This is a genomic window from Crenothrix sp. (assembly GCF_043729335.1).
Classification (GTDB): Bacteria; Pseudomonadota; Gammaproteobacteria; order Methylococcales; family Methylomonadaceae; genus Crenothrix.
Window position 1 is genome coordinate 1 of sequence record NZ_JAYTLQ010000002.1, and the last position, 57671, is coordinate 57671.

Genomic DNA, 57671 nt, shown 5'->3' on the forward strand with positions numbered 1-57671 from the left:
ATAATTTCAGGGTCATGGGGTTTCAGTGCAGTTTTTATCACTGCACTATGTCAAAAATCCCTACAAATTAACACCTGCATTGATTTGTAGGGACTACCCTATTTTGGTTGTTGAAGACTGCGATGAAGACTTTGAAACGGTTATGGAAGCGGCGGATCTTAATGGCATCCATAATAAAATTCAACGCGCCAGCTCCGGTGATGAATGCCTGGTGATGTTGCGCGAAACCATTAACCAGCACAGCAAACGTCCGGCTTTTGTACTGATGGATTTGAACATGCCCAAAAGTGATGGCCGGGATGCGTTAAAAGAAATTCAACAAGATGCCGCGCTGTGTGGTCTGCCGCTTATCGTATTCAGCACATCCAGCAACCCTAGTGATCTGAATTTTTGCTACGCCCACGGTGCCAACGCCTACCATGTTAAACCGGTAAAGTATCTTGAGCATTTGCAGGTGTTAAAACAGATTTTTAACTATTGGTTAACCAGCGTTGCGGTGCTGCCCGAATAAAGGTAAAAAAAAATGAATACTAAACCCCTAAGCATTCTGTTAATCGACGATAATCCGAATGATCGGGCCGATATTCGCCAAAATCTGTTATGTGGCTCGGAGCAGCGCTATTATTTTACCGAGGCAGAAATGGGTGAGGAAGGCTTGCGAAAAATTCTTGAAAAACAGGATGAACCCTACGATTGCGTGCTGCTTGATTATCATCTGCCGGATATGAATGCCGATGAAATCTTGGCGAAATTGTGCAAAGACTCTGAAATCCCGTGCTGTCCGGTGCTGGTTATTACCGGATCAAATAATAAGGACGGCTCCAGGCTCATTCAGGCAGGCGCGCAAGATTACATAGGTAAAAACTGGGGTAGTCCGCAAAGCCTGACACGAGCCGTAAGCAATGCTATAGAACGTTACGCCATGCTGGTGGATAACATACAGGCAAAAGAGCTGTTACGCATTGAAAGGGAACGCTTATCTATTGCTTTAAGGTGTGGACAAATGGGGGTTTATGACTGGAATTTGTCCAAAGGTAATTACTGGTGGTCTGATGAGGCTTATCCATTATATGGCTTGAATCCCGATAATCTTGTTCTCAGCCACAATAGCTTCACCGCGCTTATTCATCCGGATGACCATGATGGTTTTTGGCACCATTTTAATAAATCCATTACTCAGCGGACACTTTTTTTACACGAATTTCGTATCTTGTATCCAGACGGGACTTTAAGATGGCTGGCGCACCGTGGCCAAGCTGAATACGATGTCAACGATCATGCGTGGCGGCATTTTGGCATTGTGGCAGACATTACCGAGTGCCGGATTAACGAAGAAAGGCGGCATTTTACCGAGCAACTGCACTCCTTATCCTTTGAGTTGGCACCGGCGGGTATCGTGTATGTCAATCCTGACGGTGCGGTAATTAACGCCAATGAAAAAATGTCCCAGATTACCGGCTATTCAAACGAAGAGCTAGTGGGCATGAAAGTTACTAATTTAACCTACCCTGAAGACTTGATACACGATATCGAACTGCTAAAGCCGTTCCTAAAAGGTGCTGCGCCACTGTATAAAAACGAAAAGCGCTATGTGCGTAAAGATGGCAGTATCTGCTGGGTAACCGCAAAGGCGTGTATGGTAACAGATAAGGCGGGTAAAGCGGTTCACAGCATTGGCGTAATTCAGGATATTACCGAGCACAAGCGGGCAGAATTGGAATTAATGGAAGCCAAGTCTGTCGCTGAAAAAGCCAATCTGGCCAAATCGGAATTTCTATCCCGAATGAGCCACGAACTGCGCACCCCGCTTAATGCTATTTTGGGCTTTGCCCAATTAATGGAAGCCAGTGATCCACCGCCCACGGCTTCGCAAAAAATAAGATTAGAGCAGGTCCTTAAAGCCGGTTGGTATTTACTGGAACTGATTAACGAAGTGCTGGACTTGGCGCTGGTGGAATCGGGTAAGTTGTCGTTGTCGCAAGAACCGGTGTCGCTAAACGACGTGTTAGTTGAATGCCATAATATGATCGCACCCTTAGCGCAAGAGCATAGTATTCAACTCAATTTTACGTGCTTCGATAATCTTGGAGTTGTCTATGCGGATCGAACCCGTTTAAAGCAAATTTTAATCAATTTGCTTTCTAATGCCATAAAATACAACCGCCCACAAGGCAAAGTTGACGTAAAATGTACCTTAAGCAATGCAGGGCGTATACGCATTAGTATTAAAGACACCGGACAGGGATTATCCCCCAAAAACTTGGCGCATTTGTTTGAACCGTTCAATCGGCTGGGGCAAGAAAACAGCACTAAAGAAGGCACGGGTATTGGCTTGGTCGTCACCAAAACACTGGTAGAACTGATGGAAGGCGCTATTGGGGTAGAAAGCACGGTGGGCATGGGCAGCGAATTTTGGGTTGAACTGAATCAGGACGTTGTGCCCTGTTTTACGGATGACGATATAATGGCTGCACAGCTTGCGCCCCCAGCTGAAGAGTTACCACAACGTACGCTGCTGTATGTAGAAGATAATGCCGCCAACCTGTTATTGGTTGAACACATTATTGCCGATTATCCACGCATAAAGATGTTAAGCGCACGCAACAGTACGGTAGGCATAGAGATTGCCCGCAGCCAGCTTCCGGATGTGATTTTAATGGACATTAATATGCCCGGCATGAATGGCATTAAGACCCTTAACATATTGCGCCAGGATCCGGTAACGGCACATATTCCGGTTATCGCGCTCAGTGCCCATGCCATGGCGCATGATATTGAAAAAGGACTGGAAAGCGGCTTCTTTCGCTATCTCACTAAACCCCTTAATATTAATGATTTTATAACGACCTTAAACCATGCCCTGGAGTTTTCCGAAATGGGACTTATCGAACACAATGAAAGCGGATACTTACAATGATCAACAAACAAGACATTTTTAACGCCAGTATTCTGATTGTTGACGATCAGCACTCTAATGTACTCTTACTTGAGGAAATGCTCCGGGATGCAGGTTATAGCTGTATTGCCAGCACCACAGACCCTACTGAAGTTTACCAGCTGCATCAAAAAAATCATTACGCTTTAATTTTGCTGGATTTGAAAATGCCCGGCATGGATGGTTTTCAGGTGATGGAAGGCCTAAAGGAGCTTGAAACAAAGCGCTATCTTCCGGTACTGGTCATTACCGCAGAACCCAATCATAAACTGCAAGCACTGGGTGCCGGTGCTAAAGATTTTGTCACCAAGCCGTTTGATATGGTTGAAGTAAAAACCCGTATTTATAATATGCTGGAAGTGCGGTTGTTGTACAGAAAGCTGGAACAGCACAACAAAATGCTGGAACAAGCGGTGCAGGAGCGCACCACAGACCTAAGAATAAGCGAAGCACGTTTTCGCCGGCTGGCCGAATTGTCATCTGATTGGTATTGGGAGCAAGACAAAGACGGCTACTTTACCCATGTTTATGGCCCGGTGCTTGACATGCTAGGGGTGCAAATAGATGCGGCATCAGGCAAAGCAAAACCGGCTGAAGGGGTATTTTGGAATAAGGCCGAGCGGGAAATACTCGATGCCAAGCTGGCCGCCAGACAACCGTTTTTGGATTTCGTTTACAGCCGTGCAACGCCTAACGGCACACGGCAATACATCATGGTAAGCGGCGAACCCATGTTCGATTTATCCGGCCGCTTTTCTGGCTACTGTGGAATTGGCAAAGACATTACTACCTCTATTCTCAGTAACGAGGAAATGCCTTCAGATAAAAGCAAGATTAAAGCCTAGTACTCAGTCAGCTTTATAATGTCGAGTACTATAAAATACTCCGTTCGTCCTGAGCCTGTCGAAGGACTTGTGGTTCATGGTTCGACAAGGCTCTCATGGGTCTGCCGAATGGCTCACCATTTATGCCCTTTGGGTACGAACGGTTTTTTAAAATATCTGACTGACAAAATAAGATTGACTGAGTACTAGTGTGCTTCGACGATTTGATAACGGTTCAAAAATGCTGTCGAATGCAATTGCTTCATTTGTCGGTAGCGGCTGCTTTTATGTTCTTTTTTAATAAAAATATATTCGTCAGGGGAAAAGCCATTGTTTAATAGCAGCACACTTTCTGCTTGTTGGCTGGCCTCTTCTTTGGGCAGATAAATCGCATCGATTTCTGTGTCAGGATGCCCAGGATTAGAAATTTTTATGGCTTGGGCATTGATGCCAACCAGCTCAACCCCCAGTATGATGTCGGTTTCTTCGGATTGAGACAGCCAGCGAATAAAGCCGATTTCCAGGATTTTTTGTTGTAAACCAATGATATTGCCGACTTTAGGCTTAACACGCTTGCTAGACCATACCAAGCCAAAGCCATTCTTACTTTTGTCAATTAAATTGACCCGTGTATCGGCTGCATTTTGCGCCGCAGAGCTCCAAATGGTTGATGTTTCGTCGGGATTGATTGACTTTCTACCAAAACTGGAACCCAGGCTTGCGCTTATTTTGTGCAGCGCCCCTGTGCCTTTAAAATCCAAATAGCCCTTTGGATTATGGCTATAGTCGTCATCCAATTCTTGTTTTTGCAAATACTCTATTAAATGATCAAAATTAGTGACCGCAAGGCACGGGTCGTTAACTTTTGTGCGCGTGTGCTTACGTTCGCAGTTTGAAGTGAGGGTTTTGGCCAGCCGCAACAACATGAGTTGATCGGTATACGGGTGTTGTAACTCCTTATCGTAAGCGGCATCCAGCACTTGGCTTGCCACTTCAGCGGTCGCCACATGCAGAACATAGGGATCATCTTTATCGATAACATCAACAAGAGTGCTGGGCGGTGCGTCGCTTCTCAAGTGAATATAAGGGATGCCTTTAAACTTTTTTTCGGGCACATTTTTCAGTAGTTTGGCATAGGCGCTGTATTGGCCGAGCAGGGTGTAAACAACGCGCATTTCTTGTGGCGAAAACTGATTAGGCCGACTCAAATAAAACACCAGGATGTGTTTGAAAGCCGTAGCAATGGTATCGCTACTGTGGCCCATGGTTCCATTGTGGTGAGCGAGTCTATAAAAATGAAAACAATCTGACCAAAAAGTAGCAAAAGGCTGGCTGTAAAGCTGGCTCATATACAGTAAGGCGCGACCTAGTGCTTGTAGACCATGGCTAATAAGCAGCAATTTTTGTTGCTGTGAGTAATAGGTGTTCTTTTTAAAAGAATCTTCCAAGCTGATTAATTTATAGCCGTTTGCCAATTCGGCACATGCCCAGATAGAATATTCGAAGACCGTATTTTCATCTTCAAAGGGTTGGAGGTTTGGGTTAATGCTAGGTTGTGAGGTAATGCGTGCTGTTAATTGAAAAAGCACAGGTGTCAATTTGTTCAATATCAGTAGTTTGGTTTTTCCTACTACCGGGGTTTTGTTCAAGGTGAGCAGGATATGTAAAAGCTGTTCGCAGCCCTTTGCATTATCGTCTAGCGTTAACGATTTAAGCCACCTTAAAAAGTCCATGTCATTCATAGCAAACGGAAGTGGGCGCGATATAGCAACAGGGCAACATCTAAACATCTTTTAGGTACCAAAATATAAACAATACTGAGAGAGGGACAAGACTAGCGGTAAAAGAATGATCTTGTCAATCGATGTGACTTTTTTACCACATAAAAGTTGCTGTAAATCCACGTATGGAGGGTATTCAGGATGAGATTAACGTGTATCTCAATCCCACCATGCCAACTAATAACCGCATTATATAAATTCAGCCAAGTACGCTCCTTCAAAGCGGAAGGAGCATGTAGTTGTTGAATTATCCAGGGAGTATTAGCCGCACTTACTGTCGCCGCAGTTAAGGCAAGTCATGCATCCATCCATTAATACCAGCGCTTTAGTCTGGCATTTGCCGCACAATAACGCTTTGGCGGGAAAAGCCCCGTTTTCATCAAGCGATGAGGTGTCGTTATGCAGTGATTCAAATTCGCGGCGTTTGGCGGCCAGAAACTGTTTTTGATGATCGTCCAGTTCGGTGTCCTTTAGCATACCGATTTGCTTCATGTGCGATTCAATCGCACAACCGATTTCAGCGACTAAAGACGGCATGAACACACCACCTTTTTTGAAATAACCGCCTCTGGGATCAAATACCGCCTTTAATTCTTCCACTAAAAAAGTGGCATCGCCGCCTTTACGAAATACTGCCGAAATAACTCGTGTTAATGCTAAAACCCATTGGAAATGCTCCATATTTTTAGAATTGATAAACACCTCATACGGACGGCGTTCTTCGTGTTCTGTACCCATATTCAGGATCATGTCGTTAATGGTGATATACAGCGCATGTTCCGATTGCGGGGTTTTTATCTTGTAAGTTGAGCCAAACAGAATTTCCGGGCGCGTGACATTTTCATGCATGCTTTCCAGGTTGTTGATTTTGGCATCATTAGCCGATTGCACGGCTGCGGCTTTGTCTTCGGTAGACAATACTTTGTAGCTGGTGATTTTTTTTTCTATTTTAAATGTCATGATTGTAAATCCATAGCGGGTAAATAATTAAAAATAAGGTTATCTCGTGTCAGTGCTTATTAAGTCTTGTCGGCAAAATTTAAATAGGGTTCTTTTAAGACTAAGCGTACAATTTTGAGCAATTATTTAATTTTAAAGAGATAAAAATGATGAAAAAAATAATTTTGGCCTCCATTGTATTGGCTATGTCTGTTTTTACAAGTATTGGTTACGCTGATATTGAACTGACTTCTAAAGAACAGCTTGAAGGTAATTGGAAGTTGCAGTACACCAAAAGCAGTGCTACCAGCAAACAAATGATCAAACGCGAAGATACCTGGGTCATGAAAGATGGCAAAATTGTTATCTTGAATATTCCGATGGGTGGCAAGCATTATGATCAACCGGCGGTAACGTATGTTATAGAAAATGGCAAATTGTTAGTTCCTTATGTAGGCCGTGCAGGCGGTGATCATTTTTCTTTAGTGTCTGTTGATGATAAAAACCTAGTATTAAAAGGTACTTACGGCGAACATTATTATTTTGATAGCGTACCCGCTAAGTAATATTGAATGGCAATCTGCGTTATTGCGCAGCCATTAAAAATTAGTATTTTTTTCGAATAACCCTTGCCTATCGGTCGGGGTTTTTGTTTTTTGATGACTCTGAAAATGATGTCATCTTATTATGTGCCAAGAGCTATACTTTTCTGGAACGCTACGTTAAGTCTCATTTTTATCACGACCTGAGGTGAAAGATCATGAAAATAACCGCTTTATTAACCAGTCTTGCCCTCATTACTTTACCTACGGTTAGCCTTGCAGCTACCTGTACCGGCGCTGATTTTGCCGGCACTTGGCGCATATACACAGTGCTTAATTCTATTTCCCGTTGTACACTTATTATGTCCAGCAAGGGAGTTATAGCTAGCTCATCTTTTTGTTATTTGCCTGATTTTGCTGATTCAGTTCGTCTTACAGGTACATTGAAATTGCAATCAGATTGCCATATAACCGGTAGCATTAATGCCAATAGCCAGCAGCGGCAAATTGATGCCTGGGTCAGCAAAGGTAAGGACAGTATTTCTGGTATCGGTTGGAAACCAGGGAATGTATTTACCGGCAATGTGTTTTCTGGCGTGAAGCAATAGTGTTTTGGTTTTGTTGGGGTCAACGTGGGCTTCTTAAATTGGCGCTTTATTAGGTTTGAGGTTCAAATAATTATTTTGAAGTACCGTTTGGCATTAACGATTTAATTAACTCGGTAATCTTTTCTAAGCCACCTTTATTATGAAGTGCTTTATCAACTAATTCATGCAATGGTGATGATGGCTCTGAAATAGCCAGCATTCTTGTCGGTGGTGAACCAAAGTTTTTAATCGCTGTTTCTCTGAGTAATTTAATCATGTCTTCATCACCTTCCATTTCTCTTCTATAACCAATGAAAGCAAGGGCAGATGCTTCTTTAAATGCGTAATCTTCAATTAATCTCATTGTGTTTCCATATTGTCTAGCTACGAACCAAGTAAACCAGACTGCCGGCCCTGTTATTAATACTCTTGCTAAAATGCCCCAAGCATCTACAAGCCCATTTTCATTAATTAGTGGTTGCAGTTTTAGATAATCTGTCGTTGTTAAAAGAGCTCCTAAAATTAAAAGGGTTATTCCAATAAAAAAAGCTCTAACCCAATAAGTTTGACTTCTTTCAAGCGCAGTTCTACGAGAACCAAATGATGCCGCCAATCCAGCTTTTAAATTTCCTTCCCGCACTAATTGTGCATCTTCAGATAACAAATTAATTTTAGCGAGTAATTCTTGCTGTTGATTTTTTCCAATCTCAAGATCAGAAAGTAAATTCTGAATTGCTTCTTTATTTAATAATGCTTGAGATGAGCTAGTTTCGGCATTTGTTTTTGCGTTTGCCGCTTCTCGTTCATATCCTTCAATTTTTGTTAGCAGGTTTCGGACTGTTTCATCTGATTGATTAGCTATGTTATTTGAGTTATTAATAATAGCTACAGAGTCTGTTAACCGTTTTAGTAATGCTTCTGTAGACTCCATTTTTCCTATTGCTGCGGTTTGTGTTGTCCATTTATAAGATTGTTGCTTTAAGTTTGGTGGGATAAGCCATACGATTGACGAGTGAACTGACCAGATAAAACTAATTAATTGCTCTAAATAAACTTGAGGATTGGACATCAAGTTGTTTATTGCTTGCTGAATTTGCGGGAAAATATTGATAATACTTTGTTGGTGAACAACAAATAGCATTGGATCGATATCGTCGCAGCTTGCAACACTCTGAACAATGCCAATCATTTCTCTCAAAGATTTATCTAAATCGTTGGTAGTTAGTGGTGTGCCCTGATATGTGAAGGTAGAAGGCATATCTGGCTGATTTTGTTCCCATATTGCTAGAGCATTATTAAGAATCTCGATTTGAGAGTCCCACTGTGGTTTCATCTAAAATTCCTTGTGGAGATACATTATAAAAGGGCTGCAAATTCAATTATTAAGCAGATTGCTGGGGATTTTTATTTAACCAACAACTTATAAAACACATTAAAAACTGGTCGTACTACGCCACATGCAACCGCATATCCAAAGCGGCAAGCACCTTAAAAACCGTTTCAAATTGCGGGTGTTTATCGGTACAAAGAGATTTAAACAAGTTTATGTCCTCTAAATCCGATGATTCAACAGTTTGCGCCATCCCTTTGCTACGTGCCGCATCAGCCAGAGCTTGCAGAAAATAATTCACATCACCTTCTTCCAATGCCGCTTGTAAATACTCACGCACAGCCTCCGGTGTAGTGAGGTAATCTGCGGGGTCATAATTTACGGTACTAATTTTAACCATGCTTTCACCTGCTCAATGCCTTCGGCTTGACTTTTTGCATAAATAACAGATAATACACACAAGGATTGGGGATTCTCGGTCGACAAAAAGCCTCGGTGGAATCATCGGGGCTTTTTGTTTTCTACGGGAAACACTTTAATCCGTAGCCGTTTCTATTGCCCTTACCGTTTCGGTAAAATTTATCATCAATAATTGTAAAAGCTCTGTTGGCCTGTTCTGGTTTGAGCACATGCAAGCCAATGGGCCTAGCTACTAAATCTGCGAGTTGCAAGCCCGTTGAATTACTTTTCTTATCCGCAAACACCAGTTCGAAAGGCAATGGCTGCTGTGGATAGTTAAATCCGTCACACACTCGACGAAATTCGAGTTCCAATTCATCATCTTCTACTCGCCCGCGTTTTTCAACCACAACATGCGTGCTGCCTAATGTTGCATGTAGTTCTGACAGATAATAAAAAACACGTTCTAAACCATATCGCAAAGCAATATGATAAGGATTTTCTGGTGTATTGTATCGCTGACGATAAAGCTCTTTTTTAATAACCGTGCTGATTAAAACAAACGGCGTTTTTTGAACAATGGTAGTTAACTCATCCAAAAAAGCTGTTTTTTCTATTTTGCTTTTCAAGAAAGCAAAATCGCCGCGATCTTTGCGAATATCTGTTTCATGCAAGATAACTTGATCGTGCCCAAAATGTTTGAGTTTAAATCTTTGTAATTCTGGTACGGCTGTATTGATGTAGTCATCTTTTTTGAAAATGCAAAACACCAATACAAATACAGGATAATTTGGGTCTATTGTTTTTAAACCGTGATCGCCACTTTCGTCAACATAAACGATATAGTCCGAAAAAATGTTATTCATGTTGCCTGTTAGCACGCATTAAATTTCTTGTGTTGTTTTGGCATAGTAAAAATCAAAACTTCCTGTTAATACCCTTTCTTAACGCACCAAAAAAATCCACCGTCCTAAAAACATCCCTGTATAACGCAGTATATGATCAATGAATAACCTTACCCACAGTCTCATCCACACAAATCCTGTCCAAACCAAAGTTACTAATCTCCTCTGTCCATTTTTCTTCTGCTTCCGAAAACAACGAAATACGCTCTTTTGTTTCAATCTCCAGCAACTCAGTCATCTTGGCTTTTTTAAGCACATCCCTTTCAGATAACCTAGAAACCAACTCTTCCCAAAAAGTATGGCTTTCAAATTCCTCAACAAATTCTTCAACAGCTGATTCTAACTCGATAGTTGGATGATATTCTTTATCCTCTTCATCAAATTCCACTAACTCTTCACAGCCCATTTCATCTGCAAGTGCTAACACTTTTTGGAACAATTGATCAAAGTTTTTGGTATCGGTTCTAGGCTCCATATCATGCGCATGCAAAACCCAATCAGCAATTTGCATAGCCTCAAGCATGGAACGGTATTCTTTTATGGTAAAGTTAATTTTCATAATATGTGTGCAAGTTTAGTGAGCCATTAAAAGATCAGAACTTACCATAATATCCTTCCTTCAACGCATCAAATAAATTCGCCGCACTGTGAATCTCACCGTCATACTCCACATCATCATTACCTTTAAACTCAACCATTGAGCCATCTTCCAAAGTAAATTGATACACGGTATTTTCCAAATCTGATTCCTTTACCAACACGCCCTGAAACACTTCAGGATTAAACCGGAACGTCGTGCAGCCTTTTAAGCCTTGTTCATAAGCGTATTGGTAAATGTTCTTGAAATCTTCATACGGGAAATCAGTCGGCACATTAGCGGTTTTAGAGATAGACGAATCAATCCATTTTTGCGCCGCCGCCTGAATATCCACATGCTGCTTGGGCGTAACATCATCAGCAGCGATAAAATAATCCGGCAATTTTTGGCCAGCTTCCTCGCTATACGGCATGGCATTGGCGTTAACCAGCGTGCGGTACGCCAACAGCTCAAACGAATACACATCGACCTTTTCCTTGGACTTTTTACCGGAACGGATCACATTACGCGAATAATGGTGCGCAAAACTCGGTTCGATGCCATTACTGGCATTATTGGCCAACGACAGCGAAATAGTGCCGGTAGGCGCAATCGAACTGTGATGGGTAAAACGTGCGCCAGTTTCAATCAATTCAGCGACCAGTTCAGGTTCTTCTTTAGCCACTTGCTGCATGTAACGGCTGTATTTGGCCATTAATACTTTGCCGGTGATCGAATCGCCGATCTTATAGCCATCCGCCAACATTTCCGGGCGCTTGTGTAGCATTTCACCCGTTACCGTGAAGACTTGTTCCATAATCGGTGCTGGGCCTTTTTCTTTGGCCAGGGTCAGCGCCGTTTTCCAGCCTTCTATTGCCATTACTTTGGTGACTTCTTCGGTAAACTGCAACGAGTTATCGTCGCCGTATTTCATACCGAGCATGGTAACGGTAGAGCCCAAACCCAAATATCCCATGCCATGACGGCGCTTGCTGGTTATTTCTTCACGTTGTTTTTCTAACGGTAGGCCGTTAATTTCCACCACGTTATCCAGCATACGCGTAAAGATACGGATGGTTTTACGGTAGGTTTCCCAATCAAAGGAGGCTTCTTTGGTAAAGGGTTTTTTAACAAAGCGGGTGAGGTTGATTGAGCCTAGTAAGCAACTGCCATAGGGTGGCAACGGCTGTTCTCCGCAAGGATTCGTAGCTCTAATATTCTCGCAAAACCAGTTGTTATTCATTTCGTTAACTTTGTCGATCAGAATAAATCCAGGTTCAGCATAATCATAAGTGGAGCTCATGATGATGTCCCACAAGCGCCGTGCTGGAATCGTCTTACTGATGCGGCAGGCCACCAAACCGGCGGTATTGACCACATAGCCATCTTTATTGGCCAGATCGCGCCAGATAATGCTTGATGTATCATTTAAATCTAGCTGATCTTGCTGCACTTCCCGTTCATTAACCGGAAACGACAACGGCCACGGTGCATCGTTTTTAACCGCATCCATAAACTCGGTGGTAATTAACAACGACAGGTTGAATTGACGCAAACGGCCATTCTCGCGTTTGGCGCGGATAAATTCCACCACATCGGGATGGCCAACATCAAAGGTAGCCATTTGTGCGCCACGGCGGCCACCGGCGGACGACACCGTAAAACACATCTTGTCGTAAATATCCATAAATGACAACGGCCCTGATGTATATGCACCCGCACCGGACACATAGGCATCCTTAGGTCTGAGCGTGGAAAATTCATACCCGATTCCGCAATTATGAATTACCGCCAGCCCGTTATTGCCTGCTAAATAATTGTTATGGGTATCCACGGTAAAATCATAAAAGGTTTCGCCCATATCCAGATTGCGCCGGACACTGGTTAACGGGCGCAGTTGGCGCACAAAATTAAGCTGCACTGCCAACTGTGGAAATTGTGCCGCCCATTTATCAAGGTATACACGGCTAACCGTGGCTTGCTGATGCTTGCCGTGATAAAAGCCCAAGCGTTGTTTTTCGGTATGGTTGAGTCCGGTCGAACAATTTTCCAGCGCTGTGCGCAGTGTGGATGTCATCACGTAATGGTCGTACTGGCCGGATTGCGACTGATGGTCTTTAATGCGCTTAATTTTGCCGCTATCGGCCATAAAAGCAGACAATTTCAGCAAAAAACTGGAATCCGATATTTTAAGGCAATAGCCGCCACAGTCTTTGATGACATGGCCGTTATAGATATGTGAGCGTTCTTGTCTTTTTGTGATAGCGCCATGAACACCAAACAACGCCAACAGGCTTTGGATCTCATCGGCAAAAACCGCACTTTGGCAGCTTAAAATAGCACTGCCACGTTCGGTAGAGACCGTACCGTCAGTATCTATAAGCCCTGCCAGAAAAGGTAAAAAATGTTTATCAGGATTTTGTTTAATCCATTGCGGTACTTTTAGTGTGTGGCTTTTTTTGCCAGTTTGGTGATCAAACAGTTCGCTGGCGGCACTGGCCTTAAAGCTGGCCACGGTAAAATCCCAGACCGGTGTGTTGTTGGGTGTGGTGGTGGCAACAACCTGCGCTTGGCACGCATAAAATTGCTGAAAAAACTGCGCGTAACGCTCTACCACTTCACGCTCTGCGGCACGTATCTTAAAAATTAGGCGTTTGCCGTAGGCAGTGGCTTTAGTTTGCCATTGTGTCCGTGTTGGCGCGTAAGTGATGTGTTTTTCGTAGGCGGAGCCATCGCCCAAATGCGCACCGGCAAACCAGGCCGGTAATGCGGATGAATGGTCTGCTTGCCAAGGCAATTGGTAATGCACCAGCGCATCGGTGTTGTTAATGTCATCGGCACGCACGTATTGCAATTTGTCATCCCTGTAAACAAGTACCGGATGCTTGATGGATGTCGTCAGCGTACCTAAGTGCGAGCCTATCTCAATGTTTTCATCAGTCGGAACGACGATGGTCATGTGCTTTAAGATCGGCCGCATTTCAAAGCGTTGAGTATCGCGGTCGTAACTTAAAATTTGTTGATGCTGCTCGGTGACCGCTTGCTGTGCGCTTACATAACCTTGTTCAGTGCAAACCAGTGTATTGGGTGCAACACATCCCGCCTTTAACGTAAGCCCCGCCTCATGCACCTTGGCGAGAATATCGTCCATAGAATCAGCAATAATGCCCGACACCGTACAGTTAATCGTAGATGTGGATGGCTTATGCTCCAGCGCACCGGCATTGGAAATAATGCGTCCGGCTGGAATCACACCTTGACGCAACGCCCACAAGAACTCTTTGTAATATTTCTCCTGGTTGGCTTTGCCTTTTTCCACTTGGGATAGCGCTTTGGCGACACGTTGGTAGGTTTCATCAATATCGGCATCTAGCGCTGTACCGTCTTTAGATTTTAAGCGGTATTTGGTGTCCCAAATATCCATAGAGGCATCTTGGAAAGCAATTTCGGTAACAGCATTGGGAATGAGGTGGAGTTGTGCGGTCATGATTAATCCTCCAGGCAGGATGTGGTGAGATGAAATAAGGGAGAAGTGGATTAGGCAAGTCTAGGCGGATAATGATTTTTTGTCAATATGTAGTAGTTTAAATATTTATTTTCCACAATATATAGTGTTATTGTGGTTTTTCAAATTTCATCGTGCGATCAATAAGTTAAAGTTTCGCTCGATTTTGCTGCGAATTTAACCTCCCTGATAACACGGGTTATCGCTGCGATAACTCAATTAAGCGTACATTCAGGAAATATCATTTATGATGCACTTTAAATTTTCTTTGGCTAAAAGGTCAGGTTTTATGATGAATTATTCTCGCTCACGTTTTTTTACCGCTGTTCTTATAGGAGTTAGCTTTATGTCTGCTGCACATTCTGAAGGTAATGAGCATCACCGCCCCAACTCTATCCATGTGAGTGGTCAAGGACGAATTTCTGTGCGACCTGACAAGGCAGATATTAATTTGGCCGTAGAAGTACATACTAAAACCGCAAAAGCGGCCAGGGAGCAAGCTGCAAAAACAATGTCGGCAGTGATTGATGCGGTAAAAAATATGGGCGTTGCCGAAAAAGATATACAGACCAGTTATGTGTCGCTGTCGCCGGAGTACGCAGACGGCAATAAGATTGTCGGGTATCAATTGAGTCATCAGCTGGTGGTATGCGTGCGGGATGTCGATAAAGCCGGCGCGGTTATCGATACGGCAGTGCAGGCGGGCGGTAATGCAACGCGTGTGCAGGGCATGACTTTTGCGGTGGAAAATTCTACCGAGGCGTTAGTACAGGCGCGTGAGAAAGCTTACCAGGATGCAAAAGCCAAAGCTCAGCAGTACGCCAAGTTGGCGGGTGTCAATTTGGGGCGTGCGATGCAGATTAACGAAGGTTCTGGTACATCGCCTGCGCCTGTACCTTACGCTGATGGCGCTTTTATGATGAAAAGCAGTGCCCCATCGACGCCGGTGCAAGTGGGCGAACAAGAGGTTTCGGTGAATGTGGATATTGTTTTTGGAATTGAGTAGGTAAAATTTATTGCGCGTTAAACTTTTGCTGGAGTTATTGAAAGCGGTCCAGCAAGGGAAATTGTTGCTGGACGCTCACTATGGACAATTAACCTCCGCTCCCAGAGACGCTAAGGCGCGGCAAGCATTAATTAATGTCGGAGACTTGCTGCTTGCAGACTGATGAGCGCCTGGAGTTATTCTTGAGTGCATCAATGCGGACTTAACTGCAACCGGTTCAAGTTGAGGGTGATACTGTAACAACAGGGCAGCGACACCACTAACATGCGCCGCTGCCAGTGAGCTGCCGGACAGGAAGTCATAGCTATTACTCGGTGTAGTCGTCAACACTTCAATGCCCGGTGCAGCGATAACTTCCAGATTGCTTAGCCAGGAAGGGTGTGAGGTATTACCTTGTGGATCAACTGAAATAACCGGAATAACAAAATCCAGTGACGCCGGAAAACCAGGTTCAGGTTTATTTTCCAGGGCGGCAGCAACGACTATGATATGGCTTTGATTGGCCGTTATCAGCAGCTTTTTTAGCAGAGCATCTTCCGCCCCGCCAAGGCTGAGGTTAATAATTCGGCTACCCTTCAGGATTGCTGCGTCGATGGCTTTGGCCAGCGTCCAGCTGCTGCATAAAGCTTTGTCTTTACTGCTGTCCGCATACCAACAGGCTTTGTAGACATCAATTTTGGCATCGGGGGCAATACCGTCGATACCAATACCATTACTTTCGCGAGCTCCAATGACGCCGGCAATCGCGGTTCCGTGTTTATCTTTCGCGAAAGAGGCGTTTCCACCTTCAACAAAGTTTTCGCCCGCGATTACATGGCCTTTCAGGTCAGGGTGTTCCGGGTCGGCACCAGTATCAATAACGGCGATGGTTATACCTTTACCGGTTACCTTGCTGTGAATTAAGTCGGCATGGATCATCTTCGGGCCATAAGATAACTCCCCGTAAGCTTTTGTGTTGCCATCCAGTAAGCCATCAAAAACTTGGTTGGATTGCACGATATCTATGCGAGGATCTGCGCTGAGGCGGCGTTTGACTTCATCTATGTCCACCATGTCAGAAACCCGGTAAACCAGGCAATTGACCTGTATGGATTTCAAGGGAAATTTGCCAGTCGCTTGTACATCGTAACGATCGAGAATGTCCTCATGAATGGCTTGCCATTGGCTGCGTACGTTTTCAGAAAGGGTAACAATAATCTGGCGCGATTCAAACTGCTTGGGTGTACCTGCTATGCTGGCGAGTTGTGGGGACAAATTGCTGCAACCAGTGCTTGCCAACAGGACGGCCAACAAACCTGAAAATCTATAAGCTTTCATTTTTTGGTAATGCCTTCAACCAGTTTAACTTTAGCATGAGTGCGCAGATTGGTAATGGCTTGTTGCTGTTCCTGGGTTCCACCAGTAGCCAGTTGCAAGGTATATACGCCCAGCATGGAAGGCCCTTCCACTAACTGGAGTTGCTGTGCTTGTAACAGCATGCGGATTTCGTGTTCGGTGATATTTTCGTTAAAAACAATATGCAGGCGTGGCAGCATTGCGCTAACGGGTTGGTGTTCATTAGATAGCGTTTCGAACAGCTGTCCTCCCGACAGTTGCGCTGGCAACCGAGCCACTACCAACATAACTAAAGCCGCTATTGCCAGCGTTTCCATAGACATAATCCAAAATACCGGGCGGGGTATGGTTTTCAGCCAAGTCGAAAATTTTGCAAACAGTCCAGGTGTTTTGGTGGCCTTTGTGGTTTTTGTTGGCGCTGCTGCGGCTGTATTTGCTTCCAGTGCATCTATGTTTTGCATAATAGTGGAGAACTGGGCGGCAGATGGCTTCCAAGCTGGTTTGCTGCTATTTAAGGTTGCACTGGCAAGTTGTCGATACAGTACGAGTTCTTGTTGGCAATCTGTGCACGTTGAAAGATGCTGGGATACACGTTCTTGCTCTGCTGGATTTAGCAACCCTTTTGCATACCAGGACAGTAATTCGATTACCGCATCGTGTTCTTTATTATTTGAGGGTTTCATGGTTGTCCATCCTGCAAGGCATAAGGCGAATAACCTCGTTTTGTCAGCAATTCAGCCAGTTTTTTTCGGGCATGGAACATACGTGTTTTAACGGTATTAACCGGGCAATCAGTAATCAGAGCAATATCCTGGTAAGCATAATTTTCTGTAAACGCCAGTTCAAGTACTATTCGGTGTTCGGGTGATAGACGATCCATTGCCCACAGCAGAATTTCCCCCAACTCCCAACCCAGCACCGTGCGTTCGGGATTATCGGGATTATCGGTTGCCGATTCCATACTTATTTCCTCCGATTCATTTTCACCCAGTTCTTCATACTCTGTTTCGGCAGCTTGTTCCCGCCAGTGCCGCCGCTGTCGTTCCAGCACTTTAAGTGCCTTGTTATGGGCAATCCCAAACAGCCAGGTTGATAGCTTACCCAAAGTTGGGTCGAAGCGTTCGGCATTTTGCCAAACTGTCATCATGACTTCATTAATCGCTTCATCGACCAATTCAGGGCTTTTTAGCATTTTCATCATAAAACTTCCAATACGCGGCGTGTAGTCGTAGTACAGGCTTTCAAAGGCTTCACGATCCTTGTTGGCAATACGTTGCATCAATAACGCTTCATAGGCTTCGCCGCTTACGGGTAACTCATTATTGTCTTTTTTTTGTCCGGTAATACGAACCATCGCCGCTCCCTGTACGGAAAAATTGAGTTCGCGTATTCTATACCTAAAACAAAAAACCTTTTTATCGATTAATTTTATTTATTAAAAACAAGTGCTAACAACAATACTGAGTTAACTCTTTACGAGTTAACTCAGCTTTTTAGGAGGGTTAGCTAAGTTAGGTATCAGCGATACCCATCCATATCAACTAGTAGACTCGCAATTACTGGTGTCGTCGCGTAAACCATCATCGATATCAGCTTGGTCACTGCCTGCCCCACAATCCACCGTGTCGTTAAAACCATCATCAGCCTTCAGTTTGTCGTCACCAAAATCACCGAACATCTTGTCTTTACCATCCCCGCCGATAAGGAAATCGTTGCCGAATTCGCCGCGCAATATGTCAACACCATTTTCACCTCTAAGAGTATCATTATCGGGGCCGCCTTTTAGAGTATCATCACCCTCACCACCCCTGATGTTATCACTACCGAAGCCACCATCGAGACTGTCATTGCCTAAGTCGCCGCGCATCGTGTCGTTGCCAAAATCACCGTTGATAATATCATTGCCACCGCCGCCATTGAGCGTATCATTGCCACCACCGCCATTGAGCCTATCATTGCCACGGCCACCACTGAGCGTATCCTTGCCCTCGCCGCCATTTATTTCGAGCTTAACCAAGGAGTTTTCTGACCGAGGTTCGGCTCTATCATTACCACCTGCCAAATCCATTTTTACTTTAGCAACACCATTCGCCCCACAATCTGCCGTGTGTGCATTGATAACGATACATCCCACGCCAACTTTAACAACGTCGCCACCATCTTTCACAATGAAATGGTGATTGCTATCAAACCCCACGGTCACATCGTTAGCGCTGTTAGCATTATTATCGACAAACAGCCCGTCATTGTATTCAACGACGTTTCCATTAACGCGTTTTGCTTCCCCTGCATTAACACTTAATGGCAAGCACAAGGCAACGGCGCTTATAAGAATGATGGATTGTGGTAATTTCATGGCTGTTCTCCTGTTGCATTCATTAAATTGGCGGTCTAAATTAGTATCGCTGTGTTGTACGGTAGCGATTTTTTTTAGTAAATTTTTCATGGTAATGGCCCTCATAGAGTTAACTTAAAGTATCCGGCTATGTTGCCGGAATCTTGTAGGGCAGTGTTTTTATTGCCCTCGTAACGTTATTTCTATTGAGCACAAGGAAGGTTCAAATTATTTTTAAATTATTTTTGGGGAGTAAAATAGATTCCATAAATTCAATGTTGTTGGTCGAGATTCTGAAAGCAGATTCATTAAGATTGTCATTTTCTAAAAATATGTTTTAACCCTGAACACAGCCCTTCGCTCTTGTTTTTGAACAGGCTTTGTGGGGAATTTCTTCTCAGAAAAAATCGTAGTTGAAGCTATAAAATTAGGCGGGATAGCTGGGTTGACTTAAAGCTTATGCTGGGCAGAGGTGAACTTTATGTATCAATCCAATCACCATAGGCTAAAATAGCCGTTCGTTATTTTTTTATTAAGAAGCTCACATGAACCAAATTATCGTCGAAAAAAATCCAGCTCAAGCCCACTTAGATACATTGGGCGTCACTAAATGGGAAACGTGGGAAAAAGAAATTTCTGTATTCCCGTGGGACTTTCCAGAACAGGAAATCGCTTATATTTTAGCCGGTGAATGTGTGATTACACCGACAGGCGGAACACCGGTAAGCTTTGGTAAAGGTGATTTAGTGACTTTTCCTGCGGGTCTATCAGGTAGCTGGGAAGTTAAACAGCCGTTGCATAAGCATTATAAGTTGGAGGGTAATGCGCTGACTCAAGCCTATGTTCGCGTTAAGCTGGCCATTAAAAAAGCATTGAAGTTGTAAGTCATTGAGATAGGGCTGGATTTGCCTATGGCATTATCCAGCCTGTTGTCTTTGTGGTGTACGTGCCAAGTTAAAAGCTAATATTAGCCGATAACCAAATCTTTTGCGTATCTGCACTTGGTGCAGGCAAACCGGTAACCGGGTTGTTGTAAGCGGGGTTAGCGCCACCATTGTAATAAGCATATTTAGCCAGCAACGAATAATGCTTGCCAAATTTTTGCGTCAGCTGGAAATCCCATTCATCGCCGTAATCCAGTTGTCCGGTATCATCCGAGAAACTATGATACGTACCGGTAGCCACCAAATCGCCGCGTAGAAAAGGTACCATGACCGTACCAAACACATCGCGGATACCGTTGTTAGGCGTGACCAAAAATAAATCCGCCCAGCCTTGGAAGGCATGGTTAGTGCCTAGCGGCGTATCAAAATGCCGGTTTGCACCAGAGCCATTCAATTGCTCCACAGCGCCTTGGAACATTACGTTGTACGCACTAATCCCCCCCATAAAATTGTAGCGGTGCGCTTCATACGGGGTTTGGCCGTGTCCGTAATCACTTTGGTAACCCCATTCTGCGGTATAAGCCAGCCCGAAGTTTTCACTGATTTTGATGGAATCTAGCGGTTTAACGCAACAAGTGGCTCGTAAACCGTAAGTCTGGCTGGATTTTTCATAGTTCTCAGTTTCAGTATAATCCAGCCAGTAGCCATAACCAATGACATTACCATAGTCACCCATTTTATAATTGACGTTCAAAAACGGCGCTTCGATATTTTCTGTCGTGCCGGTAAAGGTTTGTATATTACCGATATAACCGGCATTGACTACCAGACCAAACAATTGTTGATTATTGTGAGTCAATAATACCGAGTCAAAAGTCGTTTCCATTTGCCGCCAGCCGACGTTACCAATAAAGCGGTCATCATCCAGTTTTATGCGTTGTCTACCGCCTTTGATGATGGTGTCAGGGATGCCGTTATAGCTGATCCATAACTGGTTAAGCTCACTTTGCTGGGGATCGGCGATAGTGGAATACTTGCCAAGCCCGTTACGTGTGCTATTAAAATCTTCCACCATAGCCAGATTGCCTTCGTATTCGGCATAACCCTGAAAGCCATAAAATGTGGGTGACAACAAACCTGCCCGTAAGCGGGAAGTAAACGCGTTGGCCGTTTGCACTGGCAAGCCGGTTATTGGATTTCTGGGACCTGCGCCTTGATTGACATTTTCCCAACGGGTATTCAAATCAAATTTTACCGCGCCGTTTTTGCCGTAGTGGTAAAAATTGAGGGCATCTTCTACTTCTTGTGTAGCATTTTTTGCTTGCAGTGGGCTGCTGGCTAAAGACAGCGACAATGCGGCTATCGAGACTGGCAGATTCAATAATAGCTTGGACATAGTGATTTCCTTGTAAATAAACGGGCTTAGTGGGTATGGTCACATTCGGTTAGAAAGCTTAGTATACTTTCCCTGTAGTTATAATAGTCGGGGTGCGACAACAGGTCTTTGCGCGAGCGCGGTCTAGGTAAATCAATCTCCTGTATTTTGCCGATTTTGGCGTGCGGGCCGTTGGTCATCATCACCACGCGGTCGGCCAGCAATATGGCTTCATCGACATCATGGGTGACCACAATGGCGGTTACATGGGTACGCTCCCAGACTTCCATCAGTACTTCCTGTAATTCCCAGCGCGTCAAGGAATCGAGCATACCAAACGGTTCATCCAGTAACAGCAGCTTGGGAGATAGCGCAAAGGCACGGGCAATACCTACCCGTTGCTTCATACCATTAGACATGTCGGCGGCTTTTTTATGTAAGGCATCGCCAAGGCCAACGCGGGTCAAATAGTATTCAACGATCTTCTTCCGTTCATCCTTGGTGGCATGGGGATAGACTTTATCAACACCCAGCATGACGTTATCAAAAGCCGTCAACCACGGAAACAGGCTGGGCGCTTGAAACACCACGCCGCGATCAGGGCCTGCGGTAGTGACTTCTTTGTTATCCAGAATAATCACACCTTCCGAGATGTCGTTTAAACCAGCGGTCATGGATAACACGGTAGATTTACCGCAACCCGAATGGCCGATGATGGCAATAAACTCGCCTTTTCTCATCTTCAAATCAAAACCATCGACCACTTTGACACTGCTGTTGCCATCAGGTGTGGGGTAAATTTTGGAGAGCTTGGAAAACTCCAAATAGCGTGGATACGGCATATCCATTTGCGAATTTACCGGTGATTTTTTCACTTCCCACTTAGTATGGGTATTGGGTTTGACGCTGGGTAAAAAGAGATTTTTTTGAGGGTCATCGTGCGTGTTTGCCATCCCGACAGCGATCAAATATTGGGTGATTTCAGCACGGATCCGTTTGAAGGTTTCGTTTTGGTTTAAGGCTGTGCGGTTACGGGGGCGGTCGATATTGATTATAAATTCCGGGCCAAAACTGGCATTGGGGCCTGGCTTAAGCGGAATAACGCGGTCGGCCATATAAATGGCTTCATCGACATCGTTGGTAATCAGGATGACGGTTTTCTTTTCTTGCTCCCAGATTTGCAGGATTTCATCTTGCAGATTGCCGCGTGTCAAAGCATCCAGCGCACTGAGCGGCTCATCGAGCAGTAATATATCAGGGTTGGCGGCCAAAGCTCTTGCTACGTTAACGCGTTGGCGCATACCACCGGACAGTTCTGCGGGTTTTTTATCCATCGCCGCACCCAAGTTAACCATGCGCACATAGTGTTGCGTATGGGCTTTGCGCAGTTCCGGTGTCCAATGTTTAAAGATTTCATCAACAGCCAACGCTACATTTTGATACACCGTTAACCAGGGCATCAATGAGTAATTTTGGAACACCACGCCACGATCAGGGCCGGGCGCGGTAATCGGCTGGTTTTGTTTTAACAGTTCGCCGCTGTCGGCTTGAATCAAACCGGCAATCAAGGAAATAAGTGTGGTTTTACCACTGCCGGAAAAACCAACAATAGCAATAAACTCACCTTGCTGAATGCTCAGGTTAATGTCTTTTAAAATACTGGTTTTGTTGCTACCTTCGCCGTAAGATTTGCAAATGTTTTTCAGCTCAAGTAACGGCAGGTAAGCATCATTTGAAGGTGCGGTTGGCATGGTTTTGCCTTTTATATCGATTACTTTACGGGGTACGGCGTTCATGGCTAGCTCCTGATTAAATGGCTTTGCCGAAAGAAAATACTTTTTGTAGCGACAGCATGATGCGATCAAGAATAAAACCGATGAAGCCGATGGTAAAAACCGCGACCATGATGCGGCCTAGCGAATTGGAGCTGCCGTTTTGAAACTCGTCCCACACGAACTTGCCAAGGCCCGGATTTTGCGCCAGCATTTCGGCAGCAATCAATACCATCCAGCCCACGCCCAACGACAATCTCATGCCGGTAAAAATATACGGCATGGCGGAGGGAATGATGATTTTTCTGACTTGTGTAATCCAGTTAAGGCGCAGTACTTTGCCAACGTTGGTTAAATCTTTATCAATCGATGACACACCGACGGCGGTGTTAATCAGGGTAGGCCATAACGAACATAAAGTAACGGTGACGGCCGAGGTGATGAACGATTTTTCAAACCAGGAGTCGTCGGTAGTGACATACATAGCACTCACCACCAAAGTGACTATCGGCAACCAAGCCAGCGGTGATACCGGCTTGAAAATTTGAATCAAAGGATTGATAGCGGTATTAATGATGGGGCTCATACCACACACCAAGCCCAGAGGTACGGCCACTAAAGTTGCAATAATAAAACCGGCGAATACGGTGTACAAGCTAGTAAAAATTTTATCCAGGTAAGTCGCTTGGCCGTTGTAAGGGCGATCTTTAATTTCAGCAGCCGGATCTTCTGCCAGTGTTTTTTGATCGCGTTCTTGCTGGCGTTGGTAGTATTGAGTCTCTTTGCTTCTCTCGGCAAAATGCTCATCCAGCAAGCCGCCTGCTTCATGCCAGACAGCGGCGGGGCCAGGAATTGCACCCAGGCTGGTATTGACCTGCGAGGCTGATACACTCCAAAGTCCAAGAAATAGGGCAAAAGCGATAATGGGCACGCCCATGATTAAAAATAACTCACGCACTTGTGGAGTGGGGTTTTCACCGGCGATAATTTTTACCAGCGGAATAAACCAGGTGAGCCCAGTAATGTTAAAAAATCGTATGAGTTTGTTGTTCATGGTGTTACCTGCTTGTTTGTGTAAGGCAGTTTATTTTTTAATAGCTAAGTTCTTTTTAAAAAGAGGTGCATCCTTGCACCATAAGAGCTTCTTTGCTCATGAGGGACCAATCTTTTGTTGTTTACATTTACCGAGCTATTTCAAACCAATAGCAAACTGTTTCAGGTAGTCATTCGGTTTGGTTGCGTCATAGCTGATGCCGTCGATAAAATCAGCACTGGGGGGTTTAATGCCACTGTCGCCGTCGGCTGGGAAATCACTGGCTTTGGCTTTGCCTTCAGCGACCAAGGCTTTAGCAGCAGCCATAAACACATCGGGTTTATACACTTGTTTGGCAATGTCCATGTACCAAGAGTCTGGCTTGGCTTCACTGACCATGCCCCAGCGGCGCATTTGCGTCAGGAACCAGATAGCATCGCTGTAGTAAGGATAAGAGCCGTTGTAACGGGCAAAGACGTTGAAATCGGGTAGCGGACGTTTATCGCCTTTTTCGTACTCAAACGTGCCGTTCATGCTGTTGGCAAGCACGTCGGCATCCGCACCGACGTATTGTTTTTGCGACAACATCTCAACCGCTTCATTGCGGTTTTTATTGCCCTCGGCATCCAGCCACAACGAGGCACGAATCAGCGCTTTAACAATAGCAATATGGGTTTTTGGGTTCTTTTCGGCAAAGGCTTTGGTAACGCCAAAGATTTTTTCCGCACTGTTTTTCATCATTTCATAATCGCTGATCACAGGAACACCGATGCCTTTAAATACCGCCTGCTGGTTCCAGGGTTCACCTACGCAATAGCCAGCAATCGTGCCCGAATCCATGGTAGCGGGCATTTGTGGCGGCGGTGTGACTGATAGCAGTACATCCGCACCTTTTTGACCAGAAGTGTCGCCAGTCTCATAAAGCCCAGGATTAATGCCACCCGCTGCCAGCCAGTAACGCAGCTTTAAATTGTGCGTACCCACCGGAAACGTCATACCCATATTGAAGGGTTTGCCCGCCGCCTTGTATTTTTCTATTACCGGTTTTAGAGTATCGGCTTTAATGGGATGTACTGGTTTACCGCCTTCCAGTGGTATTTGCGGTTTCATTTGTTTCCAGACATCATTGGATACCGTGATGGCATCGCCGTTTAGTGTCATATTAAAAGCACTGACGATATCGGCTTTAGTGCCGTAGCCGATAGCCGCGCCTAGTGGTAAGGGTGCCAGCATGTGAGCGCCGTCCAATTCACCACTGACTACGCGGTCTAGCAATACTTTCCAGTTAGCCTGTGCTTCTAGCTGCACTGATAAACCTTCATCATCAAAAAAACCTTTTTCAAAAGCCACCGCAAGAGGCGCCATGTCGGTAAGTTTGATGAAACCCAGTTTCAGGCTTTCTTTTTCCAGTTTTTCAGCAGCACCGACATAAGATGTAAACGTCAATGATGAAATAAGTGCCGCAGCTGAGATGGCTCTGACCAGACTGGTCAATGTGGGTTTTTTAGGTTGATTCATAAATAACGTGTCCTGTATCAGAATTTTTGAACAAAAAAAAGCGTCTCTAAACAGGCCGTGTTGATAGCAACACCAGCTGTTATGTGACGCCTTTGTCAGATTGCTCAGCTGTTAGCTTAGCGGGAGCCTCCATCGTTAGAGCCTCTGTAATAAATAAAGCATAAGTTATGCCAAATTTTATTTTTGCATTTATTATTTTATTTTTGTTTGTTATTACAATTGGTTATAAGTGTTGTCGCAGTGGGTTTGATATGGGGTGTGTGAATCTGTTCACAAGTCACAACTTAAATTTTGCTCGACTAGAGTGCAAGCGGGTGGATTTTTGCACCAAAATAGTGAACGCGGCGTTAAAATAAAAACGTGACAATGGCTTTTAAATGCCCTTGCTCGATAACAGGAATAGCCAGCATGCTGCTTAAGTTATCCAATTCAGGATTGTATTCAGACTCGTGCAGATTTCCGGTAATCATAGGCATACCGGTCAGCCACACTCGACCTAAAGCGCCCATGCCTTTATTAACGGTAATGGTTTCAAATATTTCTGCTAGATTATTGCTGGTTTTACTGTAACCGTGCTGGCAAACTAGTTGCTTATTCTCCTGATCTGGAATCCATATTTGAATGCGCTTGGCAATGGGGGTCGCTTTGGCGGATAAAAATGTCATCACATAACTGCGTCCCTTGTTGGTGCAAACAGGAATACTCAAACCCGTAGTAATACCGGCCAGTTGTGCATCGCTGGCGCGGATAAATTCCTCCATCTGGCCAATATCTTCCATTAAAACCGGTAGTCCCGTTTGCCAGGCCAGACCCGGTAGGCCTTTGCCTTTTGACATATTGACCAGTTTGGACATGTTTTCAAAATAGTCCAGCGATCCGTAATAACCATTCATGACCTGCAAGGTATCCTGGGTTGCAAGGCTATTGCGCCAGACTTCAATGGCTCCCGCATGTGCTTCATCATCACCGCATAAAAACACCACCACCGCCAACAAAAAATCACCAGAAAAAATGGGCAGTGCAATGCCGCAGGTCAGGCCTGCCAGCTGCGCGGCAGTAGTGCGTTTAAAGTAGGAATGCTCAAAGCTTCTCAGCACAATAGGGTGGCCAGCAGCCCATGCTTTACCCGGTAAGCCTTCGTTGTAGGCAAAATAGTGTTGTTCACTGGCATTTTTAAAATCGGTCAGTGCGCCATATAAGCCGGAGCCAAATTCCAAGTGTGTGCGTTCTTTGTTCGGTATCCATATTTCAATGACTTTAATAAATGTTTTCATGGAGTGTTTTTTATTTAAGTAATTCAGCCATAGCGATGATATTCCTGGCCATTTCGCCCAAGGTAATGTTGCGATCCATTGCCAGTTTTCTGAGCGTGTGGTAGGCGACGCCTTCGGTAAAATTTTGGGTTCTCATCAAAATTGCTTTGGCGCGGTCTATCAGTTTTCGATCTTCAAGTTGGCTACGGGCTTCGTCTAAAGCCTCTTTTAGCAATTGTCTTTGGTTAAACTTTGCGATAGCAACCTGAATGATGCTGTTAATGCGTACACCGGTTAAGCCATCGATGATCAAGACGCTGACTTCGGCTTTTACAACTTTGTTGATGGTTTCGTTACAGCAATTGTTGGCGAACATAATGACGGGCAGGGGGCTATCTTGATTTAAAGCATGTAGGTCGGTAATCAGTGGGTCTGAGGGAGTATCGAGATTAAAAATAATGAGATCAGGTCGGCACTCCTTGGCGAGCGTTAAAAATGCAGAGCCGCTCTGCATTTTTAGAAAATCAAAGTTGCATTTGTTAAGTGCTTTTTCTAGTAAAACACTATTTACGTTGTTTTCAACTAATAAAACATTTTGCATATGCCTGATTTATCGTTAGGGCTGTGTGTTTATGTATTGTTGTTTTACTGGCTTCGTTTTATTTTTCGGACAAGGCATAACCGGCGCTGCCGGATGCAACCACCGAGACAAATACAAAAGCCTCCAAACCGGTATTTTTTGCGCCATGTACTTGGTTAGGTTTGGCGACGGCAATATCATGAGTTTTGATAGTGCGTACAAGGCCATTACCTAAAAAATATTCAGCTGTGCCCGATAAAACTGTCCAGGTGTCCTGGCCATGTGGATGAATATGAGGCGAAATTTCTTGGCTTGGCTGCACATGCCATACCACAATCACTGACTCTGGAGTTTGCAGTACAACTGATCGAATAGGTTGGTTTTCCGAGGGCTGAATGTAGTCAGCAACTGAGAATATTCTTGATTCGATAGTCATAAACAAGCGTCCTGGGTTTGAGTAATATTATCGGTGCTGGTGGGTTGTTCCAAAGAGTTGATACATTGCCTGCGTTTTTGCCGGTAAAAAAAGATGCGTCCTTGCATCACATCGACATCCAGTCTTCACAGGAGAGGTACAACTTCAAGCAAAAATGGCGAATAGCGTGCGTTCAGCTTATCCAGTCCCGTTAAAAAAAGATGCGTCCTTGCATCACATCGACATCCAGTCTTCACAGGAGAGGTACAACTTCAAGCAAAAAATAGCGGATAACATGGGTTTAGCTTATCCAGTTCCGTTAAAAAAGATGCGTCCTTGCATCACATCGGCATCTTGTCTATCTGGAGAGCTAAAACTTCAATAAGTCAAACAGGAAACCCTTTAAAATTAATTAAGCAAATATAATGCCAAATTATAATTTTTGGTCGGTATTATAGAATATTGTTAGTTTTAATAATGGCTTACGGTAATTTCAACAGCAGGCAGTACATTGGGGTAAAGAACTGTGCCGCATTAATTTTGTGCATAGCTGTTTTTAGAATGCACCAAATCGGTGTTTTTTAGAATTACATTGTGTTAATCCAGATAGCACTTATAAGTTCGCACTGATTTAAAGCGTCTTTGCACAATGAAATGCCGTGATTTTAAAAATCCGGCATTGTTAATAATTTTTTCAAAAAATCACATGATAAAAAAGACTTTATAAATAATTAGATAGGATTTTTATTGAATGTTAAATTGAAATTGGCCTTATTATTGCTTGAGTATAAATGTAAGTATGAGACAAAAAAGTCTCATACGGTCAAGATGTATTGAAGGGCTGGTTATGTAGCTTGACTACTTTTAACAGGATTTCATCAAATGGTCATATTTACAGCGTAAGCTTTGATGTAATCCAAATAATCAGACTATTTATGAGGACAAGATCATGTTAAGCGATTATTTATCTTTAATAGCCATATTTGACTTTCACATAAGATGGCCGAGCTTGTTACCTGAAACTTGGGTGGCACTTTTGCTGCTAGCTTCTTTAGGTGTGTTGATATCGGCTGAATTACATGCCCCACGCGAAAAACTGAGCAAGAAAAATCTAAAGCAGTCTTATCTCACCAATATGGGGCTGTTTTTGTTTAACAACGTGTTGATGTCACTGTTGTCTATCAGTGCGTTGTTTGTACTGGCGCAACATTATGCTGACCGGGGCTTACTCAGCCACTTATCCAGCCCTGTCTTAAAAGTATTGCTGTCTTTGCTGGCATTGGATTTACTGCTGTATGCCTGGCACAGGGTATGTCACAGCTATGATTGCTTTTGGATGTTTCACAAGGTGCATCACAGCGACGCGGCATTAAACGTAACTACAGCGTTTCGGGTACATTTTATAGAGGTATTATTAACCAACAGTCTCAAGGCGCTTTGTATTGCGGTGTTAGGTATAGAAGAAAAGATAGTACTGGCTAGCGAGGCTATTACCACCGTGTGCATTTTGTTTCATCACACCAATATCAGCTTTAAGGCAGAAGTATGGCTGGGTAAATTGATTATTATGCCTTACTTACACAGGGCGCATCACTCAATGCTGCGTAATGAACATGACAATAACTATGGTGCGGTCTTGTCAGTATGGGATCGACTGTTGGGCACGTATACCGAAGTTAGCCCTGTTGCTGTGGGCATTAAAGCTTATGTGCCACAAGATATCCTGGGCTTGATTAAAGCGGGATTGACCATTGCAAATCCTGTCGCAAATCCAGTGCCATCATTATCTGCATTAATTGACATTCCACCGACGGTACTGGAACACATGATTGCAGAAGCGGCTTATTACAAAGCTGAAAAGCGTGGCTTTAATCCAGGTAATGATATAAATGACTGGCTGGAAGCTAAAAAGGAGATTATTGCTAAAATTTGCGGTAATAAACCCAATGCAAATAGAAGAGCCCGGAATTTTCCGCAGCTATTTAAACAGATTTAATTACAGCGTTTTCATTCAGGTGAATAACATTAATTATTAGCAGCGGAGTGCAAACCTAGGTTTGTATTCCATCGAATACAACTAATCAATACTGAAAACGCTGTAAGTTTCATTGTCTTTTAAACAGGGAACGGTTTACGAAGATAACGTTATAGCGGCATCTCAGCAGCAATATAGTGAGTGACCTTGGGCGGTGCGTCGCCTTGGTGAAAAGTTAACACCTGATCTTGCAGAATTTTATCTTCATTAGGTGTACGTGCATGATGGCGCAAGTGTTCTGCCCAGCTGTCTTCCATAAAGTATTCAAGATAGTGGCCCAGATTTTCGGTATTTTCAAAAATCCCCCAACGGTACACGCCATGGCGCATACGCATAGCCTTGAGTTGGTGCGCAAGTTTTAAAAAAGTCTGTTTGTCCTGTGGGTTAATCTGGTAACAAATGGTCACCATTACTGGGCCTTGATCAAATTCAATGCTTTCAGTGGGATGGGGAGCGGGCCAGTGTAATGATGGGGTAAAATCCATTTCACTGCCCTGTTGAAGCTTTACCCTCCATGTGAGCAGCATAAATATTGCCCCGCCTAAGGCTGCAATATTCAGGGCATAATTAACAGAATAAACATTAGCCAGCCAGCCCCAAAACGCAGAGCCCAGGCTAATACCCAGAAAAAAAACCATCAAAAAAACCGAAAGTCCTCTGGCCCTTACCCAATCTGGCAATGATTGTTGTGCTGATACATTGACACTCGATAACACTAGCACCCAGCAAATCCCTAGCATAAAGCCCGCCAATAAAGCGTAGCCTTGGGAAGTGGCTATAGCGAAATAAGCGCTGATTACCGCAAGCCCAAAAGAACCTATCATGACTAGCGTATTAACGGTAAGCCAGCGTTTGAAGGTTGGCAGACTAAAGCCAGTCCACGCACCTCCTACCCCTATGGCTGTCATTAAAAAGCCAAAAAAGTTAGCATCCCCCTGCAAATTGGTTTTAACAATAAGCGGAATTAATCCCCAGAAAGCATTGGCAAAAAACATAAAACCAAACGCATGCAACATGCTGGCTTGCAAAGGTTTACTAAATAAGGAGTAACGGATGCCGGTGCGCATTGCACGCCACACTTTTTCGGGGGGAATAGAGGAGTCAGCAGTTTTTAGCATCTGCTTCCAAAAAAACATAGCCAGAATAATGGCAATAAAACTCAATGCATTGGCAGCAAATGGAACCGCCAAACCATAACGGGTTACCAATATTCCGGCTATGGCAGGGCCTATGGCTCGGCTAAGATTAATATTAATACTACCCAGTGCTATGGCTTGGGAGAGATGTATTTTAGACACGGTGCCAGGAATTAAAGATTGCCAGGCGGGGGCACTGAACGCTGCGCCTGCACCCATTAAAAAGGTGTAGCACAGCAAACTGAGCGGTGAAACGTCCTTTTTAAACACCATGAGTGCAAATGTAGCTCCCGCCAGCATCATTAATGCATTAGCAGTAACAATGAGTTTGCGACGGTCAATAATATCTGCCAAGGCTCCAGCTGGTAAAGCGAGTAGAAAAAACGGCAAAGTGGTAGACGATTGCACCAACGCCACCATAAGTGGCGAGGTTTTTAAATCGGCCATTAGCCAGCTGGCGGCAACAGAATTCATCCAGGTGCCGGTATTGGAAATAAAAGCGGCCAACCAAAATAGTCTAAATGCGCCGTATTTAAAAGGTGTGAGTGCTGATTCCCTGGTTTTCATACGCACCTGTGCTTAAATCAAGATCAGCTTTGGGAGGCCAAACTGTGTTGACCTGTGTTATTAAGCTTAAATAGCGATTACTATTTTCTGATAAGGAGCTTGTTCAGTGCTTGAAGTTCCTTTAGCGCCTACAATCATTCCCCAAAAGTAAAAAAGAAAGTGGAACCCTCGCCAGGTGTGGATTGCAAAGACAGTTGGCCACCTTGCCGTTCAATGTGCTTGCGGGCAATGGTTAGCCCGGCTCCCGTGCCACGGCCGTAAGCATCAGCGGCATGTAAGCGCCGGAAAATACCAAATACGCTTTCTTGATGGCTTTCCGGTATGCCAATGCCATTGTCCTTAACGAAAACAGAAGGAGGCGAGTTTTCAATATGTCCGATTTCAATCTGTTTTTGGTGTTTGTCGTTGTACTTGATAGCGTTGACAATCAGGTTGTGAAAAACTGCGCCAGTAGCTACCGGATCGCATATCACATGAGGCAATGGCTTTAAGATATTAACCTGTGCGCCTGATTCGGTAATGCGGTTGGATAATTCATCCAGCACTGATTCCACAAGGCTATTAAGATCCACGTTTTGCATTTCTAAGGCTTGCTTATCAGCGCGTGAATAATGCAGTACCGCTTGAATCAGATCAGACATGCGGGTGCTGGACTTAACAATAGTGTCGAGTTTTTTAACTTCCGGCTCGTCTAATTTGTCGTGGGCAGTTTCGCGCAAAATATAAGAGGACTTAAGAATACCACGCAAAGGTTCCTGCAAATCGTGAGAGACAATATAGGCAAAAGCTTCAAGTTCACTGTTACTTTTTTCCAGGCTTAACGCCAGTGCTTTCTGCTTTCCCAACAATTGCAATAAAATTAGCGCACGTTGTAAATCAGTTATGGCTTCTGCCTCATGGCCTTGCCAAGGCCTTGCTTTACCTTGCACGGATTCTTTCCAAAGCTCAAAAGAGACGCGTGGCGTCAAACGTTCTTCGCCATTTATGGCGTTAACTTCAACAGGTTTGCGCGGATCACCTGCCCAATTAATTTCATGCGGCCACTCAGGCCGAAAGCCCAAGATATATTGCTCTGGCTCCCTAAGGCGTGCAGCTATTAAGCCTGTCGCTTGATCAGGAAATGCGCTAGCTGATTCAAAAACACTCGGCAGTTGCTCGGTTACAAAAATATCACCTTGTTGATCTAGCCACGTCATTAGGGTTTTAATGAAGGCTTCCGGCGGTGTAATGCCTGAGCACATAATACGATTATCCACACACAGCGCTGCACCGGTAATATCCAGAGTATTTAACAGTTTTGTGGGCAGCGCGTCTAAAGTACTGGAAGACAGCTCAGAGGTTATTTCAATAATCTGGCGTTTGGCAGTTAGGGCGGCTTTATCTTGCGCGGCTTTGGCTTTTTCCACAAATAACAGCGTTGCCGTTTCGGCAAAAGTTTGATATGCCAGCCGGTCTGAATAGCACATGCGTCTTGGCGTAGCACCCATGCAACTGAAAAATCCCCACAGTTTGCCCTGGTTAACCAGCGATAACAGCAGACGTGAACGGGCGTTTATATTGAGATAATATTGGCTGCACATCCGCGACATACTGCGCAATACGGAAAAGCTAAGGTCAATGGGTTGGGCATTTTGCTCAGTACCAGTGGCCATGATTACCGGTATCGGATCGTAAATATGTTCCGGTGCATACTGTATGGGCATTAGCAGCATTTGTCGACGTCCCGGTTCCGGTATATCCGAGCGTGGAAAGTGCTTGTCAAAAAACGGAGGAAAACCTGCGTCACAGGCTTCGGCTATAGCGTGTCCAGAACCGTCGGCAAGAAAATAAGCGCCGATTACCGAACCACAGCCAGTCATGCGTTTTAACTCGCGCACGGCAATAGCCATGCCTTCCTGCCAGGTTTCGGCAGCCCGAAGTGCAGCGATTCCGTCGGTTATTTCGGAAAGCCTTTCGGTAGGTGAAACGTGTGTGGTTTCGGCAGGCAGCCCTTCAAATTCAATTACAAAGACATCGGCGGACCGGTGCACAAGCACATCGAACTTTTCCTCGCTAAATAAGGTAGGGAAGCATCCCACATATCGGGGCGGACGGGAATCAGTGATGCCCGTTAAGCCGGTTTCAATGCTGCGCTTAATGTCTGCATTTACAACACGGTCGAGATTTTTACCCCACAAGCTCTCAAGTTTGCCGCCAACCCATGCAGCCGCATTGGCACTGGCTCCTATAATACTATAGTCATCAGCTGCTAATATCAGCATGACCCCATGTGGCATAATGGCTCCTGAAAACTGTACCTGTTCTCGATCACAATTAGATACTGTGACAGTGTCTTTCCAGGTTTGCGTGCCGTTGGCATTAGAAAAAGTCTGAATGTTAGTGGATTCCATAGCGCTACCTTGGGTTTAATCTAGAGGTATTTTTTATTGAGAAGCTGTACGTTGGATAGCCAATAGTTGAATATTTTCTCCAGAATGGATATATGTTCTGGATATAAAAACGGCTTAAGATGGTAAGCGTTGGCGCCAAATTCGTAACACAACTTTATATCAGCTTGGTTGGAGGAGGTAGAAAACATGACGATGGCAATATGCTTTAAAGCACTGTCTGTTTTTATCTCGTTTAAGGTTTGACGGCCATCTAAACCGGGCAAACTAACGTCCATGAGAATAAAGTCCGGATTTATGGCAGGACTTTTAGAAGTGCCTCGTAATAATATTAAGCATTCATCGCCGGTAATGGCACGGTGAACTTTGTGCCTTAGCCCGGTTTTACGCAGCGCATTTAAAGCGGTATCGAAATCTTCATCGGAATCTTCGACGATTAGAACTTGGTGGGTATAAAGGGAAATAGTCATTAAAAAACTCTAAAAATAAAAGGACTGCCATTGCTATTTTTAAAAGAATTAAATTATTAAAAACAGATTTGGCCGGTATGTTATCGATCACCCTTGTCATCGTCAATACATTGATAAATAAGTGTTACCAGTTTTCAGATTATTCGATATACCTGTAAAACTTACAGCCGATTGAGGCCAAGGCATTAATCCTCAAAAGCCTATTTATTCAAGACGAGAAAATTTCGACAAAGCTGGAATTTATGGCTTAAAAATCATCGCTGCTTTTTTATTATTAACGGGTTAAATATTTAATGTGGATACAACAAGAGATTTTATTAGCGGCTAAAAAACGTGGGTTTCATTTGATAACCTCCGAAATTATCAGTGCTTTGCCTACACTTACCCGCATTGAATGTGGCTTGCTGGTGTTATTTATTAAGCATACTTCGGCGTCTTTAACCATTAACGAAAATGCCGATCCTACCGTAAGGCAAGATTTAGAAAGCCACTTTAATACTTTTGTGCCGGAAAGAGCGCCTTATTACCGCCATGATTATGAAGGTGATGACGACATGCCTGCACACATTAAAAATTGTCTGTTAGGGTCAAGCGTCACGATTCCTATTACAAACGGCAAATTTAATCTGGGCATCTGGCAAGGCATTTACTTATGTGAGCATCGAAATCACGGCGGACAAAGAAGTCTACTGGCTACGCTTCAGGGACGGCTCATATCAGAATAATGTTTCATCATTTTAATATGGGGAATAGGTATGGATACGCCGTCGCGAAGCGCATCAAGCTCGTGTTCTGCAAGATACAAATCTTCAAGGTCGTCTAAATGTTCCAGGATAGCTTCGGTTACATAAAAAGCCTTGCTGCGACCGGTGAGCATTGATAAATACTCCAGCTTAGCTTCAACGTCAATAGGGAGTTGGATAGAGATAGCCATAAAAAAAGCCTCTGTGGTTAGGTAAGTATTGTGTAAGCATCAGGGGCATCGCAACTCCTTTGCTTAGCATGAAGTATAGTCAAGCTTATACACGACTGCATCACTGACTAATAAATTTCAGATATAATTAGCGCACTCGTTTACATTTTGTGTCATTAAAATAACATTTTCACCAATGTCCAAAAAAAAGATCCCAAGCTTTGAAGAGTCGCTCGCAGAACTGGAGCAATTGGTTAGCTTGCTAGAACAAGACAATATCTCCCTGGAAGATTCGTTAAAATCTTTTGAGCGCGGGGTCACCTTGACCCGTGAGTGCCAAAAAGCCTTGCAGGATGCAGAACAAAAAATACAAATTCTAATCACAAAAAATGGCACGCCCACCCTGGAACCTTACCCTGATGAATAACGCGTTACAACAGTACCTAACCATTTGCCAAAATCGCGTTGAAACCGCTTTAAAAGCACGGTTGCCTAGTAGCAACATACTGCCGCAAAAACTGCATGAGGCTATGCAATACAGTGTATTAAATGGTGGCAAGCGCATGCGGCCTTTATTAACCTATTGCACCGGCAAAACCTTAGGTATCAGTCCAGAAGCCTTAGATGGCGCAGCGTGTGCAGTGGAGTTTATTCATGTTTATTCGTTAATCCATGATGACCTTCCGGCAATGGATGATGATGATTTAAGGCGCGGCAAACCGACCTGTCATAAAGCGTATGATGAAGCCACGGCTATTTTAGCGGGCGATGGTTTGCAGGCTTTGGCCTTTGAAATATTAGCTCATGACAGCTCAATTAACGCATCTCCGGAAGCGCGTTTAAAAATGATTACCTTATTAGCTAAAGCCAGCGGTTCTCAAGGTATGGTAGGCGGTCAGGCAATTGATTTGGAATCGGTAGGCAGACAACTTAACTTGCCTGAGCTGGAAAATATGCACATCCATAAAACCGGTGCGTTGATCCGTGCCAGCGTTAATCTAGCCACATTGACTAAAGCCGATATCGACCCTAATATGGCTACTAAGCTGGACCATTACGCCAAATGTATCGGCCTGTCTTTTCAGGTTAAAGATGACATTCTGGATGAAGAAAGCGATACCACTACGCTGGGTAAAACGCAGGGCAAAGACAAAGATAACAACAAACCTACTTACCCTGCTTTATTAGGCTTAGCGGGTGCAAAGCAAAAAGCGCAGGAATTACACGAAAAAGCTATTGATAGCCTGAGTATTTTTGGCGCAGAAGCGGATTTATTACGGGAGTTGTCGCTGTATATTATTCAGCGTAATCATTAATAATGGATCAAAAGCCGAAGATTAATAGTCCTTAGATAAGGTAATGTACGATGATTGAGAAAGGGAGGTTGGTACGCTGGATTGATGATAAAGGCTTTGGCTTTATAAAACCGGAAGATGGCAAAGCCGAAATATTTCTCCATATTTCGGCGCTGAAAGGCATGAGCCGTAAACCTGTTGTTGGTGACATTATTCACTATCTGATGGAAGTTGACGCTAACGGTAAGAGCCGTGCTGTAAATGCTAAAATTGAAGGCGTGACTCAGATACTTAAGCTAACCGCTCTGGAGCAGAAACGCCAAACAGCTTCATTATCTCAGGCAACAGAAAAACCCTACAGAAATCAAACGACGAAAGTCAGTAAAGCAAAAAACAGCTTTTATCTGTTACCTATTCTCGTTGCAATTGGCGGGGCGGTTTTTGTTTATGACAAGGTCTTTCAAGAAAAAATTCCTACTGTCCAAGCTGAAAAACTTATGGCTGAGTCTCAATCGATAAATCAAACAACACACTTTCAATGCCAAGGCAAAGTATGGTGTACGCAAATGTCATCTTATGAAGAGGCAAAGTTTTACCTGGATAATTGTCCTGGAACTAAGATGGATGGCGATGGTGACGGCGAACCTTGTGAACAACAATTTTGATTTATCGGTTTCGCTCCTCCTATAATTGCTTGTTTGTAGGTTGGTGCTGACGTTAGGAAGCCCAACAATTACTAGGCATTACCATGAGATTTTCATTGAATGTTCAAATCTTCAGCGCAGTTATTGCCAGCCTTATTTGCGGTCTGGCATTGCAACAGCTTGGCATCGATGCTGCCGTTTACAAAAAAGCCATTTTTGTCTGCGAAATTGTCGGCAATACCTTTGTCGATTTATTAAAAATGATCTTGATTCCCTTGGTATTTACTTCAATTACTGTGGGTGTGGCGCATCTTAGACACCACAGCAATATGCAACAAGTATGGAAAACTACTCTGGTTTTTTTTCTGTTTACCTCATCTTTAGCGGTAGTGCTGGGTTTAAGTGTATCCAATCTGTTCCATTTGGGCGCTGATATTGATATTCATTTGTTTGATAATGAACTACAAAAATTTAACGCCCAGAGTTTAACCGTACCACAATTTGCCACGCATTTTTTTCACAGCCTGTTTATCAATCCCTTAGCGGCTATGGTGCATGGTGATATTTTAGCCGTAGTGATTTTTGCTTTATTTTTGGGTATTGCACTGATAGTCATGGCAGAAAAAGCCCAGACCATTTTAAACATGACCGAAGAGCTGCTAGCTATTATCATGTTGATGGTTAACTGGATAATGAAAGTCGCCCCGATTGGCATATTTGCCTTACTGACTAAATTGGTCGCCACGCAAAATATTGCCTTGTTAAGCACACTCGCCAAATTTATTGTGGTGGTTATCGGTACCACGCTGTTTCACGGTGTTGTCGTGTTGCCTTTGATTTTATACGCTATCACGCGCATCTCGCCGTTATTCTTTTTTAAAGGCGCTAGAGAATCTTTAATTACCGCTTTTGCCACCAGTTCCAGCTCCGCAACTTTGCCAGTTACGTTGCGCTGTGCCGAAACCCATTTAAACGTTGATAAAAATATAGCGGGGTTTGTGGTTTCGCTAGGTGCGACAGTTAATATGGACGGCACCGCATTGTATGAAGCCGCTGCAGCTTTATTTATTGCCAACCTGACCGGCATAGAGCTAAATTTACTGCAACAAACCATTGTATGTATTACTGCCATGTTAGCAGCCATTGGCGCGCCAGGTATCCCCAGCGCAGGTATGGTAACCATGGTGATGGTCTTGCAATCGGTAGGTTTACCGGCAGAAGCTATCGCTATTTTATTACCGATAGACCGTTTACTGGATGCCGTACGTACTGTAGTGAATGTTGAAGGCGATATGATCGGTAGTTTGGTAGTACAAAAGCTTACCAAGCCGGATCGTTAAAGTTTAAGATTGATTAACTTGGTTCAGTAGCAAGATAAGTCAGCTTTTAGCTAACTTACTATGACGAATTGAATAGGTAAAGTACACGATCAAGCCAATAACTAACCAGACTACAAAACGCAGCCAGGTAAGTGCGGGCAAAAATGCCATTAACGCGCTGCATGATAGCATGCCAAGTACTGGAAACAACGGGCTGTAGGGTGAGCGAAACGGTCTTATCATGTCTGGTTTAGTGATGCGCAATACAATGACACCTAAGCACACCAATACAAAAGCGGCCAAAGTACCAATGTTCACTAACTCAGCCAAATCACCCAGCGGTATGAGACCGGCTACGAATGCCATAATCACACCACATATCACAATAACGCGTACCGGTGTTTGGGTTTTAGGATTAACGCGGCTGAAAAATGGCGATAATAAACCATCGCGTGACATGGCAAAAATAATGCGTGTTAAACCGTAATAAAGTACCAGCATAACGGTGGTGAGCCCTGCTATAACGCCGGTTGAAATCAATGCTGAGGCCGAGTTGAAGCCAATCAGCTTGAGAGCATGGGCTACTGGGGATGATACATTCAGATCAGTGTAGGGGACAACGCCGGTTAGCAGGGCAGAAACGACAATATAAATAATGGTACAAAAAGACAATGAAGCGACGATTCCAAAAGGTAAATCATGTTGCGGGTTTTTGGCTTCTTCGGCGGCGGTAGACACCGCATCAAAGCCTACGTAAGCAAAAAATACCAGCGACGCTCCCGCTAAAACGCCGGAAGTTTTACCATCGGGTAAAACTTGATACCAGCCGAACGGCATAAACGGATGCCAGTTTTCCGGATGCACGTTAAACGCGGCAATACCGATAAAAATGCTGATAGTAATTAATTTAACAATCACCATCGCATTATTGGCTTTTGCGCTTTGTTTAACGCCAATAATCAGCAATATCATTAAAATTAAAATAATCAGCGAGGCGGGTAGATTAATGAGTCCTCCAAGCTTAGGGGCTTTAGTCAGCATGTCCGGTAACGGTATGCCCATAGAGGTCAATGCATTATTGAAATAGCCAGACCAACCATTGGCTACTGCTGCTACAGAAATACCATATTCCAGTAGCAAATCCCAGCCGATAATAAAAGCCAGTAACTCACCAAAGGCCGCATAACTGTAGCCATACGCACTACCACAGCCACCTACGGCCGCAGATAATTCGGCATAAGAAAGTGCTGCAAACGCACAAGCAAATCCTGCAATAACAAACGATAACACCACGGCCGGTCCGGATTGCGTGGCGGCGGCAATGCCTGTTAGTACGAAAATACCTGTGCCGATAATAGCGCCTATACCCAAAAAAGTCAGATCCCACGCAGATAAACAGCGATTGAGAGTTTGGTCGGCATTATCATGGGCACTAATAGGCTTAGTACGAAAAATTTGCAGGGCCATAAAACATCTCGTGATGGAGGGAGGTGGGGGTATACAAGTGTTTCAACGTGCGTTGAATCGAGTATAGCATAGACTTAAAGAAGCCAAATAAGCCGCACTTCAAATCATTTTGTTGATAAGTGATTTTAAAAGATTACCCGAAGATACGCGGCATGAGCTTGGTTTAGATGAGGCCAAGAAACATCAAGGTGATGATAATAAAGGCCATTAAACCTCCTATCCAAGTGATTTTATGGAGTAACGGCATGTCGTGCCAATAGAGTTCGGCAGTGATTTTACCTGCTCGGAAAGTATTAACGCAAGATTGGCAAGTATCTATTAATGCATGGTAAAGACTTGAGATAACGTGCGATAAGCCATAACAAATGCCAAGGCCAATTGTAATGAGAAGATAAAAGACGATGGTTTGGGTTTCATGTACGCCAGTCTCAAAAATACTTTCGACAGCTTTATCGAGCACAACCTCAATAACTTCGAACAAGATGTGCAAAGCTTCTAATAACGAGCCGAATATCACGTCGTAAGTGTTGATCAAAATACCCAAGATCACACCCATAATGCTTAATCTAAAAATAATCTGTCTAAAAGTTATCGATGTCATCTTGGCGGCTCATTTCATACGATAATAGTTGATTGCCTGCTAATTTACCAATGCTTTGATGGGTTTTCCATGCTAATTTGTCCCTTTATAAAATATACACCTAGTGATTTTATCGAGGATTAATTGTAGAGACGCAAGATTTTGTGTCTCTACAGAGTAATTTTAAAATTTTTTAACCCACCCACACTCTAGCATTGCTGAACAGTCGCATCCATGCGCCATGCTCTTGCCATTCTTTTGGATACCATGAGTTTTGCAAGCTTCTAAAACAGCGTTCCGGATGCGGCATCATAATGGTAAAACGGCCATCGGCTGTGGTCAGGCCTGTTATGCCGTGCATTGAACCATTGGGATTAGCCGGAAAATCCGTGGTAGTTTTGCCATAATTACTCACATAGCGCAGCGCAATTAACGGCGCGGCATTAGGCGCAAATTCAGCACGGCCTTCACCATGCGCGATAGCTATCGGCATTCTGCTGCCTGCCATACCGGCCAATAAAATGGATGGCGATGCTTGCACCTCAACCATTGCTACACGGGCTTCAAACTGTTCCGAGGTATTGCGTAAGAATCGTGGCCAATGCTCGGCACCTGGGATAATGTCTTTCAGCCCTGACATCATCTGGCACCCGTTACACACGCCTAATGCAAAAGTATCGGTACGTTGGAAAAACGCACTGAACTCATCACGGGCACGCGGGTTAAACAGTATAGACTTAGCCCAGCCGCCACCTGCACCCAGCACGTCGCCGTAAGAAAAACCGCCGCACGCGGCCAAGCCAACAAAGTCTTGCAAACTAACACGGCCATGAATAATGTCGGTCATGTGAACATCGACACTGGCAAAACCGGCTCTGTCAAACGCTGCTGCCATTTCCACATGGCCGTTAACGCCTTGTTCCCTTAGAATGGCGATTTTAGGACGGCTGAGCGCAATAAACGGGGCGCTGATGTCTTCGTTAATATCAAAGCTAAGTTGGGCATGAAGTCCCGGATCGTAATTATCGCTGATAGCCTGGAATTGCTGTTTGGCACAGCCAGGATTATCACGTAACGCCTGCATCCTATAGCTGACTTCTGACCACATCTGTTGCAATGTGCTACGGCTGGCCGAATACAGCATTTTTCCGGCCAACGATAACGTTAAATAAGGTGCGGCAATCACTTGGCCAATCACAAAAGTGCAATCAATTAAACCGGCTTGTCGCAAAAAGCCCACTACTTCATCGCAATCTGACTGGCGCACTTGCAGCACCGCGCCCAGCTCTTCGTTAAACAGAATGCCTAAGGCATTGTCACCGAGTTCATCTAAATTTAATGATGCACCCAAGCGTCCGGCGAACATCATTTCGGCAACCGTCGCTAACAAGCCGCCGTCCGAGCGGTCATGATAAGCCAGCAGCTTGCCTTGGGAATTCAGGATTTGAATCGATTCAAAGAACGCTTTCATTAATAGCGGATCATCCAGATCAGGGCACTGGCTACCGATTTGCCGGTACACCTGCGCCAATACCGAGCCGCCCAAGCGATTTTTACCTGCACCCAAGTCAATCAAAATCAATGCGCTGTCTTCACCGCCTTGCAATTGCGGAGTCAGCGTCAGGCTAATATCCAGCACCGGTGCAAACGCAGTCACTACCAGTGATAACGGTGCAGTCATGGTTTTTTCACCGCCGTTGTCTTGCCAAACCGTTTTCATCGACAGCGAATCTTTACCGACCGGAATGGCAATGCCTAACGCGGGGCACAGCTCCATGCCAATGCTTTTGACGGTATCGAACAGATCAGCATCTTCGCCGTTAACACCAGCGGCGGCCATCCAGTTGGCGGATAATTTAACGTCCCGCAGTGAATCAATCCGTGCTGCGGCGAGATTAGTTAACGCTTCGGCAATTGCCATGCGCCCAGAAGCCGGTGCATCAATGATGGCAATCGGCGCACGCTCGCCCATTGCCATCGCTTCACCTGTGATGGCATGGAAACCGGAAGCGGTCACCGCCACATCGGCCACCGGCACTTGCCAAGGGCCAACTAATTGATCTCTTGCCACCAAGCCGGTAATCGAGCGGTCGCCAATATGAATCAGAAAGCTTTTGTCGGCCACGGCAGGGAATGACAGCACGCGTTTAATCGCCTCAGCTAGTTCAACACCGCTGAAATCTAAATCTCTAGTGGCGGCTTTAACACGCTTAACATCGCGGTGCATTTTTGGCGGCTTGCCAAACAGCAACGACATAGGAATGTCGACCGGCTTGCCGTCCAGCCATTCATCGTTTAAGGACAGATGCTGCTCTTCGGTGGCCTCGCCAATCACGGCAAACAAGCAATGTTCGCGCTCACAAAACGCGGTGAATAAGTCCAGTGATTCAGGCTTAATGGCAATCACATAACGCTCTTGCGATTCATTGCTCCAGATTTGCATGGGTGACAAGCCTTTGTCGGCATTTTGCACATTGCGTAGTTGGAAACGTCCACCGCGGCCGCAGTCATGGATAATTTCCGGCACGGCGTTGGATAATCCACCGGCACCAATGTCATGAATCGAAATAATCGGCGTGTTATCACCCAGCGAATTACAATGGTTGATGACTTCCTGGCAGCGGCGCTGCATTTCGGGGTTTTCGCGCTGCACCGAGGCAAAATCCAATTCTTCTGTGCCTGCACCGGAAGCTTGTGATGACGCCGCACCACCACCCAAACCAATCAACATGGTCGGGCCGCCTAAAATAATGATTAACGAACCGGTGGGAATTGGCTGTTTTTGCACCAGCATTGGGCGAATATTGCCCATGCCACCGGCAATCATAATTGGTTTATGGTAACCGCGAAACGCTGTCGTGCTATTTTGCACCAGCTGTTCAAAGTTACGGAAATATCCAGTCAGATTAGGCCTGCCAAATTCATTATTAAATGCCGCACTGCCTAACGGGGCTTGCAGCATAATGTCCAGGGCAGAGGCGATGCGCTGTGGCTTGCCGTTATTGTCTTCCCAAGGCTGCGGGTAGCCTGGGATTTTTAAGTGTGACACGGAAAAGCCCGACAAACCGGCCTTGGTGGCAGAGCCCCTGCCGGTTGCACCTTCGTCACGGATTTCACCGCCGGAACCTGTCGCAGCACCAGGGTAAGGTGAGATGGCGGTGGGGTGATTATGGGTTTCTACCTTCATTAAAATGTGCGCGGCTTCTTCGATGTAAGTGTAGGCGTGGCTGTTGGCATCACGGATAAACACTTGCGCCGTGGGGCCTTCCATCACCGAGGCATTGTCGCTGTATGCCGACAAAATACCTTGTGGGCTTTTGGCAGCGGTATTACGGATCATGCTGAACAGCGATTTGGCTTGTGCCACGTCATCTATCGTCCAATCGGCATTAAAAATTTTATGGCGGCAATGTTCCGAGTTGATTTGCGCAAACATCATCAGTTCAACATCGGTAGGATCGCGGCCTAAAGTCTGGAAGCTGATGGTTAAGTAATCTATTTCATCTTCCGACAATGCTAAACCCAAATCTGCATTAGCACTCACTAAGGCATCACGGCCTTGTGCCAGGATAGCGACGCTAGCCAGCGGTTGCGGCGGAGTTTTGCTGAACAGATCCGGCACGATTGCACCATCTACAACATCCTGAGTCATACGGTCATACAACAAAGCCGATAGCTGCGCTTTTACAAATATAGATAAGGGTTTTTTGCTGGTCAGTGTGTATTCAATACAGCGCTCAATGCGCTTGACATCAATTAACCCACACCGCTGAGCAATTTCGGTGGCTTTGCTGGACCACGGTGAAATCGTACCTGAGCGTGGTACAACCAGGAGCTTTTCGCCGTTGGCTGTGTCGGTTAATGGCGATCCGTAAGTTAACAGCTGATGTAAAATTGCCGTATCGTTTTCGCACAGATCAAGCTCATTATCAACAAAATGGATGAATTGCGCGCTAACACTCAGAAGGTCAGGAGCGATGGCGCGTGAGTCCGCATACAATTTTTCAATTCGGAAAGGGGAAAGAGCAGCAGGTCCAGAAATTTTTAGCATGTAAGGAAAAGGTCAGTACAGGTCGAACCAGCGCGGCGCAGTTCAACAAAAAAATGGAGTAACAATGGATTACGCGGCTAATCCTTATCAATATTAGATGTCACTATATTTTTATGGGCAAAATATTAGAACACGCAGACACGAATTTAAACGGGTTTACAGGGTTAAAAAATTTTGTGCTTTTCGTGTCGCCTAAAAGCGCCTATTTTTGGTTTTCGTGGACAAATCTAATATAAATACACGAGATATCGTGTTTCTACTTTTTGGTTTCGGAAAAGTTTTCTTTAATGGTTTTCTCTAGAGTATCCAATAACTTGACGCTGGCGGCGGTATCGGCTAGCGGTTTTTTATCGCTATCAACAATCAGCGCTGTAACGTGGTCGCTGTTTTCGATGAGCTGTAAACGATATTCTTGTTCGTTAGTTTGAAAACCTTTAAACAAAAACTTCACTTCATCCATTAATGAGCCATCTTCGAATTTTTTTTCGTCAGGATCGTATTGAACGGTATACCGATGTTCTTCGGGATTACGTTTAGTGACTTCGATAGAGTTTCGACTTAAGGCTTTATCGATAGCTCGCCACGCCCGGAGCATAGGAACGTTAAAGCGTAATTGACTGGATCCATCTTGTTGGGTTTTTTCAATGGCAATGGGTTTTGTGGTATCGCCGGTTTCATCAGGAACCGGATCCGCCTCAGACGGCGGTCTGGCCTGCTCTGGAATCTCAGAAGCAATGTCGGATGCAGGGGCAGAATTTTCAGAAGTCGGTACAGGCGAACCGGGCGAGGGCGTCATATCATCAGGTGACGGTGAAGATGCCGCTGGCGCTACTTTGGGCGCAGGTGTGGGATTATCTCTTAAATCCTTAGGCCAGTTGAGCATAGGGATTTCTTTAGTGTGCTGATAGTCTCTTTCTTTATCAGGGAAAAGCTTGGTGACATGGCTACAAGCTGTGAGATTACCAGCAATATAGCCAGCAACGGTTATCAGAATAATCTTGGTTTTTATCGCACGCACTTAAATTACTCCAGCACTGCGCATGGCAGCACGCACGCTATCAAAACAACTCTCGGACAACCAGGTTAAGGGTAAGCGTATGCCTTTGCCCATTAAACCCATTTCAGCCACCGCCCATTTTACCGGTATCGGATTAGATTGGATGAACAGGTCTTTATGCAAGGCAGCGAGTTTTTCATCAATTGCCAACGCGGCAGCACTGTCGCCACGCATGGCGGCGGTAATCATATCGTGTACCAAACGCGGCGCCACATTTCCCGTGACGGTAATGCTACCGTTGCCACCGAGCAAACAAAATTCACGACTTGTCGCATCATCACCGGTATACAAAGCAAAATCAGCACCGGTTAAATCACGAATTTGCTTCACGCGGGATAAATCACCGGTCGCTTCTTTAACACCAACAATATTATTAAGGTGTGATAAACGGCCTACGGTTTCTGGCAGCATATCGCAAGCGGTACGGCCAGGCACGTTATATAAAATCTGTGGAATATCCACGGCATCTGCAATGGCTTTATGGTGCAGATACAAACCTTCTTGCGTCGGTTTATTGTAGTAAGGCGTTACGATTAAACAGGCGTCTGCACCGGCTTGCTTGGCTTTGTGGGTCAGGCCAATCGCTTCAGTGGTAGAGTTGGCACCGGTACCTGCAATAACAGGTATCCTGCCATTGACATATTCAACAATGCTTTTAATGACATCGCAATGTTCGTCTTCATTCAGCGTGGCTGATTCCCCTGTAGTGCCTACAGCAACCAGTGCATCTGTCCCTTGATTTATATGGAATTCAACCAGTTTTTTGAGGCTGATTTTGTCGATTGCCCCTGATTCGTCCATGGGGGTGACTAGCGCTACGATACTACCTTGAATCATGAAATCTCTCGGCCAATTAATGAATGCGATAACAAAACTTTCAGCATTATAACAAGCAAATACCGAAAAAAGGTAAAGCTATCAGCGGACGCGCTAAATAGGTTGCAATGGGCAATGGCTTCTTAATAAATAAAAATTTCACAAAAATGGGGCTTATTCAGATTAAGTTCATTATTGATGAATTAAGCTCATTGCCAATTAATACAAGACCTGATTTGTTAATTTAGTGGTGGTTGTGTCATGGTAATGATGGCTTTTTTTGCTTTTTTAGCGGCTTTAACAATGTATTTTTCGTCTTTGTAAATGCTGCTAGTCCGTAGTCAATTTTATTTTGGCGGATAAGATTCAATTATCCGTTGCATTAATAGTTTTACAATACCGTGCAAAATAAAAATGATTAAGTACTAGCTTCGTTACTCGATGAGCTATGGGTTGGTGTGGTATTTTATTAAACAGAGGATTTTTAAATGAAATTAATTCAAGTGTTAAGTTATAGCTTAGCAACGGTTGTCTTTTGTGCTTCGGGAAGTGCGGCGGCTGCGATTTATGGCGGTGCGACGTGCCATAATTATGAGGGGCGTGATGCTGGAACCTTTGAGTTTTATGGGCACGGTATTACGAATGGTTCACCAAGCCTGTCAAAACAAGTTATTTGTCCGGTAACCAAACAAGCTAGAGACTATAAAGGACTTAGTGTTCGGGTTAATCTGGATTCTCCTGGAGCTAAAACAGTTGCTTGTACTTTATACGGTTATAACGCAAATGGTGTTGGCATAGGATTTAAGGCGGTTAAAAATCAAAAGAAAGGTAAAGAATCTTTAACGATTCGGGTTCCCTCCAGTACTCCACGAAGTTATTTTAGTCTCGTGTGTAGCTTGCCCTCTAAAGAACGTTCAGAAATATACAGTATTGAATCGCTCAATTGATGATTTCATCAAGGGATTGATTTTTGCAGCTCTATTGTTACTTCCGGATACGTATAAACAATGAATATATTTAAGATTATACTCATTACTACTGCGGTTAATTTGCCTTTAAGTGTCTATGTTTCTACTTTAATATCTAAACCAGCTGCTGTGCAAACCCCTATACAAATACACAGCAGCACTGTAGAAAATATTCCCCTAATTTCAAAAAATAGTGAAGATCATCAGCAAAATGATGAGATGGTTTTGCTAAAAACCGACGTGCAAGCTTTAAAATTACAACTGGCTAGCTTGAAAAACCAAATACAAAGCTCACCTAAAACAAAGGCCAGTAATGCAATAAAGCACGACAACACGATAGCGCGCAATGATGAAGCTATGCTCGCTGAAGAACAAAAACATTTTGCTGTAGAAGGAGCGGCGCTGGAATCCGCTTTTCGTCAGCAAACTGTGAATGCAAAGTGGTCAGCAGAGACAATAGATTTAATTGGAAAAGGGTTGGCCAGCGACAAGATAGGTGCCAGTTCAATGATAAGCCTGGAATGTCGTAGCGATACGTGTCGTTTGGAGTTAGCGAACAACGGCAAAAATCAGCCGCCTGATTTTGTGGAGTTCCCTCAACAAATCGCGGGAGAATTATCCAATTTAATGGTGAGCCAGACAGAAAGCAGCGATAGCAGTACGGTGTTTTATTTGTCCAAGGAAGAGTTTGTGTTGCCTAACGGCGATCATTTATGATGTTGCCATCAATACAGAGAGATTTACCCCATGATTAATTATGAACGGGACTTTTACGGCTGGACGCAAGAGCAAGCTGCTTTATTAAGGGCCGGGCAATTAAATGACTTGGACATTGCCAATCTGATAGAAGAAGTGGAATCTATGGGCAGATCGGAAAAAAGGGAATTGGAAAGTAGATGAGTGATTTTGCTGCAACAACTTTTGAAATGGCATTTTCAGCCGGTAAGAAGAGGTAGAAGCTGGCAATTGACAATTAAAGTGCAGCGAATAGATTTTTTTAAGGTTTTACGCGATAATTCTGGCTTAAAGCCGCGTTTAGAGCAATGTTTAATAGATGCTTATCAATCGGTAGTTATTAGGGCTTCACAGGAAACGGGGCTTGATGAAAGTGATTTTCCTGTTGAATGTCCGTGGAATTTTGAGCAGATTACCGATAATAATTTTTACCCTGATTAAAAGGCTTGTGAGCAGAACCGCAATTAACAGCGCATTATACGGGTTTCGCTCGTAACCATCCAGTTTGCTTATGGATTACGTCTTATGACATCTCTCAAGGTAGCGTTAATCAACGATTGATATTCCTTTTCCCCTGATTTTTCTTTAAACCAGTTAATAATGTCAGAATCCAATGCAATTGTTATATTTTGTTTTTTGGAAACTTCAACAAAACTACGACGACGTATTGCTCTGTTTAAGTCATTTTGGTTAACTTCTGGGTATTCATCAAGCGTATCATTAGACATTGGTGAAGTAGAGTTTTTGTTCATTTTTACCCGCCTTTCGTAAAGAAATAACACGAATCTCATCTTCTGTTTCTGTGTGGACAACCACCACAGGTGTTCCTTCTAATAATCCCAAGGTAATAAAGCGATGTTCGTTATAAGCCATGCGATTATCTTCAAAGGTGAACGTGTCGCTTTCAAAGACCAGATGAGTTAACGCAAAATCTAACCCATGCTTATCGATATTGCTGATGCGTTTTGGTTCATCCCATATAAACTTCATTGGTTGATTGTAGCGTTATTTTTTAAAGGTATACAATAAAAATCAGCCAAATAGCGTGTGGGCACAAAAAGTATTTACCCACACACTATACCTTTAGCTTACTTAGCCTCTCAACGCTTTCAACACCGCTTGCAAAGTCGTATTGGCATCGCCAAATAGCATACGGGTATTATCCAGCACAAACAATGGATTACCCACGCCTGCATAACCTGAAGCCATACTGCGCTTCAGTACAATTGTGGTGTCACCTTTCCAGCATTCCAGCACCGGCATACCGGCAATCGGGCTGTTCGGATCATTCAATGCCGATGGATTAACAATATCATTCGCCCCAATCACGATGGTGACATCAATTTTATCCCAGTCTTCATTGATTTCATCCATCTCATAAACAATATCGTAAGGCACTTTAGCTTCTGCCAGCAACACGTTCATGTGGCCGGGCATACGGCCTGCTACTGGATGGATACCAAATTTAACGTTTTTGCCTTTGCTCTTAAGAAATTTAGTAATTTCATACACGGTGTGCTGCGCTTGCGCCACTGCCATTCCGTAACCTGGAATAATCATGATGTTACGTGAATCCAACAGCAAACGTGCGGTTTCTTCGCTATCAATGGGTTGAACTTCGCCTTCAACAACAGCGGCTTCACCACTCGTGGTGCCAAAACCACCGGCAATCACACTGACAAAATTACGGTTCATCGCACGGCACATGATATAGCTCAAAATTGCACCGCTGCTACCGACTAACGCGCCGGTGACAATCAACAAATCGTTGCTGAGCATAAAGCCAGTTGCCGCTGCCGCCCAACCTGAATAACTGTTCAGCATGGAAACCACTACCGGCATATCCGCGCCGCCAATCGCCATTACCATGTGTATGCCAAAAAGTAAGGCAATGACAGTCATTATGGCTAATGCAAAAAGGCCGCCGCCCGTTTGGGTTTGTTGTAAAAACAGCCAGCCTAGGAAGATAGCGCCAACCAGTAAGCCTAAATTTAGCCAGTGGCGGGCCGGCAATAGCATGGGTTTGCCGCTAATTTTTTCGCTAAGCTTGCCAAAGGCAATCACCGAACCGGAAAAAGTTACCGCACCAATCAAAATGCCTAAATAGATTTCTATCTCATGTATGGATTTTTCTACGCCCACAAGTGTGGATGAGTGGTCCATAAAGTTGGCATAACCTACCAATACTGCCGCCATGCCCACTAAGCTGTGCATAATGGCAACCAGTTCAGGCATTTGCGTCATTTCGACTTTTATGGCAGCTCTGGCGCCGATAGCGCCACCTATTACAAGTGCCAATAGCAAGATGGCGTAAGAATTAACAGAGCCACTTAATACGGTAGCAATAATGGCTATTGCCATACCTAACATGCCGTAATAATTGCCGCGACGCGAGGTTTCTTGATGGCTTAAACCACTTAAGCTGAGTATAAACAGAATAGTGGAGACGATGTAAGACATCATAACTAAGTTGTGTGACATTGCAGGGGCTCCGGTTATTTTCTGAACATTTCTAACATGCGGCGGGTAACTAAAAAGCCACCGACGATGTTTATGGATGCGATAAGTATCGCCAGTCCGGCCAACACGGTAATAACCATGCCAGGGGCAGAAATTTGTACCAACGCACCAATGACAATAATGCCACTGATGGCGTTGGTGACGCTCATTAACGGAGTGTGCAAAGAGGCGCTAACATTCCAGATAACCTGATAGCCGATGAAACAGGCCAATACAAACACAGTAAAATGCGACATAAACGAAGCCGGCGCCACAGCGCCAATACCAAATAACACTAAAACGCCCAAGGTTAACGGTAATAATGATTTAACCGATTCAGGGAGCAGTGATTTTTTAGGCGCAGCGGCAACAGCGTCAGTGCCAACTTTGGCAGCAGGCGTTGCAGAAAGCTTAGGCGGTGGCGGTGGCCAGCTGATGCTACCTTCTTTTATTACCGTTGTGCCACGAATAACTTCATCTTCCATATTAACGTTAATTTCGCCATTTTTTTCTGGCGACAATTCGGTTAACAAATGCCGTAAGTTGGTCGAATACAATTGGCTGGACTGATTGGCCAAACGGCTGGGCAAATTGGTATAACCAATAATGGTGACATTGTGCTTGACCACGACTTGGTCTTTTTCAGTGAGATCACAGTTACCGCCTTGTTCTGCGGCTAAATCAACAATCACACTGCCCGGTTTCATGGATTCCACCATTGCCGCAGTAATCAATTTGGGTGCGGGTCTGCCAGGAATTAACGCGGTGGTGACGATAATATCAACTTCTTTGGCTTGTTCGGCAAACAAGGCCATTTCTGCGGCGATAAATTCCGGCGACATGGTTTTGGCATAACCGCCAGCGCCAGCGCCATCTTCTTTAAAATCCAGCATTAAAAATTCCGCGTCCATGCTTTCTATTTGTTCTTTTACTTCTGGACGGGTATCAAATGACCTTACGATAGCGCCCATGCTTTTGGCCGTGCCAATGGCCGCTAAACCTGCAACACCTGCACCAATTACCAACACTTTAGCGGGTGGAATCTTACCTGCCGCCGTAATCTGACCGGTAAAAAAGCGGCCAAAATGTTGCGCGGCTTCAACGATAGCGCGATAACCGGCAATATTGGCCATTGAGCTTAACGCATCAAGCTTTTGCGCTCTGGACACACGCGGCACGCTGTCCATGGCTAAAACAGTGGTTTTTTTAGCCGCCAGTTTTTGCATTAACGCTTCGTTTTGTGCAGGCCAGATAAAACTGATCAAGCATTTGCCTTCAGGCAGTAAATCGATTTCAGTATCAGACGGTGCTCGCACTTTCATGATGATGTCAGCACCGCTCCACAAGGCTTTGGTGTCGGCAACAATCTCTACGCCAACGGCTTTGTAAGCGTCGTCGGAAATGTCTGCGGCAACGCCAGCGCCACTTTCTACACTGACGCTAAAGCCCAGTTTCATGATTTGTGCGGCAACGTCGGGCGTTGTTGCCACACGTTTTTCGCCGGGATGAGTTTCTTTAGGTATACCTATTTTCATACGGTTTCCTTGTTATTATTAATTAGTGACATAGCGGGACTTTAGAATTTATTTGCTGATTAAATTCCAACCGCCGAGCATAGAAGATAAACCCGCGGTTTTCAATAAAATTTGTTGTCGATGGCTTGCAATGGGAATTTCTTCAACTATCGGTGGCTTGCAGTCAGTCAGATAATGCCATAAAACCAGTTTTGTAGGGTCAAGCCTTGGAAGTTTTGGAAATCAGTGGTATTACGCGTTACCATGATAAGTGACTGACTTGCTGCTATGGCCGCAATCTCGCCATCGGTATAATTACAGGAGAGACCTTGTCGTTGTAATCTGCCGCGTTCCATTGCAAACCAAGTCGAGGCGTGTATATCGTAGGGCAACACATCCAGGCCATTGTCCATTAACAGTTTAAGATAGGATTGCAGCTGGTTTTTGCGTTTGGAATCGGGCAATAAAGCACAGCCATAATGGAGTTCGTGCCAAACGGGCGCGGCTATACAATAGTGGCCATCTTGTTTTTCAAGATGGTGCAATACATTTTTATTCGGTTGCCGCTTGGTGGGTTCGGAGATTATATTGGTATCCAGCAGGTAGATTAGTCTTCCCATGTAAAGCTTCTGCCTTGCGAAGTTTCGCGCCATTGCTGGATTTCTGCATCGCCGATAATTTCTTCGTTGGAGTTTGGCAAGTGATCACGCCAGTCAGTGATTGCTTTGAACAGGTTGTGGGATTTAGGTGTCAGGTTTTGGTAGTCAGTTTCTGAAATGACGACAGCAACAGCTTTCCCGTGTCGTGTTAGGTGGATAGGCTCGCTGGCTTCCACTTGCTGAATTAAGCTGGATAAATTGTTTTTGGCATAGGCGATGGATGTGGTTTTCATTGGTTTGCCTCATTACTTATTTATGGCTATAATTATAGCTATAATTATTAGGTTAATCAAATTCGCTATGGCTATTGATATACTCACTAAAGATTTTATAGAAACCGCAGAAAGGCTGGTGTTCGCAGTGGTTATGCCAACTTTGGAACAAGGCAAAGTGCTGTGTTTTTTACGGTACGTAACTGAAGATCATCTTTGGAAAAAGCTATCTACAGAGCAAGCCAACAATTTTTTAAAGCAACATTATCCCCAGTATCTATATTATTCACCCGTATTGGATGCTCAGTTACATGCAGTACCTTTAGAATACATCGCCATCCATCATCAACCCAAACAACGCTTACAACAGCTATTGCAATCTAAACATAACGATTTAATAGAAGACGATGCCGTTCAATTATGCGATTTATTACAAGCCAATGCGGTTAATATGGCGCAACTGGGCATTACCGGTTCGTTGTTAATTGGCGCTCAGCATGCTGAATCGGACATTGATCTTGTGTGCCATCAAAGACAGGTATTTCACTATTGTCGGCAGGTGATTAAATCGCTGATTGATCAGGGGCGCTTGCAGGATTTATCACAAGCTGATTGGCAAGAAGCCTATAGCCGTAGGGATTGCGCGTTAAGCTTTGCAGAATACGTCTGGCATGAGCAGCGTAAATATAATAAAGCCATGATTAACGGCCGTAAGTTTGATTTGAGTTTTGTGGGTGATGTTTCATCTTCAAATACGCAAATCTACCAAAAATGCGGTGCAATCACCCTGCAATGTAAGGTTAAGGATGACAGTCGAGCGTTTGATTACCCCGCTGAATTTGCGGTTGATGCTGAAGAAATTAGTACAATAGTCAGCTTTACTGCGACTTATACAGGTCAGGCGCAGTGTAACGAAACGATTGAGGTTTCAGGTATTTTGGAACAAAACCAACACGGTCTTAAACGGGTGGTGGTGGGTTCCAGTCGTGAAGCGCACGGGGAATATATTAAGGTCATTCATGCCTAAGCTAAGTGATTTCGCCGCTGTCATTTTTGATATGGATGGTTTGGTGTTAGATACCGAAGCCACCTATCGAAAAGCTTGGCAAAACGCCGCCAGCACAATGGGCTATAGTTTTTCAGATGAGTTTTGTGAGTCTTTGTCCGGTTTATCAGGCGAAAATGGCCTAGCCAAAATCATAACTATTTTTGGGGCAGATTTTAACGCGACTGAATTTAATACATTAAGTAATCAAAGTTGGTGCGACTGGGTTAGTAAGCACGGTATGGCTGTTAAAAGTGGCTTTCAACCCTTGCTAGCCGCTATCATTGCGCACAATATACCGTATTGTCTTGCCACGAATAGTCGCGGCAAAGATGCACGGGAGTGCTTGGCGTATGCAGGTTTATCGGATACGTTTGCCACTATCCTTAGCCGCGATGACGTGAACCACGGCAAACCAGCACCGGATATTTTCTTAAAAGCTGCTGAACGATTGCAAGTTAACATCAGCGATTGCTTGGTTTTGGAGGATTCGTATACCGGTGTAATCGCCGCTGACAAAGCCGGTGCTTACGTGGTCGGTGTACCATCAGTTTGGCCTATGGATGAGCGGATGCGTTTGCACAGTGCATTAATCGTCAATGATTTGACCGAGTTACTGGAAAGCTTCAACGCTTAGACTACAATCAGGGTATAATTTAGTAACTTCAGCTGCAAAATCCGCGATTAAATTGACAGACCATCCCACCACAGTTTCAGTTCTAGCTCCTGCCAGATTGCATATGGGCTTTGTAGATTTGAGCGGTTCCTTAGGTCGACATTTCGGCAGTATCGGTGTCGCTTTAAACGAACATGGCACGCGTTTATCGGTGCGTAAAGCTGCACAACGCAGCGTTATCGGTGCATCCGCACAACGTGCTGAACTTTGTTTAACACAACTTTGCCAGGCATTAAAAGTCTCCGACCAACTCGCTATCACGATCGAAAGTGCTATTCCTGAGCATGTCGGGCTGGGTTCTGGCACACAAATGGCAATGGCTATTGGCAGTGCACTCAATGCTTATTACAATTTACAATTAACAGTCCGTGATATTGCCGCCGTGATGGATCGTGGCTTGCGTTCAGGCATAGGCATCGGTGTGTTTGAACAAGGCGGCCTGATTGTTGACGGTGGGCGCGGTGTTAATACGGTTACACCCCCCGTTTTGGTGCATCTCACTATTCCTAAAAACTGGCGATTTATTCTGGTGTTTGACAGCCGCGGCCAAGGTTTGCATGGCCAGCAAGAAATACAGGCTTTTAAGAGTTTACCGCCGTTTCCTCAGCAAGAAGCTGCGCGGCTGTGTTATTTATTACTGATGCAAGCTTTGCCAGCAGTTGCTGAAAATAATCTCCATCAATTTGGCGATGTTATTACCCAGTTGCAGCGTTCGGTAGGTGAGCATTTTGCGCCGGTGCAAGGTGGTGTGTTTGCCAGCGGCAAAGTCGCTAAAGTCATGCACTGGTTACATCAACAAGGCGCGGTGGCGATAGGCCAGACTTCTTGGGGGCCAACCGGATTTTGTGCAGTTGATGGTGTAGATTTAGCTGAAAAATTGGTTCAGGAAGCGCGAACACGCTTTGCAGATTTCGATAAGTTAAGTTTTAGTATTGCCAGTGCGCGAAATAGCGGCGGTGAAATTCGGCTTATTTGACGGTCGTGTATTCGGGTTAGATTTTTTGTTATTATGCTATTATCCGTTTTATGGAATATGTATTAACAGATCATGCTCGCAAACGCATGGAAAAACGTCAAATTCGCTCAGAATGGCTAAGCGATGCGCTGGCTAATCCAGCGAGAATTGAAAGCGATCAGGACGATCCGGATTTGCTTCATGTGCTTAAACCCATAGCAGACCGTAGTTTTAGTGTTTTACGGGTAATTTACAACGAAACAGTTTCTCCTGTTGCAATTATCACCGCTTACTTTGACGATGACGTGAAAGATTTATGAAAATTGAATTTGACCCTCAAGCGGACACTGCCTACATCGGCTTTATTGAAGGGGATGTGGCGCGTTCCAAACAACTTGAACCAGGTATTATTGCTGATTTTGATGAGCAAGGGCAGCTTCTGGGTCTGGAGATCCTTTATATTGCTAAACGCTCTTCCGTGAGCGCCCCTAAGCAGGTAGCTTAACCCTTGTCAATTGACCGCTATTTGTTTATTATTTTTTGAAAAACGCTTGCCACTCTGATTATAAACGTATTTGTTGGTTCGGTGCAGTGGGGCGCGTGGTTTCAGTGATTTTTTGGATGTTTAACTTTTAAGAGAATATGGCACAAAAACTTTATATTCAAACCAATGGCTGTCAGATGAACGAGTACGATTCTGACAAAATGCGGGATGTACTCAACGCGTCGCATGGTTTTGAATTGACTGAAGACCCAAAACTGGCCGATGTTTTATTGTTAAACACCTGTTCCATCCGCGAAAAGGCGCAGGAGAAAGTCTTTTCTGCACTGGGTAAATGGCGCAAAATTAAGGACAAACGCCCCGATGTCATTATTGGTGTCGGTGGCTGTGTTGCTAGCCAAGAAGGCGCGGCCATCCAAAAGCGTGCGCCGTATGTCGATATGGTGTTTGGCCCACAAACCTTGCACAGACTGCCGCAATTACTCGATCAAGTCCGCAATAAGCATAAACCTGTCGTTGATATTTCTTTCCCTGAAATCGAAAAATTTGATAACTTGCCCGCCCCGCGTGCCGAAGGCGTTAAAGCCTTTGTCTCGGTCATGGAAGGTTGTAGCAAATATTGTTCATTTTGTGTTGTGCCGTACACGCGCGGCGAAGAAATCAGCCGCCCGTTAAATGACGTAATCCGTGAAATTACCGCGCTGGCTAAACAAGGCGTGCGCGAAGTCAATTTGCTAGGCCAAAACGTCAACGCCTTCCGTGGCCTGATGGATGATGGCGATATCGCTGATTTTGCCTTGCTGCTGCACTATGTCGCTGCCGTTGATGGTATCGACCGCATCCGTTTTACCACCTCGCATCCGGTAGAGTTCACCGACAGCCTGATTGAGGCGTTTGCCGAAATTCCCAAATTGGTCAACCATTTGCATTTGCCGGTACAAAGCGGCAGCGATGCGATTTTAACCGCCATGAAACGCGGTCATAAGGCGGCTGATTACAAGGAAACCATCCGCAAACTGCGTTTGGTGCGGCCTGATATTTGCTTATCGTCCGATTTTATTATTGGTTTTCCCGGTGAAACCGATGCCGAGTTTGAAGAAACTATGGCGTTTATTGATGAGGTTGGTTTTGACTTGTCGTTTAGCTTTATTTACAGCGCAAGACCTGGTACGCCAGCTGCTGAATTGCCTGATGAAGTGTCGGCAGACGTTAAAAAGCAGCGCTTAGAACGTTTTCAAACGCGTATTAATGAAATGACAGTGGCCATTTCCACCGCTATGATTAATACAGTACAGACTGTATTGGTGGAAGGGCAATCTAAAAAGAATCCGTTGCAAAT

General features: G+C 44.5%; 54 protein-coding genes and 1 pseudogene (1 of these 55 running past the window's edge). 22 read left to right on the top strand and 33 right to left on the bottom strand.

Annotated elements, in window-relative coordinates:
- The first annotated feature begins 25 nt into the window (after window positions 1-25).
- From ACHZC4_RS00590 to ACHZC4_RS00600, 3 genes are read left to right on the top strand one after another with little or no spacing between them, the layout of a single operon-like run.
- Window positions 26-511 carry a response regulator gene (locus ACHZC4_RS00590; protein WP_394751808.1) on the top strand — a complete coding sequence of 162 codons (486 nt, stop codon included), beginning with the start codon at window positions 26-28 and terminating at the stop codon, window positions 509-511.
- Window positions 512-523: 12 nt separating this feature from the next.
- Window positions 524-2917, top strand: a complete 2394-nt coding sequence (locus ACHZC4_RS00595; RefSeq protein ID WP_394751809.1) for a response regulator — start codon at window positions 524-526, stop codon at window positions 2915-2917.
- Complete coding sequence (locus ACHZC4_RS00600; protein WP_394751810.1) at window positions 2914-3780, top strand: response regulator; 867 nt, start codon at window positions 2914-2916, stop codon at window positions 3778-3780. The genes ACHZC4_RS00595 and ACHZC4_RS00600 overlap by 4 nt, the downstream gene beginning before the upstream one ends.
- A gap of 185 nt (window positions 3781-3965) precedes the next feature.
- On the opposite strand, the gene ACHZC4_RS00605 is transcribed toward ACHZC4_RS00600, so the two are convergent.
- The gene (locus ACHZC4_RS00605) at window positions 3966-5501 is read right to left on the bottom strand and encodes a hypothetical protein (RefSeq protein WP_394751811.1); all 1536 of its coding nucleotides are present in this window, start codon (window positions 5499-5501) and stop codon (window positions 3966-3968) included.
- Between the two features lie 300 nt (window positions 5502-5801).
- Window positions 5802-6500 carry an NrdJb gene (locus tag ACHZC4_RS00610; protein ID WP_394751812.1) on the bottom strand — a complete coding sequence of 233 codons (699 nt, stop codon included), beginning with the start codon at window positions 6498-6500 and terminating at the stop codon, window positions 5802-5804.
- A gap of 146 nt (window positions 6501-6646) precedes the next feature.
- Here ACHZC4_RS00610 and ACHZC4_RS00615 point away from each other — a divergent pair, with 146 nt between their 5' ends.
- Both ACHZC4_RS00615 and ACHZC4_RS00620 read left to right on the top strand, forming a co-directional pair.
- A complete protein-coding gene (locus ACHZC4_RS00615) occupies window positions 6647-7045 on the top strand; it encodes a hypothetical protein (RefSeq protein ID WP_394751813.1) in 399 nt (132 codons plus the stop codon).
- A 194-nt stretch (window positions 7046-7239) separates the two neighbouring features.
- Window positions 7240-7629: a hypothetical protein gene (locus ACHZC4_RS00620; RefSeq protein WP_394751814.1), complete on the top strand. Its 390-nt coding sequence runs from the start codon at window positions 7240-7242 to the stop codon at window positions 7627-7629.
- Window positions 7630-7699: 70 nt separating this feature from the next.
- On the opposite strand, the gene ACHZC4_RS00625 is transcribed toward ACHZC4_RS00620, so the two are convergent.
- The 5 genes from ACHZC4_RS00625 to ACHZC4_RS00645 form a co-directional block, all read right to left on the bottom strand.
- Window positions 7700-8941 carry a hypothetical protein gene (locus tag ACHZC4_RS00625; RefSeq protein ID WP_394751815.1) on the bottom strand — a complete coding sequence of 414 codons (1242 nt, stop codon included), beginning with the start codon at window positions 8939-8941 and terminating at the stop codon, window positions 7700-7702.
- A 115-nt stretch (window positions 8942-9056) separates the two neighbouring features.
- A complete protein-coding gene (locus ACHZC4_RS00630) occupies window positions 9057-9338 on the bottom strand; it encodes an addiction module antidote protein (RefSeq protein WP_394751816.1) in 282 nt (93 codons plus the stop codon).
- A 121-nt stretch (window positions 9339-9459) separates the two neighbouring features.
- Complete coding sequence (locus ACHZC4_RS00635; protein WP_394751818.1) at window positions 9460-10203, bottom strand: DUF3800 domain-containing protein; 744 nt, start codon at window positions 10201-10203, stop codon at window positions 9460-9462.
- 136 nt (window positions 10204-10339) lie between these two features.
- Window positions 10340-10801: a hypothetical protein gene (locus ACHZC4_RS00640; RefSeq protein WP_394751819.1), complete on the bottom strand. Its 462-nt coding sequence runs from the start codon at window positions 10799-10801 to the stop codon at window positions 10340-10342.
- Window positions 10802-10835: 34 nt separating this feature from the next.
- The gene (locus ACHZC4_RS00645; RefSeq protein WP_394751820.1) at window positions 10836-14306 is read right to left on the bottom strand and encodes an adenosylcobalamin-dependent ribonucleoside-diphosphate reductase; all 3471 of its coding nucleotides are present in this window, start codon (window positions 14304-14306) and stop codon (window positions 10836-10838) included.
- A gap of 364 nt (window positions 14307-14670) precedes the next feature.
- On the opposite strand from ACHZC4_RS00645, the gene ACHZC4_RS00650 reads away from it, so the two are divergent.
- A complete protein-coding gene (locus tag ACHZC4_RS00650) occupies window positions 14671-15330 on the top strand; it encodes an SIMPL domain-containing protein (protein WP_394751821.1) in 660 nt (219 codons plus the stop codon).
- 78 nt (window positions 15331-15408) lie between these two features.
- On the opposite strand, the gene ACHZC4_RS00655 is transcribed toward ACHZC4_RS00650, so the two are convergent.
- The 4 genes from ACHZC4_RS00655 to ACHZC4_RS00670 all read right to left on the bottom strand — a co-directional run bounded on the left by ACHZC4_RS00655 (window position 15409) and on the right by ACHZC4_RS00670 (window position 19021).
- Window positions 15409-16647 (bottom strand): S8 family peptidase, encoded by a 1239-nt coding sequence (locus ACHZC4_RS00655; protein WP_394751822.1) that lies wholly within the window; start codon window positions 16645-16647, stop codon window positions 15409-15411.
- Complete coding sequence (locus ACHZC4_RS00660) at window positions 16644-17348, bottom strand: anti-sigma factor family protein (protein ID WP_394751823.1); 705 nt, start codon at window positions 17346-17348, stop codon at window positions 16644-16646. Before ACHZC4_RS00660 ends, ACHZC4_RS00655 begins: the two co-directional genes overlap by 4 nt.
- Window positions 17345-18019 carry an RNA polymerase sigma factor gene (locus ACHZC4_RS00665; protein ID WP_394751825.1) on the bottom strand — a complete coding sequence of 225 codons (675 nt, stop codon included), beginning with the start codon at window positions 18017-18019 and terminating at the stop codon, window positions 17345-17347. Before ACHZC4_RS00665 ends, ACHZC4_RS00660 begins: the two co-directional genes overlap by 4 nt.
- Before the next feature lie 183 nt (window positions 18020-18202).
- Entirely contained in the window at window positions 18203-19021 is an 819-nt protein-coding gene (locus ACHZC4_RS00670) for a calcium-binding protein (RefSeq protein WP_394751827.1), read from the bottom strand.
- Between the two features lie 524 nt (window positions 19022-19545).
- Here ACHZC4_RS00670 and ACHZC4_RS00675 point away from each other — a divergent pair.
- Window positions 19546-19884, top strand: coding sequence for a cupin domain-containing protein (locus tag ACHZC4_RS00675; protein ID WP_394751828.1), 339 nt, complete (start codon window positions 19546-19548; stop codon window positions 19882-19884).
- A 70-nt stretch (window positions 19885-19954) separates the two neighbouring features.
- Here ACHZC4_RS00675 and ACHZC4_RS00680 read toward each other — a convergent pair whose 3' ends face one another.
- The 7 genes from ACHZC4_RS00680 to ACHZC4_RS00710 all read right to left on the bottom strand — a co-directional run bounded on the left by ACHZC4_RS00680 (window position 19955) and on the right by ACHZC4_RS00710 (window position 27851).
- Window positions 19955-21280: an alginate export family protein gene (locus tag ACHZC4_RS00680; protein WP_394751829.1), complete on the bottom strand. Its 1326-nt coding sequence runs from the start codon at window positions 21278-21280 to the stop codon at window positions 19955-19957.
- A 26-nt stretch (window positions 21281-21306) separates the two neighbouring features.
- Window positions 21307-23010: an ABC transporter ATP-binding protein gene (locus ACHZC4_RS00685; RefSeq protein ID WP_394752127.1), complete on the bottom strand. Its 1704-nt coding sequence runs from the start codon at window positions 23008-23010 to the stop codon at window positions 21307-21309.
- 58 nt (window positions 23011-23068) lie between these two features.
- Complete coding sequence (locus tag ACHZC4_RS00690) at window positions 23069-24085, bottom strand: ABC transporter permease (protein WP_394751830.1); 1017 nt, start codon at window positions 24083-24085, stop codon at window positions 23069-23071.
- Window positions 24086-24220: 135 nt separating this feature from the next.
- The gene (locus ACHZC4_RS00695) at window positions 24221-25582 is read right to left on the bottom strand and encodes a CmpA/NrtA family ABC transporter substrate-binding protein (protein ID WP_394751831.1); all 1362 of its coding nucleotides are present in this window, start codon (window positions 25580-25582) and stop codon (window positions 24221-24223) included.
- Between the two features lie 347 nt (window positions 25583-25929).
- On the bottom strand, window positions 25930-26856 hold the full coding sequence (locus ACHZC4_RS00700) for a GAF domain-containing protein (protein WP_394751832.1): 927 nt from the start codon (window positions 26854-26856) through the stop codon (window positions 25930-25932).
- A 10-nt stretch (window positions 26857-26866) separates the two neighbouring features.
- Window positions 26867-27436: an ANTAR domain-containing protein gene (locus tag ACHZC4_RS00705; RefSeq protein WP_394751833.1), complete on the bottom strand. Its 570-nt coding sequence runs from the start codon at window positions 27434-27436 to the stop codon at window positions 26867-26869.
- 58 nt (window positions 27437-27494) lie between these two features.
- The gene (locus ACHZC4_RS00710) at window positions 27495-27851 is read right to left on the bottom strand and encodes a cupin domain-containing protein (RefSeq protein ID WP_394751834.1); all 357 of its coding nucleotides are present in this window, start codon (window positions 27849-27851) and stop codon (window positions 27495-27497) included.
- A 928-nt stretch (window positions 27852-28779) separates the two neighbouring features.
- Here ACHZC4_RS00710 and ACHZC4_RS00715 point away from each other — a divergent pair.
- Window positions 28780-29826, top strand: coding sequence for a sterol desaturase family protein (locus tag ACHZC4_RS00715; RefSeq protein ID WP_394751835.1), 1047 nt, complete (start codon window positions 28780-28782; stop codon window positions 29824-29826).
- Window positions 29827-29975: 149 nt separating this feature from the next.
- Here the strand turns inward: ACHZC4_RS00715 and ACHZC4_RS00720 are convergent, their stop codons facing one another.
- The 3 genes from ACHZC4_RS00720 to ACHZC4_RS00730 all read right to left on the bottom strand — a co-directional run bounded on the left by ACHZC4_RS00720 (window position 29976) and on the right by ACHZC4_RS00730 (window position 34425).
- Window positions 29976-31568: an MFS transporter gene (locus tag ACHZC4_RS00720; RefSeq protein ID WP_394751836.1), complete on the bottom strand. Its 1593-nt coding sequence runs from the start codon at window positions 31566-31568 to the stop codon at window positions 29976-29978.
- Window positions 31569-31702: 134 nt separating this feature from the next.
- Window positions 31703-33958, bottom strand: coding sequence for an ATP-binding protein (locus ACHZC4_RS00725; RefSeq protein ID WP_394751837.1), 2256 nt, complete (start codon window positions 33956-33958; stop codon window positions 31703-31705).
- Between the two features lie 20 nt (window positions 33959-33978).
- Entirely contained in the window at window positions 33979-34425 is a 447-nt protein-coding gene (locus tag ACHZC4_RS00730; protein ID WP_394751838.1) for a response regulator, read from the bottom strand.
- Window positions 34426-34718: 293 nt separating this feature from the next.
- On the opposite strand from ACHZC4_RS00730, the gene ACHZC4_RS00735 reads away from it, so the two are divergent.
- A complete protein-coding gene (locus ACHZC4_RS00735; RefSeq protein WP_394751839.1) occupies window positions 34719-35150 on the top strand; it encodes a secondary thiamine-phosphate synthase enzyme YjbQ in 432 nt (143 codons plus the stop codon).
- On the opposite strand, the gene ACHZC4_RS00740 is transcribed toward ACHZC4_RS00735, so the two are convergent.
- On the bottom strand, window positions 35126-35359 hold the full coding sequence (locus ACHZC4_RS00740; RefSeq protein ID WP_394751840.1) for a TraY domain-containing protein: 234 nt from the start codon (window positions 35357-35359) through the stop codon (window positions 35126-35128). The two genes, ACHZC4_RS00735 and ACHZC4_RS00740, sit on opposite strands and share 25 nt — an antisense overlap.
- Window positions 35360-35534: 175 nt before the next feature.
- Between ACHZC4_RS00740 and ACHZC4_RS00745 the strand changes: the two genes are divergently transcribed.
- From ACHZC4_RS00745 to ACHZC4_RS00760, 4 genes are all read left to right on the top strand, one after another.
- Window positions 35535-35765, top strand: coding sequence for an exodeoxyribonuclease VII small subunit (locus tag ACHZC4_RS00745; protein ID WP_394751841.1), 231 nt, complete (start codon window positions 35535-35537; stop codon window positions 35763-35765).
- Window positions 35758-36654 carry a (2E,6E)-farnesyl diphosphate synthase gene (gene ispA, locus ACHZC4_RS00750; RefSeq protein WP_394751842.1) on the top strand — a complete coding sequence of 299 codons (897 nt, stop codon included), beginning with the start codon at window positions 35758-35760 and terminating at the stop codon, window positions 36652-36654. The genes ACHZC4_RS00745 and ispA overlap by 8 nt, the downstream gene beginning before the upstream one ends.
- A gap of 50 nt (window positions 36655-36704) precedes the next feature.
- The gene (locus ACHZC4_RS00755; protein ID WP_394751843.1) at window positions 36705-37298 is read left to right on the top strand and encodes a cold shock domain-containing protein; all 594 of its coding nucleotides are present in this window, start codon (window positions 36705-36707) and stop codon (window positions 37296-37298) included.
- Between the two features lie 83 nt (window positions 37299-37381).
- Window positions 37382-38617, top strand: coding sequence for a dicarboxylate/amino acid:cation symporter (locus tag ACHZC4_RS00760; protein WP_394751844.1), 1236 nt, complete (start codon window positions 37382-37384; stop codon window positions 38615-38617).
- A gap of 39 nt (window positions 38618-38656) precedes the next feature.
- Here ACHZC4_RS00760 and ACHZC4_RS00765 read toward each other — a convergent pair whose 3' ends face one another.
- The 5 genes from ACHZC4_RS00765 to dapA form a co-directional block, all read right to left on the bottom strand.
- The gene (locus tag ACHZC4_RS00765; RefSeq protein ID WP_394751845.1) at window positions 38657-40063 is read right to left on the bottom strand and encodes an amino acid permease; all 1407 of its coding nucleotides are present in this window, start codon (window positions 40061-40063) and stop codon (window positions 38657-38659) included.
- A 163-nt stretch (window positions 40064-40226) separates the two neighbouring features.
- Window positions 40227-40664 carry a hypothetical protein gene (locus tag ACHZC4_RS00770; protein ID WP_394751846.1) on the bottom strand — a complete coding sequence of 146 codons (438 nt, stop codon included), beginning with the start codon at window positions 40662-40664 and terminating at the stop codon, window positions 40227-40229.
- 172 nt (window positions 40665-40836) lie between these two features.
- The gene (purL, locus tag ACHZC4_RS00775; protein WP_394751847.1) at window positions 40837-44694 is read right to left on the bottom strand and encodes a phosphoribosylformylglycinamidine synthase; all 3858 of its coding nucleotides are present in this window, start codon (window positions 44692-44694) and stop codon (window positions 40837-40839) included.
- A gap of 256 nt (window positions 44695-44950) precedes the next feature.
- Window positions 44951-45712 (bottom strand): outer membrane protein assembly factor BamC, encoded by a 762-nt coding sequence (gene bamC / locus ACHZC4_RS00780; protein ID WP_394751848.1) that lies wholly within the window; start codon window positions 45710-45712, stop codon window positions 44951-44953.
- Window positions 45713-46588, bottom strand: a complete 876-nt coding sequence (dapA, locus tag ACHZC4_RS00785) for a 4-hydroxy-tetrahydrodipicolinate synthase (RefSeq protein WP_394751849.1) — start codon at window positions 46586-46588, stop codon at window positions 45713-45715.
- A 467-nt stretch (window positions 46589-47055) separates the two neighbouring features.
- Between dapA and ACHZC4_RS00790 the strand changes: the two genes are divergently transcribed.
- The 3 genes and pseudogenes from ACHZC4_RS00790 (at window position 47056) to ACHZC4_RS00800 (ending at window position 48711) form a co-directional block, all read left to right on the top strand.
- Window positions 47056-47514, top strand: a complete 459-nt coding sequence (locus tag ACHZC4_RS00790) for a hypothetical protein (RefSeq protein ID WP_394751850.1) — start codon at window positions 47056-47058, stop codon at window positions 47512-47514.
- 60 nt (window positions 47515-47574) lie between these two features.
- Window positions 47575-48252: a hypothetical protein gene (locus ACHZC4_RS00795; protein ID WP_394751851.1), complete on the top strand. Its 678-nt coding sequence runs from the start codon at window positions 47575-47577 to the stop codon at window positions 48250-48252.
- Between the two features lie 30 nt (window positions 48253-48282).
- Window positions 48283-48711: pseudogene (locus ACHZC4_RS00800) on the top strand (DUF29 domain-containing protein).
- A gap of 68 nt (window positions 48712-48779) precedes the next feature.
- Here the strand turns inward: ACHZC4_RS00800 and ACHZC4_RS00805 are convergent.
- From ACHZC4_RS00805 to ACHZC4_RS00830, 6 genes are all read right to left on the bottom strand, one after another.
- On the bottom strand, window positions 48780-49022 hold the full coding sequence (locus ACHZC4_RS00805; RefSeq protein ID WP_394751852.1) for a BrnA antitoxin family protein: 243 nt from the start codon (window positions 49020-49022) through the stop codon (window positions 48780-48782).
- A complete protein-coding gene (locus ACHZC4_RS00810) occupies window positions 48991-49260 on the bottom strand; it encodes a BrnT family toxin (protein ID WP_394751853.1) in 270 nt (89 codons plus the stop codon). The genes ACHZC4_RS00805 and ACHZC4_RS00810 overlap by 32 nt, the downstream gene beginning before the upstream one ends.
- Window positions 49261-49362: 102 nt before the next feature.
- A complete protein-coding gene (pntB, locus tag ACHZC4_RS00815) occupies window positions 49363-50751 on the bottom strand; it encodes a Re/Si-specific NAD(P)(+) transhydrogenase subunit beta (RefSeq protein WP_394751854.1) in 1389 nt (462 codons plus the stop codon).
- Window positions 50752-50765: 14 nt separating this feature from the next.
- The gene (locus tag ACHZC4_RS00820) at window positions 50766-52304 is read right to left on the bottom strand and encodes a Re/Si-specific NAD(P)(+) transhydrogenase subunit alpha (protein ID WP_394751855.1); all 1539 of its coding nucleotides are present in this window, start codon (window positions 52302-52304) and stop codon (window positions 50766-50768) included.
- A gap of 167 nt (window positions 52305-52471) precedes the next feature.
- A complete protein-coding gene (locus ACHZC4_RS00825; RefSeq protein ID WP_394751856.1) occupies window positions 52472-52903 on the bottom strand; it encodes a type II toxin-antitoxin system VapC family toxin in 432 nt (143 codons plus the stop codon).
- Complete coding sequence (locus ACHZC4_RS00830; RefSeq protein ID WP_394751857.1) at window positions 52891-53175, bottom strand: type II toxin-antitoxin system Phd/YefM family antitoxin; 285 nt, start codon at window positions 53173-53175, stop codon at window positions 52891-52893. Before ACHZC4_RS00830 ends, ACHZC4_RS00825 begins: the two co-directional genes overlap by 13 nt.
- A gap of 67 nt (window positions 53176-53242) precedes the next feature.
- Here ACHZC4_RS00830 and ACHZC4_RS00835 point away from each other — a divergent pair, with 67 nt between their 5' ends.
- The 6 genes from ACHZC4_RS00835 to miaB form a co-directional block, all read left to right on the top strand.
- Window positions 53243-54181: a hypothetical protein gene (locus tag ACHZC4_RS00835; protein ID WP_394751858.1), complete on the top strand. Its 939-nt coding sequence runs from the start codon at window positions 53243-53245 to the stop codon at window positions 54179-54181.
- Window positions 54174-54836 (top strand): HAD family hydrolase, encoded by a 663-nt coding sequence (locus ACHZC4_RS00840; RefSeq protein ID WP_394751859.1) that lies wholly within the window; start codon window positions 54174-54176, stop codon window positions 54834-54836. The genes ACHZC4_RS00835 and ACHZC4_RS00840 overlap by 8 nt, the downstream gene beginning before the upstream one ends.
- A 52-nt stretch (window positions 54837-54888) precedes the next feature.
- Window positions 54889-55851 carry a beta-ribofuranosylaminobenzene 5'-phosphate synthase family protein gene (locus ACHZC4_RS00845; RefSeq protein WP_394751860.1) on the top strand — a complete coding sequence of 321 codons (963 nt, stop codon included), beginning with the start codon at window positions 54889-54891 and terminating at the stop codon, window positions 55849-55851.
- A gap of 50 nt (window positions 55852-55901) precedes the next feature.
- Window positions 55902-56150 carry a DUF4258 domain-containing protein gene (locus ACHZC4_RS00850; protein ID WP_394751861.1) on the top strand — a complete coding sequence of 83 codons (249 nt, stop codon included), beginning with the start codon at window positions 55902-55904 and terminating at the stop codon, window positions 56148-56150.
- Window positions 56147-56335, top strand: a complete 189-nt coding sequence (locus ACHZC4_RS00855; protein WP_394751862.1) for a DUF2283 domain-containing protein — start codon at window positions 56147-56149, stop codon at window positions 56333-56335. Before ACHZC4_RS00850 ends, ACHZC4_RS00855 begins: the two co-directional genes overlap by 4 nt.
- Window positions 56336-56472: 137 nt before the next feature.
- Window positions 56473-57671, top strand: the 5' portion of a protein-coding gene (gene miaB / locus ACHZC4_RS00860; RefSeq protein ID WP_394751863.1) for a tRNA (N6-isopentenyl adenosine(37)-C2)-methylthiotransferase MiaB. It continues 160 nt past the right edge of the window; 1199 of the gene's 1359 nt are visible here — the first part of the coding sequence; its start codon is at window positions 56473-56475; the stop codon falls past the right edge of the window.

Bases quoted from the DNA above. Each gene is read 5' to 3' on its own strand.
- ACHZC4_RS00850 (WP_394751861.1), top strand. From the start codon at position 55,902: ATGGAATATGTATTAACAGATCATGCTCGCAAACGCATGGAAAAACGT.
- ACHZC4_RS00715 (WP_394751835.1), top strand. From the start codon at position 28,780: ATGTTAAGCGATTATTTATCTTTAATAGCCATATTTGACTTTCACATA.
- ACHZC4_RS00725 (WP_394751837.1), bottom strand. From the start codon at position 33,958: ATGGAATCCACTAACATTCAGACTTTTTCTAATGCCAACGGCACGCAA.
- ACHZC4_RS00730 (WP_394751838.1), bottom strand. From the start codon at position 34,425: ATGACTATTTCCCTTTATACCCACCAAGTTCTAATCGTCGAAGATTCC.
- ACHZC4_RS00685 (WP_394752127.1), bottom strand. From the start codon at position 23,010: ATGCCAACCGCACCTTCAAATGATGCTTACCTGCCGTTACTTGAGCTG.
- ispA (WP_394751842.1), top strand. From the start codon at position 35,758: ATGAATAACGCGTTACAACAGTACCTAACCATTTGCCAAAATCGCGTT.
- ACHZC4_RS00675 (WP_394751828.1), top strand. From the start codon at position 19,546: ATGAACCAAATTATCGTCGAAAAAAATCCAGCTCAAGCCCACTTAGAT.
- ACHZC4_RS00740 (WP_394751840.1), bottom strand. From the start codon at position 35,359: ATGGCTATCTCTATCCAACTCCCTATTGACGTTGAAGCTAAGCTGGAG.
- ACHZC4_RS00595 (WP_394751809.1), top strand. From the start codon at position 524: ATGAATACTAAACCCCTAAGCATTCTGTTAATCGACGATAATCCGAAT.
- ACHZC4_RS00665 (WP_394751825.1), bottom strand. From the start codon at position 18,019: ATGGTTCGTATTACCGGACAAAAAAAAGACAATAATGAGTTACCCGTA.
- ACHZC4_RS00625 (WP_394751815.1), bottom strand. From the start codon at position 8,941: ATGAAACCACAGTGGGACTCTCAAATCGAGATTCTTAATAATGCTCTA.
- ACHZC4_RS00705 (WP_394751833.1), bottom strand. From the start codon at position 27,436: ATGCAAAATGTTTTATTAGTTGAAAACAACGTAAATAGTGTTTTACTA.
- ACHZC4_RS00835 (WP_394751858.1), top strand. From the start codon at position 53,243: ATGGCTATTGATATACTCACTAAAGATTTTATAGAAACCGCAGAAAGG.
- ACHZC4_RS00760 (WP_394751844.1), top strand. From the start codon at position 37,382: ATGAGATTTTCATTGAATGTTCAAATCTTCAGCGCAGTTATTGCCAGC.
- ACHZC4_RS00790 (WP_394751850.1), top strand. From the start codon at position 47,056: ATGAAATTAATTCAAGTGTTAAGTTATAGCTTAGCAACGGTTGTCTTT.
- ACHZC4_RS00755 (WP_394751843.1), top strand. From the start codon at position 36,705: ATGATTGAGAAAGGGAGGTTGGTACGCTGGATTGATGATAAAGGCTTT.
- ACHZC4_RS00670 (WP_394751827.1), bottom strand. From the start codon at position 19,021: ATGAAATTACCACAATCCATCATTCTTATAAGCGCCGTTGCCTTGTGC.
- ACHZC4_RS00645 (WP_394751820.1), bottom strand. From the start codon at position 14,306: ATGACCGCACAACTCCACCTCATTCCCAATGCTGTTACCGAAATTGCT.
- ACHZC4_RS00680 (WP_394751829.1), bottom strand. From the start codon at position 21,280: ATGTCCAAGCTATTATTGAATCTGCCAGTCTCGATAGCCGCATTGTCG.
- ACHZC4_RS00720 (WP_394751836.1), bottom strand. From the start codon at position 31,568: ATGAAAACCAGGGAATCAGCACTCACACCTTTTAAATACGGCGCATTT.
- ACHZC4_RS00605 (WP_394751811.1), bottom strand. From the start codon at position 5,501: ATGAATGACATGGACTTTTTAAGGTGGCTTAAATCGTTAACGCTAGAC.
- ACHZC4_RS00650 (WP_394751821.1), top strand. From the start codon at position 14,671: ATGTCTGCTGCACATTCTGAAGGTAATGAGCATCACCGCCCCAACTCT.
- dapA (WP_394751849.1), bottom strand. From the start codon at position 46,588: ATGATTCAAGGTAGTATCGTAGCGCTAGTCACCCCCATGGACGAATCA.
- ACHZC4_RS00765 (WP_394751845.1), bottom strand. From the start codon at position 40,063: ATGGCCCTGCAAATTTTTCGTACTAAGCCTATTAGTGCCCATGATAAT.
- ACHZC4_RS00635 (WP_394751818.1), bottom strand. From the start codon at position 10,203: ATGAATAACATTTTTTCGGACTATATCGTTTATGTTGACGAAAGTGGC.
- ACHZC4_RS00710 (WP_394751834.1), bottom strand. From the start codon at position 27,851: ATGACTATCGAATCAAGAATATTCTCAGTTGCTGACTACATTCAGCCC.
- purL (WP_394751847.1), bottom strand. From the start codon at position 44,694: ATGCTAAAAATTTCTGGACCTGCTGCTCTTTCCCCTTTCCGAATTGAA.
- ACHZC4_RS00690 (WP_394751830.1), bottom strand. From the start codon at position 24,085: ATGAACAACAAACTCATACGATTTTTTAACATTACTGGGCTCACCTGG.
- pntB (WP_394751854.1), bottom strand. From the start codon at position 50,751: ATGTCACACAACTTAGTTATGATGTCTTACATCGTCTCCACTATTCTG.
- ACHZC4_RS00640 (WP_394751819.1), bottom strand. From the start codon at position 10,801: ATGAAAATTAACTTTACCATAAAAGAATACCGTTCCATGCTTGAGGCT.
- ACHZC4_RS00840 (WP_394751859.1), top strand. From the start codon at position 54,174: ATGCCTAAGCTAAGTGATTTCGCCGCTGTCATTTTTGATATGGATGGT.
- ACHZC4_RS00620 (WP_394751814.1), top strand. From the start codon at position 7,240: ATGAAAATAACCGCTTTATTAACCAGTCTTGCCCTCATTACTTTACCT.
- ACHZC4_RS00745 (WP_394751841.1), top strand. From the start codon at position 35,535: ATGTCCAAAAAAAAGATCCCAAGCTTTGAAGAGTCGCTCGCAGAACTG.
- ACHZC4_RS00735 (WP_394751839.1), top strand. From the start codon at position 34,719: ATGTGGATACAACAAGAGATTTTATTAGCGGCTAAAAAACGTGGGTTT.
- ACHZC4_RS00615 (WP_394751813.1), top strand. From the start codon at position 6,647: ATGATGAAAAAAATAATTTTGGCCTCCATTGTATTGGCTATGTCTGTT.
- ACHZC4_RS00660 (WP_394751823.1), bottom strand. From the start codon at position 17,348: ATGAAACCCTCAAATAATAAAGAACACGATGCGGTAATCGAATTACTG.
- ACHZC4_RS00770 (WP_394751846.1), bottom strand. From the start codon at position 40,664: ATGACATCGATAACTTTTAGACAGATTATTTTTAGATTAAGCATTATG.
- ACHZC4_RS00805 (WP_394751852.1), bottom strand. From the start codon at position 49,022: ATGAACAAAAACTCTACTTCACCAATGTCTAATGATACGCTTGATGAA.
- ACHZC4_RS00655 (WP_394751822.1), bottom strand. From the start codon at position 16,647: ATGAAAGCTTATAGATTTTCAGGTTTGTTGGCCGTCCTGTTGGCAAGC.
- ACHZC4_RS00795 (WP_394751851.1), top strand. From the start codon at position 47,575: ATGAATATATTTAAGATTATACTCATTACTACTGCGGTTAATTTGCCT.
- ACHZC4_RS00810 (WP_394751853.1), bottom strand. From the start codon at position 49,260: ATGAAGTTTATATGGGATGAACCAAAACGCATCAGCAATATCGATAAG.
- ACHZC4_RS00830 (WP_394751857.1), bottom strand. From the start codon at position 53,175: ATGAAAACCACATCCATCGCCTATGCCAAAAACAATTTATCCAGCTTA.
- ACHZC4_RS00855 (WP_394751862.1), top strand. From the start codon at position 56,147: ATGAAAATTGAATTTGACCCTCAAGCGGACACTGCCTACATCGGCTTT.
- ACHZC4_RS00630 (WP_394751816.1), bottom strand. From the start codon at position 9,338: ATGGTTAAAATTAGTACCGTAAATTATGACCCCGCAGATTACCTCACT.
- ACHZC4_RS00820 (WP_394751855.1), bottom strand. From the start codon at position 52,304: ATGAAAATAGGTATACCTAAAGAAACTCATCCCGGCGAAAAACGTGTG.
- ACHZC4_RS00600 (WP_394751810.1), top strand. From the start codon at position 2,914: ATGATCAACAAACAAGACATTTTTAACGCCAGTATTCTGATTGTTGAC.
- ACHZC4_RS00825 (WP_394751856.1), bottom strand. From the start codon at position 52,903: ATGGGAAGACTAATCTACCTGCTGGATACCAATATAATCTCCGAACCC.
- ACHZC4_RS00695 (WP_394751831.1), bottom strand. From the start codon at position 25,582: ATGAATCAACCTAAAAAACCCACATTGACCAGTCTGGTCAGAGCCATC.
- ACHZC4_RS00610 (WP_394751812.1), bottom strand. From the start codon at position 6,500: ATGACATTTAAAATAGAAAAAAAAATCACCAGCTACAAAGTATTGTCT.
- ACHZC4_RS00700 (WP_394751832.1), bottom strand. From the start codon at position 26,856: ATGAAAACATTTATTAAAGTCATTGAAATATGGATACCGAACAAAGAA.